A 54213-nucleotide genomic window follows, 5' to 3' on the forward strand; every position below is an offset into this window, starting at 1 on the left:
CAGGCCGTAGCCGACGACGGCGACGCCGATGGGTGCGTGTGAGGTCATGCCCCGATCAATAGCGGTCGGGGCGCGGGCCATCCAGCACATAGGGCACCACGCCACGCTCGTTCTCCGGCACGTGCAGGGTCCGGTCCAAGGGCGGGAAGGCGCGCTGGGTGCAGTCGGTGCGCTCGCAGATGCGGCAGCTGACGCCGATCCGGGCGGCGGGGCCGTTCAGGTCCAGACCGGCGGCATAGACCAAGGCGCCCGCATGCTCGACCTCGCAGCCCAGAGACAGGGCGTAGCGGCGGTCGTTGGCCAGAAAGGAGCCGCTGGGTTTGGACACGCTGCGGGCGATGGAGATGTAGCGCGATCCGTCGGGCATCTCGGCCAGCTGGACCCCGATCCGGTCGGGCGCCGCGAAGGCCTCGTGGACGTTCCACAGCGGGCAGGCGCCGCCGAAGCGGGCGAACTGGAAGCGGGTGGCGCTGTGCCGCTTGGTGATGTTGCCGGCCATGTCCACGCGGGCGAAATAGAAAGGCACGCCGCGCCAGCCAGGCCGTTGCAGGGTCGAGAGCCGGTGGCAGACCTGTTCGAAACTGACCTGGAAACGGGTGCGTAGCCGGTCGATGTCGTGCTTTTCCTCGCGCGCGGCCTCCAGGAAGGCGCGGTAGGGCAGGAGCAGGGCGCCGGCGGCGTAGTTGGCCAGACCGACGCGGGCCACGTCGCGTGCGGCGTCCGTGCGGAAGGCGGCCTGATCCAACTCGGCCTCGATCAAGTCGCGGAAGGACAGCAGGGCCAACTGGTGCGCCAGCTGGAACGACCGCGTCGCGCCGGGCTGCCAGGCGTCCAGCGTCAGGACGCGGCTGGCGGGGTCGTAGCGACGCAACGCGTCTTGGCCCGCGACGTAAGCGACCCGGACGCCGTGGGCCTGACTCAGCGCGGCCTCCAGCGCCCGCTCGATCTGGCCGTCCTGCACCAGCGTCGTCGCCAGCGCCTCGGCCGCCGTGTCCAGCGTGTCGATGTAGTTGTCGCGATAGTGGAAGAAGTCGCGCACCTCTTCGTAGGGCAGCAAGGCGACACTGGCGCCGTGTTCGTCCCGGCCCAGGGTGTCGTCCAGCGCCTTCACCCGTTCGTCCAGGCGGCGGAAGGTCTGGTGCAGGGCCAGGAATTGACGGGCCAGACGCGGGGTGTTGGCGACCGCCTGTTTCAGCTCGGCGGCCGTGGGCGGTTCGGCCTCACCCATCATTGGGCCCGCGATGTCGGTGGTCGCCTCGCGCAAATCGGCGATCAGGCGGGCGTCGCCCTCTAGGTCGAACAGACTGGCATCCACATGAAAGGCGCGGGTCAGGGCGATCAGGACGCGCGCGGTCGCCGGGCGCTGGTTGGTCTCGATCTGCGACAGATAGGACGGCGACAGGCCCAGACGTTCGGCGCAGGCCTCCAGCGTCCAGCCGCGCGCCTCGCGCAGCTTGCGCAGCTTGGCGCCCAGGAAAAGCTTCTCAGCCATTCGCAACTTTGCAGATCATATCGCCATCCTTTGCAAGCCCGCGCAGTTCCACACTTTTTGCAAAGTTGCGTTTGCCATTTTGCGATGAAGGCGCCACGCGTTCTTTGAACGAGAGGCGAAGATCCATCATGACTCAAGCCATCCTTGAAGAACTGGAGCGCCGTCGCGCCGCCGCCAAACTGGGCGGCGGGGAAAAGCGTATCGCCGCCCAGCACGCCAAGGGCAAGCTGACGGCGCGCGAACGCATCGACGTGCTGCTGGACGAGGGCTCCTTCGAGGAGACCGATATGTTCGTGGAGCACCGCAGCCACGACTTCGGCATGCAGGATCAGCGCATCCCCGGCGACGGGGTGGTGACGGGGCGGGGGACCATCGGCGGACGGCTGGTCTATGTCTTCTCCAAGGACTTCACCGTCTTCGGCGGCAGCCTGTCGGGGGCCCATGCGGCCAAGATCGTCAAGCTGCAGAAGATGGCCCTGACCACCGGGGCACCGATCATCGGTCTGTTCGACGCAGGCGGCGCGCGGATCCAGGAAGGCGTGGAAAGTCTGGCGGGTTACGCCGACATCTTCCTGCAGAACACGCTCGCCAGCGGCGTCATTCCCCAGATCAGCGTGATCATGGGGCCGTGCGCGGGCGGTGACGTCTATTCGCCCGCCATCACCGACTTCATCTTCATGGTGAAGGACACGAGCTACATGTACGTGACCGGACCCGACGTGGTGAAGACGGTCACCAATGAGGTGGTCAGCCACGAGGACCTGGGCGGCGCGCGGGTCCACGCCGGCAAGTCGGGCGTGGCGGACGGGGCGTTCGAGAACGATCTGGAGGCCCTGTCGGAGGTGCGTCGCCTGATCGGCTTCCTGCCGCTGTCGAACCGCGAAAAGCCGCCGGTGCGCGAGAGCTATGATGAGCCCGAGCGGGATGAGCCGAGCCTGGACACCCTGATCCCGGCCAATCCGAACCAGCCCTATGACATGAAGGAGCTGATCCTGAAGGTGGTCGACGAGGCCGACTTCTTCGAGATCGGGGCCGACTTCGCCAGGAACATCATCTGCGGCTTCGGCCGGCTGGACGGCCAGACGGTCGGGATCGTCGCCAACCAGCCCCAGGTGCTGGCGGGCGTGCTGGACATCGATTCAAGCCGCAAGGCCGCGCGGTTCGTGCGCTTCTGCGACGCCTTCGACATTCCTCTGGTGACGCTGGTGGACGTGCCGGGCTTCATGCCGGGGACCAAGCAGGAATACGGCGCCCTGATCAAACACGGGGCCAAGCTGCTGTTCGCCTATGCCGAGGCGACGGTGCCGAAACTGACCCTGATCACGCGCAAGGCCTATGGCGGCGCCTATGACGTGATGAGCTCCAAACACCTGCGCGGCGACGTCAACTACGCCTGGCCCACCGCCGAGATCGCGGTCATGGGCGCCAAGGGGGCGGTCGAGATCATCTTCCGCAAGGAGGCCGGCGATCCGGCGGCCTTGGCGGCGCGCGAGGCCGAGTACAAGGACCGGTTTGCTAACCCCTTCGTGGCGGCTGGCCTGGGCTATATCGACGACGTCATCATGCCGCACGGCACGCGGCGGCGGCTGGTGAAGGCGCTGCGGACGCTGAAGAATAAGGTCCAGGAGAACCCTTGGAAGAAGCACGATAATATTCCGCTGTAGGTGATGAAACACGTCCTCTTCATCTGCTCGCGCAATCGGTTGCGCAGCCCAACAGCTGAACAGGTGTTCGCCAACTGGCCTAAAATCGAAGTGGCTTCGGCGGGCTTGGCTCCGGATGCCGAAGAGTTGGTGACAGGGGAGATGGTCGAGGAGGCGGACATCATTTTTGTGATGGAGAAGCAGCACCGGGCGAAGCTGGCGCGGCGGTTCAAGCCGCAACTCCGCAAGGCCCGCGTCGTCTGCCTCGATATCCCGGATGATTACGCCTTCATGCAGCCCGAACTCGTGGCGCTGCTGAAGACGAAGGTTACGCCGTTCCTATGAGCGGATGTCATAATAGCGCCCGATCGGCGCGGCCGGGGCTTTCGGGCTCGGGCGAAGGTTGTAGGGACTGAGATGTTCAAGAAAATCCTCATCGCCAACCGGGGCGAGATCGCGGTTCGGATCATCAAGACCTGCCGCCGCATGGGCATCAAGACGGTGCAGGTCTATTCGGAGGCTGACGCCGGGTCGCTGGCGGTCGAGATGGCCGACGAGGCGGTGCTGATCGGGCCGGCGCCGGCGGCGCAGTCCTATCTGCTGGCGGACAAGATCGTCGAGGCGGTGCGCCAGACGGGGGCGCAGGCCGTGCATCCGGGCTTTGGCTTCCTGAGCGAGAACGCCGGCTTTGCGCGGCGGCTGAGGGACGAGGGGATCGCCTTCATCGGCCCGAACCCCGAGGCCATCGAGGCCATGGGCGACAAGATCAGTTCCAAGAAGCTGGCGGCCGAGGCGGGGGTCTCGACCGTGCCGGGGCATATGGGGCTGATCGAGACGCCGGACGAGGCGGTCAGGATCGCCAACGAGATTGGCTATCCGATCATGATCAAGGCCTCGGCCGGCGGCGGCGGCAAGGGCATCCGGGTGGCCCATTCGGACGCCGACATGGCCGAGGGGTTTGCGGCGGTGAAGGCCGAGGCGCTGAACGCCTTCGGCGACGACCGGGTCTTTTTGGAAAAGTTCATCGTCGATCCGCGTCACATCGAGATCCAGGTGCTGGGCGACAAGCACGGCCATGTCGTCCATCTGTTCGAGCGCGAATGTTCGATCCAGCGCCGCAACCAGAAGGTCATCGAGGAGGCGCCGTCGCCCCTGCTGGACGAGGCCACCCGCGCCGCCATGGGGGCGCAGGCCGTGGCCCTGGCCCAGGCGGTGAACTATGACTCGGCGGGTACGGTCGAGTTCGTCGCCGGTCAGGACAAGAGCTTCTACTTCCTAGAGATGAACACCCGGCTGCAGGTCGAGCATCCGGTGACGGAGTTGATCACGGGCGTCGATCTGGTCGAGCAGATGATCCGTTCGGCCTGGGGCGAGACGCTGGCCTTCGAACAGAAGGACCTGAAGATCGACGGTTGGGCTATTGAGAGCCGCATCTACGCCGAGGATCCGTATCGCGGCTTCCTGCCGTCCATCGGCCGGCTGGTTCGCTATGAGCAGCCGGAAGAAGGCGATCAGGGGGACTATACGGTCAGAAACGATTCCGGCGTCCGCGAGGGCGACGAGATCAGCATGTTCTACGATCCCATGATCGCCAAACTGTGCGCCTGGGGCGAGACGCGCGAGGCGGCGGTCGAGGGCATGGCCCGCGCGCTGGAGGACACCCACCTGTCGGGCCTGGGCCACAATGTGCCCTTCCTGGCGGCGGTGATGGATCAGGACCGGTTCAAGTCGGGCAATCTGTCGACCAGCTACATCAAGGACGAGTTCCCGGACGGCTTCCACGGCCTGAAGCCGACGCGGGACCAAGAGCGCATCCTGATCGCCTCGGCGCTGGCTATGCACGAGGTCATCGCCGAACAGGACGGCGACCCGTCGGACCGCACCGACTGGATCGTGATGATCGACAAGACGCCTCACGGCGTCGGCCTGTCCTATGACGAGGACGAGGAGATGATCCTGACCCTGACGGGCGGCGGCGACATCCGCCTGTCGGACATCGACTGGCGGCCGGGTCTGGCCCAGTTCAAGGCCGAGCTGGATGGCGAGCCCTTCACCGCCGAGGTCAAACGCGTCGCCGACGGCTTCGACATCCGTCACCGTGCGGCCAAGGCGCGGGTGCGGGTGCTGCGGCCCCACGTCGCCGAACTGTATGCGCGCCTGCCGGAAAAGGTCGCAGCGGACACCTCCAAGATGGTGCTGTCGCCCATGCCCGGTCTGGTGGTCTCGATCCCGGTGGTCGTGGGCCAGGAGGTCAAGACCGGCGAGACGGTGGCCATCATCGAGGCCATGAAGATGCAGAACATCCTCAAGGCCGAGCGCGACGGGGTGGTGAAGGCCGTCGGCGCCAAGGACGGCGATCCGGTGGCGGCGGATGACGTGCTGGTGGAGTTCGGGTGATGAAGAACCCCTCCGTCTCTACGCTTCGCTCCGAGGCCCCTCCCCATCGCATGGGGAGGAGACGACAGCATGTCTCCTCCCCGCTTGCGGGGAGGGGGACCGCGAAGCGGTGGAGGGGGTCTTCACGACGCGCGGATGGGGAGGCGGACGCATGACCTTCCCCACACCCACGCCCCTCGAATGGCGCGAGGCGGCCCAGAAGGCGCTGAAGGATCGGCCGATCGAGTCGCTGATGCATCTCGACGCCGATCAACTGGTGACGCGGCCGCTGTATGCGGGCGCGACGGGCGTGCAGCCGATCTTCGCTCCTCGCCCGTCCGACTCCGAAGGCCGGGCCTGGGATCTGCGGACGCTGGTGGAAGGCGACGATGCCGAAGCGGTCAACGCCGCTGTCCTGACCGATCTGGAGAACGGCGCGGCCTCGGTGGTGCTGAAGGGGCGGGTGCTGTCGGATTCCGCCCCGCTCAGCCGGGCGCTGGAAGGCGTGGCGCTGGAGCTGGCGCCGGTCGCGCTGGATGCAGGGATCGACGGGCCGGATGCGGCCAATGCGCTGGCGGTCGTCGCCAAGGGCTCGCCGCGCGCCCAACTGCGGTTTCATATGGACCCGGTCTCGGCCTTCGCCGAGGCAGGCGGCGCCCCGCGTTCGGTGGAAGAGCATTTGAGCCTGGCGGCCAATACGGCGGCGCGGCATGCGGGGGCCTATCCCGACGCGACCTTCTTCATGGCCAGCGGGCGCGTGGCGCACGAGGCGGGCGGTTCGGCGGCGCAGGAACTGGCCTTTGCGGCGTCCAGCGTTGTGGCCCATGCAAAGGCGGCGGTCGAGGCCGGGATGTCGGTCGAGGCGGCTTTGCGCGGCACCGTCGTCAGCTTGTCGGTCGATGCGGAATATTTCGACAGCCTGGCCAAGGTGCGGGCCATGCGGCTGATCTGGGCCAGCCTGACGAAGGCGTTCGACGTGGATGTCCCGGCGGTTATCGAAGCGCGCTCGTCACGGCGGATGCTGTCGGCGCGCGACCCCTGGCCCAATCTGCTGCGGCTGACGGCGGCGGGCTTCGCCGGTGCGGTCGGCGGGGCGGACGTTGTGGTGCTGGACGGCTTCACCCGCGCATCCGGGACGTCGGACGCCTTCGCCCGGCGTCAGGCGCGGAACACCCAGCTGGTGCTGATGGAAGAGGCCAATCTGGGTCGGGTCGACGATCCGGCCGCCGGCTCCTGGTATCTGGACGCCCGGACGCGGGACTTGGCCGAGGCCGGCTGGGCCGAGTTCCAGAGGATCGAGGCGGAGGGCGGTCTGGTCGAAGCGCTCAAGGGCTCGGTCATCCAGCCCCGTATCGCCCGCGGCCGCAAGGTCCGCGAGGCCGCGCTGACGAACGGCGCAGCGCAGATCATCGGCGTTACTAAATATGTCGATGCGGACGTGCGGCCGGCGCCGATCGAGGCGGGCGATGAGGCGGCCGTGGCGGTCGAACGGGTGTGCGAACCCCTGGCTCCGATCCGGTTCGCTGCGGCTTTCGAGGAGACGGCTCAATGAGTTTCCCCGACTTCAGCACGATCGCCCTGAACCTCGGTGCGACGGGGCAGGGGCCGACGCGCGATCCTTGGCTGACGCCCGAGGGGCTGACGGTCGAGACCGCATATGGTCCCGACAGCACGGACGCGCTGGATCACCCGCACGGCCTGCCGGGGTTCGCGCCGTTCGTGCGCGGGCCCTATCCGACCATGTATGCGGGCAATCCCTGGACGATCCGGCAATACGCCGGCTTCTCGACCGCCGAGGAGTCCAACGCCTTCTATCGCCGCAACCTGGCGGCCGGTCAGAAGGGGCTGAGCATCGCCTTCGACCTGGCGACGCACCGGGGCTATGACAGCGACCACCCGCGGGTGAAGGGCGACGTCGGCATGGCGGGCGTGGCCATCGACAGCATCTATGACATGCGCACCCTGTTCGACGGGATCCCGCTGGATCAGATGTCGGTGTCCATGACGATGAACGGGGCGGTGCTGCCGATCCTGGCGCTCTATGTCGTCGCGGCCGAGGAGCAGGGCGTGCCGCACGCCAAGCTGACCGGAACCATTCAGAACGACATTCTGAAGGAGTTCATGGTCCGCAACACCTACATCTATCCGCCCGAGCCCTCGATGCGGATCATCGCGGACATCTTCGCCTGGACGGCGCAGGAGACGCCGAAGTTCAACTCGATCTCGATCAGCGGCTACCACATGCAGGAGGCGGGAGCCTCGGCGGATATCGAGCTGGCCTATACACTGGCGGACGGGATCGAATATCTGCGGGCGGGCGTCGCGGCGGGCATGCCGATCGACCGGTTCGCGCCGCGCCTCAGCTTCTTCTGGGCTATCGGCATGAACTATTTTATGGAGGTGGCCAAGATGCGCGCCGGCCGCCTGCTGTGGGCCGAGGCGGTGCGCAAGGAAGGCGGGGTCGATCCCAAGTCGCTGTCCTTACGCGCCCACTGCCAGACATCGGGCTGGTCGCTGGCGGCGCAGGACGTGTTCAACAATGTGCCGCGCACCATGGTCGAGGCCATGGCGGCGGCGGGCGGCCAGACGCAGAGCCTGCACACCAACGCCTTGGACGAGGCCCTTGCGCTTCCAACCGATTTCTCGGCCCGGATCGCGCGCAACACCCAGATCCTGCTGCAGCAGGAGACGGGGCTGACGCGGGTCATCGACCCCTGGGGCGGCAGTTTCTATGTCGAACGGCTGACCCACGAACTGGCCGAACGGGCGCGCGCCCATATGGCCGAGGTCGAGGCCCTGGGCGGCATGGCCAAGGCGATCGAAGCCGGCATCCCCAAGCTGCGGATCGAAGAGTCCGCCGCCAAGACCCAGGCCCGGATCGACACTGGCCAGCAAACGGTGGTCGGGGTGAACAAATATCTGAACCCCGTCGTCGACGACATTCCGATGTTGAAGGTCGACAATGCGGCGGTGCTGGCCGCCCAGATCGACAAGCTGAAGCGCCTGCGCGCCGAGCGGGACCAGGCGGCGACCGATGCGGCGCTGAACGCCCTGACCGAGGGGGCGCGCGGGAACGCCAACCTGCTGGAACTGGCGGTTCAGGCCGCCCGCGCCAAGGCGACGGTAGGTGAAATCTCCGATGCGCTGGAAGCCGCCTTCGGCCGCCACGTGGCCACGGTCCAGACCGTGTCAGGCGTCTATGCCAAGGAGGCGGGGACCGACGCCCGCTTCGCCCGCGCCCGCGAGATGGTGGCGACCTTCGTCGAGAACGACGGCGGCCCGCCGCGCATTCTGATCGCCAAACTGGGACAGGACGGACACGACCGGGGTCAAAAGGTCGTCGCGACCGGATACGGCGATCTGGGCTTCGACGTCACGGCCGGCAGCCTGTTCCAGACGCCGTCCGAGGCTGCTCAGGAAGCGGTCGAGAAGGGCGTTCACGCGGTCGGCGCATCATCGCTGGCGGCCGGGCACCTGACGCTGGTGCCCGAGCTGAAGGCCGAGTTGGAGAAACTGGGCCGGCCCGACATCATGATCGTCGTCGGCGGGGTGATCCCGCCATCTGACGTCCAACCCCTGCTCAATATGGGCGCGGCCGCCGTCTATCCGCCCGGTTCGGCCATCGCCGATACGGCGGTCGACCTGATCGAGAAGCTGAACCAGCGTCTGGGTTACGCCCAGCCTGCCCCCGACAAGGACAAGTCATGATCGGCGCCCTGAACCACGTCGGCGTCGCCACGCCGTCCATCGCCGACTCGGTCAAACTGTATCGCGATATCCTCGGCGCGACGAAGATCGGCGAGCCGTTCGACCTGCCGGCGCAAGGCGTGAAGGTCTGTTTCGTGGATACGCCGACGGCTCAGATCGAGCTGATCGAACCCTATGGCGAGACCAGCCCCATCGTCGGCTTCCTGGCCAAGAATCCCAAGGGCGGCCAGCACCACGTCTGTTTCGAGGTGGCCGATATCTACGCCGCCGTCGCCGAGATGCGGGCCAAGGGCGTGACAATCCTGGGCACGGGCGAGCCGCGCATCGGGGCGCACGGGACGCCGGTCGTCTTCCTGCATCCGCGTGACATGGGCGGCGTGCTGATCGAGCTGATGGAGACGCCAAAAGCGGGGCATTAAGCGGAGCCTTTGGTCAGGTTGGGCCGTTGAAGGCGAAAACCAGAGGACATGACATGATGTCGCACCGCCTGACCGCATTCGTCGCCATCGCCGCCCTGACCGGCGCTGCAGCCTGCTCTCGCACCGACCCCGAACAGCCCACCGCGCCGGTCGAGCCAGCGGCTGTCCCTGCATCCGATGCGCCCTCGATCGGTTATGCCTGCGAAAGCGGCGCGACGCTTCAGGTCCAGTATGTCGACAGCGACAACGCCAAGCTGACCCATCAGAACCAGACCTATGCCTTGCGTTCGGTGCAGGCCGCCAGCGGCGCGCGCTATGTCGGCGGCGGGGTGGAATGGTGGACGGCGACGCGCGATGGCCAAGAGAGCGGCACGCTGAGCCGACTGGGGCCGGACGGCACGACCAGCGTCGCGGTTCTGGAGCGCTGCTCGCGACCGATCCCCGGCGTTGATGCGACGCCCGGACCGCTGCCGACGCCGGGTCAGACGCCGACTGAGGCGACCGGCGGGGTCTTGCCGGCTGCGCTGCCCTGCAAGGGGCCGCAACTGACGCTGGCGGCAGGCGACGGCGATGCGGGTGCGGGAAATCGGGTCAGCAACTTCAGTCTTCAGAATATCGGAACCCAGGCCTGCAGCCTGACCGGCTATCCGACAGTGACCTTGCAGGACGCGCGCGGACGCACCTTGTCGTCCATCCGCGCCGAACAGAGTCCCGGAAGCTATTTCCGCCAAGGCCAGGCCCCGACGCCGGTCCAACTGGCGCCCCGCGCCAAGGCCTATTTCGAAATGGCCTGGAGCGTCGTGCCCAATGAAGCCATGCAAAAGACGTGTCCCGACGCGGCCACGCTAAAGGTCACGGCACCCAGCGATACCGCCGCCGTCAGCCTGCCGTTCTCGTTCAGCCCCTGCGGCGGCCGCATCCGCGTCAGTCCGATCCGGGCCGAGGCCAACCCGGCGCCGGCGACCTGAGGCGGGTGGAAACCGATCGAAAATCGGCGTAGGTCGCGGCCCATGACCCAGAGCTTCTACGACCGCGTCGCCGGCGAACTGTCCGAGATCGACGCCCAGGGCCTGACCAAGCCCGAACGCATCATCGCCTCGCGCCAGGGGCCTGTGATCCAGGTCGCCGGCCGCGACGTGCTGAACTTCTGCGCCAACAACTATCTTGGCCTGGCCGGCGACGAGCGCGTGACCCAGGCCGGAATGGCGGCGCAAGCGAAGTGGGGCGCAGGCACCGCGTCCGTGCGTTTCATCTGCGGCACGCTGGAGATCCACAAGGAACTGGAAGCGGCCATCGCCGGCTATCTTGGTTTCGAGGACGCCATCCTGTTCGCCGCCGCGTTCGACGCCAACGGCGGTCTGTTCGAGCCGCTGCTGGGCGAAAACGACGCCATTGTCTCCGACAGTCTGAACCACGCCTCGATCATCGACGGGGTGCGGCTGTGCAAGGCCAAACGCTATCGCTTCGCCAACTCCGACATGGACGATTTGGAAAGCCGGCTGAAGGAGGCCCGCGCGGCGGGCGCGCGTGAGATCATCATCGCCACCGACGGCGCCTTCTCGATGGACGGCTATATCGCCAAGCTGGACGAGATCCGGGCGCTGGCCGACAAATATGACGCCCTGATCATGGTGGACGACTGCCACGCGACGGGCTTTTTGGGCCCGCAAGGCAAGGGCTCGTTCGCACATCACGGTGTCGAGGTGGATTTCGTCACCGGCACCTTCGGCAAAGCCCTGGGCGGCGCCATGGGCGGCTTCATCTGCGCCAAGAAGTCGGTGGTCGAACTGCTGAAACAGCGTGCGCGGCCCTATCTGTTCTCTAACGCCCTGGCGCCGGCTGTGTGCGGGTCCAGCCTGGAGGCGATCCGCATCGCACAAGGCGCCGAGGGCGATGCGTTGCGCACCCGCCTGTCGGCCAACGCTCATCGCTATCGCGGGGCCATGTCGGACGCGGGCTTCACCCTGCTGGACGGCGAACATCCGATCATCCCTGTCATGCTGAGCGACGCCAAACTGGCGCAAGATTTCGCGGCGCGGGCGTTGGAGCTGGGCGTCTATGTGATCGGGTTCTCGTTCCCCGTAGTGCCGCGCGGCCAGGCCCGCATCCGCACACAGATGTCGGCCGCCCATACCTTCGACCAGATCGACCGTACGGTCGAAGTGTTCACCCAGGCGGGCCGGGAGCTGGGCGTCATTTAGCCCCTTTCGCGCGCCATCGACGAAAGCCAAGCGGTGAGGAGGCGTGGGGCCTCGGCTGCGGGTTTCGGGATGAACCCGGAGCCGTGATTTTAGGGAGTTGAGACTATGACCGACACGATGAAGGCCCTGGCCAAGACCGCGCCCGGCGTCGGCCTGGAACTGATCGACGCGCCGATCCCCGAGGCGGGACCGGAAGACGTGCTGATCCGGGTGCATCGCACGGCCGTCTGCGGCACCGACATCCACATCTGGAACTGGGACGAGTGGTCCCAGAAGAACGTTCCGACCCCGATGATCACCGGCCACGAGTTCGCCGGGGAGATCGTCGCCATCGGCAAGGACGTGGATCGGCCGCTGAAGATCGGCCAGCGCGTCTCGGCCGAGGGCCACGTCATCGACCTGAACTCGGAAGCCGCCCGCGCCGGCCATTTCCACTTGGACCCCAAGACGCGCGGCATTGGCGTGAACCGTCAGGGCGCCTTCGCCGAGTTCGTGGTGGCCCCGGCCTTCAACGTCATCGAGCTGCCAGACGATGTGCCCTATGAGATCGGCTCGATCCTCGATCCGTTCGGCAATGCGGTTCACACGGCCCAGCAGTTCGACCTGCTGGGCGAGGATGTGCTGGTCACCGGCGCCGGCCCGATCGGTATGATGGCCGCCGCTGTTGCCCGCCACGCAGGCGCGCGCACCGTGGTCCTGACCGACATCAACGACTTCCGGCTGGAGCTGGCGCAGAAGGTGGCGCCGGGCGTTCGCACCGTGAATACGACCAAGGAAGACATCCACGATGTCATGAAGGAACTGGGCCTGAAGGTTGGCTTCGACGTGGCGCTGGAGATGTCGGGCTCGCCCATCGCCTTCAAACAGTGCGTCGACACCCTGATCATGGGCGGCGGCATGGCGCTGCTGGGCATTCCTGGCAAGCCGATGGAAACCGACTGGGGCGCGATCATTCTGAAGGCCCTGACCATCAAGGGCGTCTATGGCCGCGAGATGTTCACCACCTGGCGCAAGATGCTGGGCCTGCTGAAAGCCGGCCTGGACCTCAGCCCGCTGATCACGCACCGCCTGGGCTACGCCGACTACCGCGAAGGCTTCGAAGCCATGAAGTCGGGCCAATCGGGCAAGGTCGTGCTGGACTGGGACAAGGCGGCCTGAGAGACGAATGCTGCTGATCAGACAGCCAGCAGCTGTTTGATCAGCGCCTTTTCGAACCCCTTGGTCTCCGCGCCCGGCAAGGCGTTGCCGATTTCACCACTTTCGAACAGGGCGAAGACCTTGGGGTGGACATAAGAAGCGCGGCAGACGGTGGGGGTGTTGCCCAAGAGGCCGGCGACAGCCTTGACGCAGACGGTGATCTTTCGCTTGGCGTCGGTGGGCGAGGTCGGGGCCTCGGTGTCGCGCAGCGCCCGCGCCGCCGAGACGGTGCCGGCCCAGGTGCGGAAGTCCTTGGCCGAGAACTGCTCGCCCATCGCCTCTCGGATGTAGGCGTTCACGTCGTCGGAATCGACCGGGCACAGCGCGCCGTCGGCCGCGCGGTATTTGAAGAGTTGCTGGCCGGGCAGGCCTTCCAGCTGCCGCACGACCTTGGCTAGGCGCCGGTCTTTGACGCTGACACTGTGGTCTTTGCCGCTCTTGCCTCGAAACTCGAACGTCAGGGCCGCGCCGTCCACATCGATGTGGCGCTTGTGCAGGGTCGTCAGGCCGTAGCTGCGGTTCTGTTTGGCGTAGATTGAGTTGCCGACGCGGATCAGGGTGATCTCTAGCAGGCGCACGGCGGTGGCCAGCACCTTGTCGCGACAGACGCCGCGAAGGGCCAGGTCATGTTCGACCTTGTCGCGCAGTTTCGGCAGGTTGCGCGAGAAGGCGGGCAGCTTGTCGAACTTGTTCTCGGAGCGGGCCGTGCTCCAGTCGTTGTGATAGCGGTATTGTTTGCGGCCCTTCACGTCCCGACCGGTCGCCTGGATATGGCCGTTGGCCTTGGGACAGATCCAGACGTCGGTCCAGGCGGGCGGAATAGCCAGGGCGCGGATGCGGTCCAGGGTCTTGGCATCGGTGACGGTTTTGCCCTTGGCGTCGCGATACGACCAGCCCTTGCCGGCGCGGCGGCGGGTCAGGCCCGCAAACTCGTCGCTGCAATAGCTGAGGCCTTGGGGGACTTCGGCGGCGATGTCGAAGGCGTGCGATCCGTCGGCCATCAGCCGTTCGCCTTTTCGAGGCGGTCATGCAGCCGTTTGATCCAGCGCTCGGCCGGGTCGCCGCCCCACAGCAGCCAGGCGATATAGCCGGCCGAAGGATCGGTGCGGCTGGCCCAGCCCTTGCCGTCCTTGTCCACGGAGTGGCGGGCGAAGTAGCTGTAGATGTCCTTGATGTCCTTGTCCGAGACGGGCTTCTGATGCGCCAACTGATGGGCGCGGCGCACGCCGACCTCGGTGCCGCCCCGGTCGTGCTTGTCGCGCAGATCGAGACCGCGCTTGGCCTGGGTCGCGACGCCCTTAGGCGGCTTGCGTTGCGCGTCGGTGAGGGTCGTTTTGGCGGCCATCGCATCTTTCCGTACAAGGACTTGGGGCGAACGCTGTGTCTGGCGCGCGAGTTCCGCTTGACCGCGCGGGCCGGGCGCGGGACGAGGCGGCATGAACTATCGCCACAGCTTTCACGCCGGAAACTTCGCCGACCTGGTCAAGCACGCCCTGGTGCTGTGGCTGGTGAAGGCGCGGCAGGCGTCGGGGCCGCTGACGGTGTTCGACACCCATGCGGGGGCGGGGCTGTACGATCTGTCAGGCGACGGCGCGCGATCGAAGGAGGCCGAGGCCGGCGTGGCGCGGCTGATGTCCGCCGACGGGCGGACGCCGCTGATGGATGCGCTGGCGGCCGAGGTGGCGGCGCTGAATCCTGAGGGCGGGGCGCGGTTCTATCCGGGGTCGCCGTTGCTGATCGCGGACGCGCTGACGCCCGGCGGTCGCTACGTTGGGTTCGAGTTGAACCCGCCGGTTCGGGCCATGCTGGCCGAGGCGCTGACGGGGCGAGCGAACGCCGAGGCGCGCGAGGGCGACGGCTATGCGGCGGTGGCGGCGGAGGCGGCGACGGTGCGCGGGCCGCTGGTGCTGATCGACCCGCCGTTCGAAAAGCCCGACGATTATATCCGCTCGGCCGAGACCGCGATTTCGGTGGTGAGGCGCGATCCGACGGCGACGGTGGCCATTTGGACGCCGCTGAAGGATCTGGAGACCTTCGACGGCTTTATCCGGCGGCTGCAAGGCAAGGCGGGGCCGACCCTGGTCGCCGAGGCGCGGCTGAGGCCGCTGACCAATCCGATGAAGATGAACGGCTGCGCCATGGTGGTGGTCAATCCGCCGGCGGGCGCGGAAGCGGCTGCGAACGAGATCTGCGGCTGGGTCGCGGGGGCGCTTGGCGAAGCGGGCGGACGGGCCGAGGTCTGGACCTTCTGACCGCGGTCACTAGGTTGATCGCATGACGCGCATCGCCCTTCTGGAAACCGGACACCCGCCGGAGCATCTGAAGGACGATTTCGATGACTATCCGGCGCGGTTCCGGGCCCTGCTGGGCGAGGGCGTGCCGACGACGCGGTTCGACGTGCAGTCGGGGCAACTGCCGGGCGATCCCTCCGCGTTTCAGGGGGCCATCGTCACAGGGTCGGCGGCGGGGGTCTATGACGACCTGCCGTGGATCCCGCAGCTGATCGATTGGCTGAGGGCGGCGCGGGGGCGGACGCGGCTGGTCGGCATCTGTTTCGGGCATCAGGCGCTGGCCCATGCGTTCGGCGGCGTGGTGGAGAAGTCGCCCAAGGGCTGGGGCGTGGGGCTGCACCGCTATGACGTGCGCGAGGATGCGCCGTGGATGCATCCGCGGGCGCGAACGATCGCCATTCCCGTGTCGCACCAGGATCAGGTCGTCGCGGTTTCGGACGATGCGCGGGTGATCGCGTCCAGTGGCTTTACGCCCTACGCCGGTCTGGCCTGGGGCGACGATGCGATCTCGTTCCAGTGTCACCCGGAGTTTCAGCCGGACTATGCGGCGGCCCTGATCGAGGGACGGCGCGGGGCGCGCATCCCGCATGATCTCGCGGATCAGGCGATCGACAGTCTGAAGCGACCCAATGACCGGGCGGTGCTGACCGCTTGGATCCGCGCCTTCCTGCTGCTGACGCCGCCGCCGGTCGAGGATTACGGCAGCGGGATCTAGAGTCCCAGCAGCCGGATCAGCGCCAGCGCCAGCACGACCAAGGAGCCTAGCGACAGGATGACGGCGCCGACGACGCGGCCGCCGGCGCGGGCGACGGCGCGGATGTCGGTTTGCAGACCCAGGGCGGCCATGGCGACGACCGTCAGCAGACTGGAGGCAGCGGCCATGGGCGCCAGTGCGGCCTGCGGGATCAGGTCAAACGAACGCAGGCCGATCATCACCAGGAAGCCTATGATGAACCACGGGAGCAGGCGCGACAGACCGGGCCTTGCGGCGCCGGGCGCGCGGTCGCGGAAGATCAGCGACAGGGCGAGGATGACAGGGCCGAGCATCAGCACTCGCACCAACTTGACCACCGTGCCGGTTTGAGTGGCGACCGCGCCGAAGGGCGCGGCGGCGGCCAGAACCTGCGGCACCGCATAGACGGTCAGACCGGCCAGGGCGCCATATTGCAGGCCGTTCAGATGGATCAGGCCGCCCAGCAGGGGCAGGGCCAGGACCACGATCACGCCGAGCACGGCGGTGAAGGCGATGGAGGCGGCGACCTCTTTCCCGTCGGCGTCGATGACGGGGGCGACGGCGGCGATGGCGGAGTTGCCGCAGATGGCGTTGCCGCAGGCGACCAGCAGGGCCATGCGCGGGTTCAGGCCCAGGGCGCGACCGACGCCGAAACCGACGACGATGGCGAGCGCGACCAGGGCGAAGATGCCCAGGACGAAGCCGACGCCCAGCGACGACAGGGTGGCGGCGCTGACCGAGGCGCCGAGCAGAACCACCGCGACCTCCAGCAGGGTCTTGGCCGAGAAGTCGATCCCGACTTTGAACCGCGTATCGGGCGTCCAGGCGGTGCGGACGGCGGCGCCCAGCAGGATGGCCAGCACCAGCGGCTCCAGCCAGACATGGCCGATCACGTCGCGCTCGATGCTGGTCAGGCCGATGGCCGCCAGCGTGACCAGCAGGCACAGCAGGACGCCGGGCCGGATTTTGCGCGCGAACGCTGTCGTCGACGCCAGTGCGGGGGCGTGAAGCGGGGCGGGCAGGGCGGTGGACTTCATCGCCAAGCGTGATGCGCCTGCCCTCGACGGCGGTCCAACGGATAGTTATGGTCGTTTTGATCCGATCTGGAGATCAGTCGTGACCTTGGAACGCCTGCGCATCTTCGTCGCCGTCGCCGAGCGTGATCACGTGACGGCGGCGGCACGAGCGCTGAACCTGACGCAGTCGGCCGTGTCGAACGCCATCGCCGCTCTGGAGGCCGAGCATGACGTGCGGCTGTTCGATCGGGTCGGGCGTGGCGTGGTGCTGAACGAAACCGGCCGCGCCTTTCTGCCTGAAGCCAAGGCGGTGCTGGCGCGGGCGGCGGCGGCCGAGGCGGCGCTGGCGGACATGAGCGCCCTGCGGCGCGGGCGTCTGGCGGTGTTCGCCAGCCAGACCATCGCCAGCTACTGGCTGCCGCGCCGGCTGGTGGATTTCCATACGGCATATCCGGGCGTCGAACTGGCGGTCGAGATCGGCAATACGCGCGAGGCGGCGCAGGCGGTGCTGAGCGGCACCGCCGAGATCGGCCTGGTCGAGGGGGCTGTGGAAGAACCGGCCCTGTCGCAGGTTCAGGTGGGGTCGGATCGGCTGGCCGTGCTGGTGACGCCGGACCATCCGTGGGCGACGCGACGTCGGCTGGAGGCTAAGGATCTGGCGGGCCAGCCATGGGTGTTGCGCGAAGTCGGATCGGGCACGCGATCGACGCTGGAGGCGGCGGTGCGGGACATGGGGGTCGATCCCGCGACCCTGTCGGTGTCGATGACCCTGCCGTCGAACGAAGCCGTGCTGGCGGCGGCCGAGGTGGGGGCGGGGGCCACGGCCCTGTCGGAAAGCGTGGCCTATGCGTCGGTGGCCGCAGGGCGGCTGGTGACGGCGCCCTTCACCCTGCCCGAGCGACCGTTTCGCCTGTTACGACACCGCGAACGGTATCGCAGTCGGGCCGGTGACGTGTTTGTCGAGGCGATGGGCTAGGGCCACTTCACCACCGGCGGCATGGACGACAGGATCGAATCGACGTTCCCGCCCGTCTTCAGCCCGAACATGGTGCCGCGGTCGTAGAGCAGGTTGAACTCGACGTAGCGGCCCCGGCGGATCAGCTGTTCCTCACGTTCCTCGGCCGTCCAGGGCTCGGCCATGCGGCCGGCGACGATGCGGGGATAGACGTCCAGGAAGGCCAGGCCGATGTCGCGGGTGAAGGCGAAGTCGCGGTCATAGTCGCCGCTGTCGTGATGGTCATAGAAGACCCCGCCTGTGCCGCGCGGCTCCTTGCGGTGGGGCAGATAGAAATACTCGTCGCACCAGGCCTTGTATTTGGCGTGCCAGGTCGGGTCGTGGGCGTCGCAGGCGGCCTGCATGGCCGCGTGGAAGGCGACGGTGTCGGGGTGATCCTGACAACGATCCGCCATCAGCACGGGCGTCAGGTCGCCGCCGCCGCCGAACCAGCTCTTGGTCGTGGCGATGAAGCGCGTGTTCATATGAACGGCTGGAATGCGCGGGCTGACGGGGTGGCAGATCAGGCTGATCCCCGTCGCGAAGAAGCGCGGATCGACGTCGGCGCCGGGCACGTTCTTGGCGTAGTCGGGGGGAAAGGCGCCATGCACCGTCGAGACGTGGACGCCGACCTTTTCGAACAGGCGGCCGTGCATCATGCCCATGACGCCGCCGCCGCCCTCGGGCCGTTCCCATGCGGTGCGGACGAAGCGACCGGGCTCGCCGGGGAACAGGTCGGCGGGGGCGGCATCCTCCAGCGCCTCGAAGGCGGCATGGATGCGGTCGCGCAGATGTTCGAACCAGGCGCGGGTCTCGACCTTCTTCAGGTCGAGCGGATCGGAGAAGACGGCGTCGCTCATGGCGCGCTTGAACCACGTCGCGGCGGCGGCGTCATCCGGACAGGTTGTCATAAGCAGAATCGCGGGCGCTAATGGCTGTCTGCCGTTTTCAGGAAGCCCATTCATGATCCGCCGTCTCGTCTCCGTCGCCGTCGTATCGCTCGCGCTGGGAGGGGTGGCCCACGCTCAGGACGCCGATGAGGCGCGTGTGATGGAGATTCTGAAGACCACGCCGCTGATCGACGGGCACAACGACCTGCCGTGGGCGCTGCGACAGCAATATGGAAACGACGTTTACGCCGTTGATCTGACGAGGAATCTGGCGGCATCGACCAAACTGCATACTGACATCGCGCGCCTGCGGGCCGGGGGCGTCGGAGGGCAGTTCTGGTCCGTCTATGTGCCCGCCAGCCTGACGCCGCTGGAGGCGGTCGAGGAAACCTTTGAGCAGATCGACACGGCCAAGCGCATCATCGCCGCCCATCCCGACACCTTCGGCCTGGCGACCACGGCGGACGAGGTGGATGCGGTGTTCAAGTCGGGCCGGATCGCCAGCCTGATCGGGATGGAGGGCGGCTATTCGATCGACGATTCCCTGGCCCTGCTGCGCGAGTTCTACCGGGCCGGCGCACGCTACATGACCCTGACCCACTCCAAGACCACGACCTGGGCCGACAGCGCGACGGACGCGCCGAAGTGGGGCGGGCTCAGCCCGTTCGGCGAGGCGGTGGTCAAGGAGATGAACCGGCTGGGCATGATGGTCGACCTCAGCCACGTCTCCGAGGAGACGATGCTGGACGCCATGCGCGTGTCCGATGCGCCGGTGATCTTCTCCCATTCGTCGGCGCGGGCGGTCACGGATCATCCGCGCAACGTGCCGGATCGGGTGCTGCGGATGATGCCGCAGGACGGCGGCATCGTAATGATCAACCTGGCCCCCGGCTTCGTGTCCGAGGCGGTGCGGGCCTGGAACGGGGCCAAGGCGGGCGAGGAGGCGCGGCTGAAGACCCTGAACCCCGGCGATCCCGGCGCGGTGGAGGCCGGGCTGACCGCCTGGACCGCCGCCAATCCGACGCCCCAAGCGACGCTGGCCGACGTGGTGGCGCATATTCAGCACGTGCGCGAAGTGGCGGGCATCGACCATGTCGGCCTGGGCGCCGACTTCGACGGCATCGGCAGCCTGCCGGAAGGCATGGGCGGGGTGGACGCCTATCCACGTATCCTGGCGGCCCTGATGGCGGCGGGCTGGACCGAGGCCGCCATCCGCAAGATCGCCGGCGAGAACCTGCTGCGGGTCATGCGGTCGGTCGAGGCCGTCGCGGCGTCAAAGGCCGGCGAGCGGCCGTCGATGGCGCGGCAGGAGCCCGCTTCGGCTCAGAACTGACCGACGGCGCCCGTCTGGCGCAGGCTTTCCCAAAGGGCGATTCCGGCTGTGACCGACAGGTTCAGCGAGCGGGCGTCGGGTCGCAGCGGCACGACGACACGCGCGTCGGCGGCGGCGTGGACGTAGTCGGGGGCGCCGGCGCTTTCCTTGCCGAACAGCAGAGTGTCGTCAGGCTGGAAGATGAAATCGGGCAGGGGCGTCGCGCCCTTGGTCGTAAGCAGCACCAGCCGCCCGGCCGGACGATCCGCCTGGAAGGCCTCCCAATCGGCGTGGCGGGTCATGTGGGACAGTGGGCCGTAGTCGAGGGCCGCGCGCTTCATGGCGCGGTCGTCGAAACGGAAGCCCGTCGGCTCGATCACATGCAAATCGACGCCGAAACAGGCCGACAATCGGATGCAGGCTCCGACGTTCTGAGGAATGTCCGGTTGAAAAAGGGCGAGACGCATTCTAAGGCCTGACATACGCGCGGCGAGGGGGTTTGTCGCGGTCTGTTTGCGAGCGTTTCGCAAGAAACGTCAGCAGCTTGCGTCCAACGCGGCGCAAGTCACGGGCCGTCGGGGATTCCCGGCGTCTTTTGTTGGTTCGTGCCGTGGCTGGGGACGCCCTTGGGGGTCTTCTGCGGCGTTCGAGAGGTGGAAACGTGGCCGAATCGGTCGTGCATACGGAAGACGGTCACAGCCCTGAGGGCGGTGATCCCAATCGTCGGGACTTTATCTACATCGCGGCGGGCGCCGCAGCGGTCGGCGCGGGCGCCATGATCGCCTGGCCGCTGATCAACCAGATGAATCCGGCGGCCGATACGCTGGCGCTGGCGTCGATCGAGTTCGACCTGACCAAGGTTCAGGAAGGTCAGCAGGTCGTCATCAAATGGCAGGGCAAGCCGGTGTTCGTGCGTTACCGCACCCCGGCCGAGCTGCAGAAGGTCATCGCGGACGATCACGCCCCGGACCTGAAACAGCCCCAGACCGACGCCGAGCGCACCAAGCCTGGTCACGAGAAATATTTGGTCGTCATCGGTTCGTGCACGCACCTGGGTTGCGTGCCGACCTTCGGCGCGGGCGATTACGGCGGCTGGTTCTGCCCCTGCCACGGCTCGCACTACGACGCCTCCGGCCGCATTCGTAAGGGGCCGGCGCCCCTGAACCTGGTGGTGCCGGAATACGATTATCTGTCCGACACCCGCGTCAAGATCGGCTGAGGACCAAGGGGGAATCATGAGCGATCACGAGAGCACCTACGTCCCGAAGACGGGCGTCGAGAAGTGGCTGGACACCCGGCTGCCGATCATCCGTTTCGGCGCGGATTACATGTCCCTGCCGACGCCGCGGAACCTGAACTACTGGTGGACCTTCGGCGGGATCCTGGCCCTGTGCCTGATGACGCAGATCGTCACCGGCATCGTCCTGGCCATGCACTATACGCCGAACGTCGACCTGGCCTTCGCCTCGGTCGAGCGCATCATGCGCGACGTCAACGGCGGCTGGCTGATCCGTTATGTCCACGCCAACGGCGCGTCGATGTTCTTCATCGCCGTCTATCTGCACATGCTGCGCGGCCTCTACTACGGCTCGTACAAGGCGCCGCGCGAGATGATCTGGATCATCGGCTGCGTGATCTTCTTCCTGATGATCGCCACCGCCTTCCTGGGCTACGTCCTGCCTTGGGGCCAGATGTCGTTCTGGGGCGCGGAAGTCATCACCAACCTGATCGGCGCCATCCCGGTGCTGGGCGAGCCGATCCTGATCTGGCTGCGCGGCGGCCCGGCGATCGACAATGCGACGCTGAACCGCTTCTTCTCGCTGCACTATCTGCTGCCCTTCGCCATCCTGGGCTGCGTCGTGCTGCACCTCTGGGCGCTGCACTCGGCCGGTCAGAACAACCCGGTCGGCATCCTGATCCCGAAGGATCGGGAGAAGAAGGACACGCTGCCCTTCCACCCGTATTTCACGGTCAAGGACGGCTTTGCGATAATCCTGTTCCTGATCCTGTTCGCCATCTTCGTCTTCTATCAGCCGAACGCTCTGGGCCACGCCGACAACTACATTCCGGCCAACCCGCTGCAGACGCCGGCGCACATTGTGCCCGAGTGGTACATGCTGCCCTTCTACGCGATCCTGCGCGCCATCCCGGACAAGTTCGGCGGCGTGGTGGCGATGTTCAGCGCCATCGGCGTGCTGTTCGTCCTGCCCTGGCTGGATACGTCCAAGGTGCGCTCGATGCGCTATCGCCCGACGATGCGGACCTTCTTCATCATCTTCCTGGTGGTGGGCGTGGGCCTGGGCTGGTGCGGTGGTCAGCTGCCTGACGCGCCGGTGATAGGGTCGTTCAAGACCTTCACCCTGATCGACGGCGACCTGAACTCCTACCTGTGGCTGACGCGGGTCTTCACCCTCTACTACTTCGTATTCTTCCTGATCATCATGCCGTTGGTCGGGTTGAAGGAGCAGCCGCTGCCGATCCCGGCGACGATCTCCGAGCCGGTCCTGACCGGCGCCGGCGCCCTCGAGCACAAGGTCTGAAAATCATGACGATTGGAATGAAGACCGTGTCGTTCAAGACGATCATCGCCTCGGCCGCCATCGCGCTGGGTCTGTTGAGCGCAGCCGCTCCCGCCATGGCGTCGGGCGCCGCCGCCCATCCGCGTTCGGGCGGGTTCAGCTTCGAGGGGCCGTTCGGCACCTATGACCAGGGCCAGCTGCAACGCGGCTACAAGGTCTATCACGAGGTCTGCGCCGCCTGTCACAGCATGAACCTGATGCACTATCGGAACTTGGGCGACCGTCATGGGCCGTTCTGGAATCCGAAGTATCCGAACCCGAACGACAACCCCGTCGTGAAGGCTCTGGCCAAGGAAAACCAGGTCGGCGACATCGACAGCGAGACCGGCGAGGCGATCCAGCGTGACGCCACGCCCGCCGACAAGTTCCGCGCCCCCTATCCCAACGCCACGGCGGCGGCGGCGGGCAATGGCGGCGCCGCGCCGCCCGACCTTTCGGTCATGGCCAAGGCCCGTCACGACGGCGCGAACTACATCTATTCGCTGCTGTCGGGCTACAAGGCCGCGCCGGCCGGCCTGCAGATCCGCGAGGGTCAGCACTACAACCCCTATATGGCCGGCGACCTGACGCCGTTCTGGACGGGCGACCACAAGGACGTTCCGCCCGGCGGCTTCATCGCCATGCCGCCGCCGCTTCAGAACGGTCAGGTGACCTATGACGACGGCTCGCCGCAGACGGTCGATCAATACGCCAAGGACGTCGCGGCCTTCATCGCCTGGACGTCCGAGCCGAAGATGGTCGAGCGCAAGCAGGCCGGTCTGGGCGTGATGATCTATCTGCTGCTGTTCGCCGGCATCACCTATGTCGCCTACCGCCGCATCTGGAAGGGCGTCGCCCACTAAGGGCTACGCTGCGGGATCGAACTCGTAAGCCCGCCAAGGTTCGCCTTGGCGGGCTTTTTCGTTTGCGACGAAAGGTCCGGGACGCAGCATCGACAGGGAGAAGTTCGCCCCCTAGGGTCGCGTATCGTTTCCGGCTGTGGGGCCTTCAGTTCATGCGTCTTGTCTCTTCTTTCGCCGCCGTTCTGTTGGCGAGCGCCGCCTTGTCCGCCTGCGCCACGGCGTCCAATCCTGCTGCGGTTCACACCGTCCCGACTTTCGATGCGGCGCGGATCTCGCAGGACATCAAGACGCTGTCGGACGACAGCTTCGAGGGCAGGGGCATCGCCATACCGGCCGAGGAAAAGGTCATCCGGTATCTGAGCGAAGGCTACGCCGCCGCTGGGTTCGAGCCGGGTGGGCCGAACGGCCAGTGGACGCAGGACGTGATCCTGAACCGCTTTACCCAGTCCAATGTGCGGGCCTCGCTGAAGCTGGGCGACTGGACCCTGCCGATGATGCAAGGCCGCGAGGTCGCCATCTCGACCCGTCGCCCGGCCGAACACGTCAGCCTGAAGGACGCCCCGCTGGTCTTCGTCGGCTATGGCATCAATGCGCCCGAGCGGCAGTGGAACGACTTCAAGGGCCAGGACCTGCGAGGCAAGATCCTGGTGGTGCTGGTCAATGACGCCGACTTCGAGGAGCCGGCGCTGAACACCTTCGGCGGTAAGGCCATGACCTATTACGGCCGCTGGACCTACAAATACGAAGAAGCGGCCAAACAGGGCGCGGCGGGCGTGCTGATCGTGCACGAGACGGCGCCGGCGTCTTACGGCTGGCAGACGGTCGCCAACTCCTGGGGCGTGTCGCAGTTCGACATCCTGCGCCAAAATGCGGCGGCGGAGCGCGTGCCGATGGAGGGCTGGATCCAGCGTGACGTGGCGGTCGACCTGTTCCGTCGCGCGGGTCTGGATTTCGACGCGCTGAAGGTCCAGGCGCGCAGCCGTGACTTCCAGCCGGTCGCCTTGCCCGGCGCATCCTTCTCGACCGAGTTCGACGTGGCCACCAATCAGGTCACCAGCCACAACGTCATCGCCCGCCTGCCGGGCGCGACTCATCCGGACGAGACGATCCTCTATACCGCCCACTGGGATCACATCGGCATGGGCGAGCCGGATGCGACCGGCGACCGCATCTTCAACGGGGCGGTGGACAATGCCTCGGGCACGGCGGGGCTGCTGGAACTGGCGCGCATGTTCGGTCGCGCGCCGCGCACCGAGCGCTCGATCGTGATGATCAGCTTCACCGGCGAGGAAAGCGGCCTGCTGGGCTCGGAATACTATGCGGTGAACCCGGTCTATCCGCTGGCCAAGACGGTGGGCGGGTTCAACATGGACTCCATGAACGTCTATGGCCGCGTCACGGGGCTGGGCGTCACCGGATATGGCCAGTCGGACTTCGACGAGCGTCTGGCGGCGGCGGCCCAGCCGCAAGGGCGAGCACTGGTCCCGGACTACGAGAATGCGGCCGGCACCTATTACCGTTCGGACCACTTCCCGCTGGCCAAGCGCGGCGTGCCGATGGCCTATGCCGGCAGCCGGGGCGAATTCCGCGACGAGCCGATCGCCGCGCGCGAGGCGGCGCGGTCGGAATACGGCGCCAAACGCTATCACCAGGCGGCGGACGAATGGTCGCCCGACTGGGACTACAGCGGCATGATCGAGGACCTGACCGTCTTCTACGATGTCGGTCGCGCCCTGGCGAACGGTCGCGACTGGCCGCAGTGGAAGTCGGGCTCAGAGTTCGCGCCGGTGCGCGCCACGACCGCGTCCGAACGCCGCTAGTCTTTTTACAAATCGAGATGGGGCGGAGAGGGATCTCCGCCCCTTTGCCATTCCGCCTGTCGAGTCAGTTCAATGATCCATCGCCGTTCACCCCTCATCGCCCTCGCGGCGCTTGCACTCGCCGCCTGCGCGACGACGCCGGTCGCATCTCCGGCGCCGAAGCTGGACGCTTTCGCCGTGGCCTCGGCCGCGACGCCTCAGTTCAGCGCCCAGCGCCTGTCGGACCACATCAAATATCTGGCGTCGGACGAGTTGGAGGGGCGGTTTCCCGGCCTGATCGGCGAACGGCTGACCCTGGCCTATCTGCAGGCGCAGTATGAGGCGATGGGGCTGGAGCCGGGCGGGCGCGACGGATTGTGGCTGCAGCCCGTCGATCTGGTGCGGTTCACGCCGGAGCGGGCGCCGACGGCGTCCTGGACCGGGGCGGACGGCGTGTCGCATCCGCTGGTTTCCGGGACGGACATCACCCTGCGGGCCGGGTCGGCGGAACCTGTCGTGACGGCCGAGGCGCCACTGGTTTTCGCCGGTTACGGCATTTCGGGGCCGACATGGGAAGACTATGGCAATGCGGACCTGACCGGCAAGGTCGTGGTCATTCTGCGCGGCCAGCCGACGGTGATGGGCGAGGATCCCAACTTCTACGGCTCGACCACGCACAAGACCCAGGAGGCGCTGAAGCGCGGAGCCGTGGGCGTCATCACGCTTCAGGACCAGGACAACCGCTGGCGTCGCGCCGTGGGCGGGGCGACGCGGCCGCAGATGACGGTCAAGGGCGCGCAGGACCCGCGTTTTAGCGGATCCATCAACATGGCCACGGCGACGGCGATCGGCGGCGCGCCCCTGGAAGCCGCCGTCGAGCGGGCGAAGACGACCGCCTTGGGGGGCGTTCTGGATCTGGGCGCACGGCTCAGCGTTGATATCGTCGAGACCACCGAGGTCATCCACTCCAACAACCTGCTGGCCAAGATCCCCGGCACCGAGCGGCCTGACGAATACGTCTTCTATTCCGCCCACTGGGATCACGTCGGCAAGGCCCGGACGCCCAATGCCGAGGGCGACGACATCTTCAACGGCGCCTGGGACAATGCATCGGGGACGGCCGGTCTGATCGAGATGGCGCGGGCGTTCAAGGCTGGACCGGCGCCGAAGCGCACCGTGGTCTTCCTGCACGTCACGGCCGAGGAGCAGGGGCTGCTGGGGTCGGAGGCCTATGCCGCCGATCCGGTCTATCCGCTGGCCAAGACGGCGGCGGACATCAACATCGACATGCTGCCCTTCACGCCAGCGACGCGCGACGTGGCGGTGTTCGGCGTCGGCAAGTCAGAGCTGGAGGACATCCTGGGCCGGTTTGCGGCCGTGCAGGGGCGGGTGGTGACGGGCGACGGCTATCCGGAGGAAGGCTTCTACTATCGCTCCGACCACTTCAACTTCGCGGCCGGCGGGGTGCCGGCCCTGATGCCGTGGACGGGCCGCGATTTCGTCGAGGGCGGGATCGAGGCGGGCAAGCTCTATTACGAGGGCGCGATGGCCAAATATTATCACAAGCTGACCGATGAATGGCGGGCCGACTACGACTTCACGGCCGCCTTGCAGAACCTGGACCTGCTGTATCGGCTGGGGCTGACGGTGGCCGACAGCGAGAGCTGGCCTGCGTGGAAGCCGACGGCCGAGTTCAACGCCATCCGCGACCGCACGGCCGATCAGAGGCGCTAGGCCTCAGGCCGCGCCGAACGGATAGGGGCTGACGGACTTGGACCAGTCATCGACCGCCAGCGGGCGGTCGATGGGGGCGGCGGCGCGTTCGGCGCAGGGGTGACGGTGACACAGGCGGCAGGCCGGGCCGATGGGCGTGACCTCGGGGTTCTGCAGGTCGATGCCGTGGGCGTAGGCCAAGCGATGCGCGTGACGCAGTTCGCAACCCAGGCCGACGGCGAGGTCGTGGCGCTCATCATAACCGTCGTGGCCTTGCCGCTCGACCGTGCGGGCGAAGGTGAACCAGCGGGCGCCGTCTGGAGTCTCGATGATCTGGGTGACGATGCGGCCCGGCGTGCGGAAGGCCGAATGCAGCCGCCAGCGCGGGCAGGCGCCGCCGAAACGCGAGAAGGGAAAGGCGCCCGCCGCATAGCGTTTGGAGATGTTGCCCGCCTGATCGACCCGCATCAGGAAGAAGGGCACGCCGCGCGCGGTGGGGCGTGACAGGGTGGTCAGGCGGTGCGCGGCCTGTTCGTAGCTGACGCCGAACCGGGCCTGGAGCCGAGCCAGATCATAGCGCGTTTCTTCCGCCGCCCGTTGGAAGGGGGCGTAGGGCATAAGGGTCGCGGCGGCGAGGGTGTTGGTCAGGGCGACCTTCAGCAGCGATCGAGTGGGCGCGTCCGGGGCGTTCGCGGCCTCTGCCAGCGCGTTGAGCGCCGGTCCTTGCTCGGCCAGGGCCAGTTGATAGGCGATGGCGAAGGCGCGTGAGGACGGCCCCAGGGTTTCCGACAGCAACAGCCGGCGGCGGTGCAGGTCGTAGCGGCGGGTCCATTCCACCATGACCTCGGCCGGCAGGGTGCGGACGCCCAGATCGTGCAGGGCCGCCAGCCGATGACGGGCGGCGGGTTCGAAGCCGTCGGCGTGGGCGGGCACCTCGGCGGACAGGGCATCGGACAGGGCCTCGCCCATCTGGTCCAGTTCGGGAAAATGGTTGCCGCGCGACTGGATGTATTCGCGCACCCATTCGGCCGGGCTGGTCTCGATCGGGCTTTCGCCCGTCTCGGCGGCGGCGCGGGCACGCGTGCGGCCGTCGTCGAAGGCCTGATAGAGGCGCAGCAGGGCGTCGGCCACACCGGGCGCCTCTTCCAACAGCTGCACCAGTTCATGCCGGGGGGCGGACAAACCCTTAAACAGCGGGTCGGTCAGGATCTCCGTGAGACGCGCCTCATCCGCCGCGCCACCCTGATTCAGGGCGCGCAGATCGACGTCATAGGTGTCCGCCAGTCGCAGCAGCAGCTGAGCTGAAACCGGACGCTGGTTGCGTTCTATGTGATTGAGATAGCTTGGAGAAACGTCCAGGTCGGCAGCCATGGCGGTCTGGGTCAGCCCCAGATCGCGCCGCAGCCGCTTGAGCCGGGCGCCCAGAAACAGCTTGCGGTCAGCGGCGGTGTTCATCACCGCACGATGTCACAACGTGACCGAATAGGCAACGTCATAGTATGACAAGATGACTTCGTTGATGGGGTTCGGTCTGTATCAGTTTTGACCGGTGCGTGTTCTTGTCTCCGAGACGGCGGCTGCGGCCGCGCCCTTCAGAGACCGAGTTTGACCATGACCACCTTCGCCGATCTGGTGCCTTCGCCCGCCGGCCGTTTCGACGGCATCGAGCGTCCCTACACCCCAGAAGACGTCCTGCGCCTGCGCGGCTCGGTGCCGATCACCCATACGCTGGCCGAGCGAGGCGCCAACCGCCTGTGGCAATTGCTGCACGACGAGCCCTTTATCAATGCGCTGGGCGCCGTCACCGGAAACCAGGCCATGCAGATGGTCCGCGCGGGCCTGAAGGCCATCTATCTGTCAGGCTGGCAGGTCGCGGCGGACGCAAATACGGCCGGCGCCATGTACCCCGATCAGTCGCTGTACCCGGCCAACGCCGCGCCGGAACTGTGCCGCCGCATCAACCGCACCCTGCAACGCGCCGATCAGATCGAGCATGCCGAGGGCGGCGCCAAGCGTGACTGGTTCGTTCCCATCGTCGCCGACGCGGAAGCCGGTTTCGGCGGGCCGCTGAACAGCTTCGAGATCATGAAGGCCTTCATCGAGGCGGGCGCGGCCGGCGTTCACTTCGAGGACCAGCTGGCCTCGGAAAAGAAGTGCGGCCACCTGGGCGGCAAGGTTCTGATCCCGACCCAGGCGCATGAGCGCAATCTGGTCGCCGCGCGTCTGGCCGCCGACGTCATGGGCACGCCGACCATCACGGTCGCGCGCACGGACGCCGAAAGCGCGCAACTGATCACCTCGGACATCGACGAGCGGGACCAGCCCTTTATCGATCGCGACAACCGCACGCCTGAAGGCTTCTTCCGCCTGAAGGAGGGCACGGGTCTGGATCACTGCATCGCGCGCGGCCTGTCCTACGCCAATATCGCCGACCTGCTGTGGTGGGAGACATCGCATCCGGATCTAGACGACGCCAAGAAGTTCGCGGAAGCCGTGCAGAAGAAGCATCCGGGCAAGCTGATGGCCTACAACTGCTCGCCGTCCTTCAACTGGAAGGCCAAGCTCGACGACGCCACCATCGCCAAGTTCCAGCGCGAGCTGGGCGCCATGGGCTACAAGTTCCAGTTCGTGACCCTGGCCGGTTTCCACAGCCTGAACAACTCGATGTTCGAGCTGGCGGACGGTTATCGCGATCGCGGCATGGCGGCCTATTCCGAGCTGCAACAGCGCGAGTTCGCCAACGAGGCCATCGGCTACACCGCCACGCGTCACCAGCGCGAAGTCGGCACCGGCTATTTCGACCAGGTCGCTACGGTCATCTCCAACGGCACGTCCTCGACGACGGCGCTGAAGGACTCGACCGAGACCGCCCAGTTCACCCACGCGGCTTAACCCGGAAAGGAACCCGCAAATGGAACCGCTGACCCGAACCGAAGCCATCATCGACTTCTGCCTGGCGCCCCTGGCGCTCGACTTCGGCACGGAGGCCGAACGTGAGGTGCGTCGTCGTCTGACTCACGTGCTGAGGACCTATCAATCCAAGACCGCGACGCCCGTCGCCGTGGACTTCTCGTCCATGCCGTCACAAGTCATCAACGAAGCGGCGCACGGTTACGAATAGGCCGATGGCCCAAGAAAAAGGCCCGCTCCGATCGCTCGGAGCGGGCCTTGCTCTGTTCGAAGTGTCGCTTAGCGCGTCGTCGGGCCGGTGTTCAGCGATTGGGTGGTCGCAACCGCCGGGGTCGGAACAGGCGTCGCTTGCGGGACGGTGACCGAGATGGGCGTGCGCGCTGGCGCGGCGCCGGTTTCCTGAGGATCGCCGACGACGATGGTGGTGATCTGCGTCGCCTCGGTGGTGCAGGTCGCCAGGTCGCGGGTGATGTGACGGCCCAGGCAGAAGATGTCCTCGTAGCTGGGGCGCGAGGCGGCCAGGCACTGGAACAGCATCAGCTTGGACATATCCATGCAGAACTCGCTGTTCGGCTCGTGCGTCAGGGCCTCGGTATTGACCCGGGCCTCGTCGCCGCCGGCGCCGAGCGCGCCCAGAGCCGCGATGGCCAGAGAGCGGACGACGGCGGGGGTGTAGGGCGGGCCCTTGCGCGAAGGCTCCAGTCCCAGACCCGTGCCGCTGTTGGCGGCGGCGAACAGGCGGCTCGATTCCTCTGGCGACGGCAGCATCTTCACGGCCGACAGGGTCTTTGCGCTTTCCAGCCGCACTTCGCGGTTCGGAATCGGCGTGATGGCCCAGCGGCGGCGGGGATCGCTGCGGCCCTGGATGGTGTACGCGTCCTGCTCGATCGCCTCGGCGATGGCGCGCATGGCGATGGCGTCCTTGCCGACGGTCGCCGAGATCAGGCCGGCGGCCGCATCGGCGCCGGGCAGGGTGGCGGCGTAGGCCGGATCGGCGACGATCTGGGCGACCATGCGCTGACGCTGCGCCGGATCGATCGCATACTGCTGCACGCCGGCGACGAACTCGGGCGACTGCAGGGCGATGATGGCGCCGTAAGCGATCAGGCCGCGCGACAGCTGGTCGGCGTCATAGGCCGACCCCTTGCGCAGGGCGGCCTGAATCGATTCCGCATCGGGGAAGCCGCCCGGCTGGATCGTCTGGGCTTCACGCAGGAAGGCGACGTAGATCGCGGCGGCGTCCGCCACGCCCTGATTCAGGGACACGGGGGGCGGCTTGCGGGCGGCCAGTTCGGCCGCCAGACGCTGGGCTTCCAGCTCGGCCTTTGAGGGTCCGCTCTCGCAACTGGCGAGCAGGACAGCGGCGGCGAGGGCGGCGGCCGACAGACCGCGGCTCAGTAGGGCCGTTTTCATGGAGACTTCCTCAGGCGAATACGCGCGCAAAAAGCGCCAATACTGTTGGCGCTTATAAGGCGGGCCTTATGGTTAGCCGAAGGTTAATCGAACAGTTTCGATACCGATTCTTCGTTCGCGATCCGTCGGATAGCCTCTCCGACCAGCGGAGCCACGGAAACGGCTCGGATTTTCGGGCAGTTCAAAACTTCGTGGGGTTGCTCGATGGAGTTGGTGATCACCAGCTCCTTCAGCGGACCGTCGGTAATGCGCTGGACGGCGGGGCCGGACAGGACGCCGTGGCTGATGTAGGCCGAAACCTCGGTCGCACCTTGGTCGATCAGGGCCTTGGCGGCGTTGACCAAGGTGCCGCCCGAATCGACGATGTCGTCGAACAGGATGCAGCGGCGGCCCTGCACGTCGCCGATGATGTTCATGACCTCGCTCTCGCCCGCCTTGGGCCGGCGCTTGTCGACGATGGCGAGATCGGCGTCCAGGCGGCTGGCCAGCGAACGCGCGCGCACCACGCCGCCGACGTCGGGCGAGACGATCATCAGGTCGTCGCCGCGGGCGTAGTTTTCCTTGATGTCCTGCGCCAACACGGGGGTCGCGACCAGATTGTCGGTCGGAATGTCGAAGAACCCCTGGATCTGACCGGCGTGCAGATCCATCGTCAGGACGCGGTCGGCGCCGGCGCGGGTAATCAGATTGGCGACCAGCTTGGCCGAAATCGGCGTGCGGCCGCCGGTCTTACGATCCTGACGCGCATAGCCGAAATAGGGGATGACGGCCGTGATCCGCTTCGCCGATGCCCGCACCAGAGCGTCGGTTATGATCAGCAGCTCCATCAGGTTGTCGTTGGCCGGATAGGAGGTCGACTGCAGGATGAAGACGTCCTCGCCGCGGACGTTTTCCTCGATGATGGCGAAGACCTCGTTGTCGGCGAACCGCTTGACCTGGGCCTTGGTCAGGGGCGCATCCAGGTGGTCGGCGATCGCCTGGGACAGTGCGCGGTTGGAGTTGCCTGAGAGCAGCTTCATCGGCCGGTCATCCTTTCGCCGTCATCCGCCCCCCATGAACGGCGGTCGGTTGGCGCGCTCTTTACCAGTGGAGCCGGGCAGGGCAAGTCGTATGCTGAGTTTTCCTCGGCATGGCGCGGCTCGGTTGCGGGTGCTAGAGGTCGCCGCGTTGGTTTCCGGGGAACGGCTTCAGGGCCGTCCTTCACACGTCATGGGGTCGTCCTTGTCCGCTTCTAAGTTCCGTTCCGGCATGGTGCTGATGGCCGCGGCGCTCGCCGCAGTGACGATTTCAGGCTGCGCGGGCAAGAACCGCCCCAAGCTGGCCTATGAGGAACGTCCGGTCGAGGCGCTCTACAACACCGGCTATGATCGGCTGCAGCAGCGCCGCTGGTCCGACGCCGTGGACTATTTCCAGGAAGTCGAACGCCAGCATCCGTATTCGGACTGGGCGCGTCGTTCGATCTTGATGCAGATCTACGCCTACTATCAGAACAACGCTTACGCTGACGCCATCGCGGCGGCCGACCGGTTCATCCAACTGTTCCCCGGCAATCCGTCGGCGTCCTACGCCTTCTACATGAAGGCGGTCTGCAATTTCGAGCAGATCACCGACGTGGGGCGCGATCAGGGTTACGCCACCGCCGCCCTGGCCGGTCTGAAGGATGTCTCGCGCCGCTATCCGGGCACGCCCTATGCCTCGGACGCCGCCGTCAAGATCGACATGGTCAACGACCAGCTGGCCGGCAAGGAAATGAACATCGGCCGTTACTATCAGCGCGCCAACCAGCCGCTGGCGGCCCTGAACCGCTACAAGGCCGTGATCGCCAACCCGGACTTCCAGCGGACCTCGCATACGCCCGAAGCCCTGTATCGCTTGGTCGAGGTCAACCTTCAGCTGGGTCTGAAGGAAGAGGCGACGCGCAACGGCGCAGTGCTGAGCTACAACTATCCGGGCAGCCCCTGGTACGCCGAAGCCTATGCGCTGCTGACCGAAAATGGTCAGACGCCGGACAAGGCGCCCGAGGGCAAGCGCGAAAGCTGGCTGCAGCGGATCATTCCGGGCTGATCACGCGACGGCTTGTGCAATCCGGCGGGGATCGGGATTCTGTCGGTCATGATTCGTTCCGCCGGCGCCTGACGCGATGCTGACCGCCCTTTCCATTCGTGACGTCGTCCTGGTGGACGTGCTCGATCTCGAGGTCGAGAATGGCCTGACCGTGCTGACCGGCGAAACCGGAGCCGGCAAGTCGATCATTCTGGACGCGCTCGGCCTGGCGCTCGGCGGGCGCGGCGATGCAGGCCTGGTGCGCAATGGCGCCAAACAGGCCGTGGCCACCGCCGTGTTTTCGGCTCCCGACGATCCCGATCTGCTGGCCCTGATCGCCGACAAGGGGTTCGACGTGCAGCCGGGGGAAGATTTGATCCTGCGACGGGTGCTGGGCGCCGACGGTCGCAGTCGGGCCTATGTGAATGATCAGCCGGCCGGTGTGACGGCTGTGCGCGAAATCGGCGCGGCCCTGGTCGAGGTGCACGGACAACATGAGACGGTGGGACTGCTGGATTGGCGCACCCACCGCGCGTCGCTGGACGCCTACGGCGGGCTGCAGCCTCAGTTGTCGGCGGTCGCCTCGGCCTCCGCCAAGCTCAAGGCCGCCGAGGCGAAATTGGCCGAGCTGAAGGCGCAGGCGGCGGACGCCGATGCGCGGCGCGAAGAGATCAGCCTGAACCTCTCCGAACTGGATGCGCTGGATCCTCGCGCCGACGAAGAGACGGAACTGGCAGGCGAACGCGCCCTGCTGGGCGCCGCCGAAAAGGCCATCGCCGATCTGGGCGACGCGCGCACTCAGCTTGGCGGCGACAAGCTGAGCCAGAAGCTGGGCGCGGCGTTGAGGGCCGTCGAACATGCGCGCCAGAGGGCAGGGCAAGCGGGCGCCGAGGGCGATCATCCGGTCATCGTCAAACTGTCGGCCGCCGTGGAAGCGATCGACCGCACCATGGTCGAGGCGGCGGAAGCCCTCGCCGCCGTGGACGCCGCCGCCGACGCCTTCGACTATGAGCCCGGCCGTCTGGACAAGGCCGAGGAGCGTCTGTTCGCCTTGCGCGCCGCCGCCCGCAAGCTGCACACCACTGTCGATGCCCTGCCGACCCTGCGCATTCGCCTGCGCGAGCAGCTTCGGCTGATCGAGGATGGCGAGGAGGCGCTTACCAACGCCGGGCGCGAGGCGGCCGAGGCGGCGGAAGCCTATGATCTGGCGGCCACCTTCCTGACTTCGGCGCGGGAAGCCGCCGCCGAGCGGCTGACCGCCGCCGTCATGGGCGAGTTGGGCCCGCTGAAGCTGGAGCGCGCGCGGTTCCGAGTCGCGCTGGAGCCGATCGAGGGCCGACGCGGGCCGGACGGCGTCGAGACGGTGCGCTTCCAGATCGCCACCAACGCCGGAACCGACTTCGGCCCGCTGGACGCCATCGCCTCGGGCGGCGAACTGGCGCGTTTCGCCCTGGCGATGAAGGCCGCCCTAGCAAGCCGTGAGGACATGCGTCAGCCCGTGATGATCTTCGACGAAGTCGATCAAGGCGTCGGCGGCGCGGTGGCCGAAGCCGTCGGTTCACGCCTGAAACGCCTGTCGAACGGCGCCCAGGTCCTGGTCGTGACCCACAGTCCGCAAGTCGCCGCGCGCGGCCATGCCCACTGGAAGGTGATGAAGGCCGACCGCGACGGCCTGACCACCACCACCGTCGTCGCCCTGGATGACCAGCGCCGTCAGGAGGAAATCGCCCGAATGCTGTCCGGCGCCGAGATCACCGACGAAGCACGCGCAGCGGCGCGGGCCTTGATCGGCTGACTGAACTTTTTAGACGCCCAGGATCCAGCCTTCTTCCTGTTCGACCTGGGCGATCAGCTCGGGCGGGGCGTCCTTGGGCGGGGCGAACGCCTTGGCGAGGTCGCCGGCCTCGTCCATCTGAGCGAGCGCTTCAGCCGTGGAGCGGACCCGGGCCTGATCCTTAAACTCACCGGGTTGAAGCTTGGTCTCGTGCATCGACGGCCAGACCTCGACAACCAGGGCCGACAAGGGTTCCACGTCATCAGGCGTCAGCGCGCGCCAGCCGGTGCCGAAGGGCCAGACGGCGCCTGACGGGCCGAGGCTTTCCAGCAGCCGACGCACAGCGGGGATGCCGACCAGGGTCTGGCCGCCGACTGCGCCCGCGCCGTGCATCTGCCACACGCTCTTAGGCTGAAGCCGGCCCTTGCGGGCTGCGTTTTCTGTGGCGCGGAACTCGGGGATGTCGGCGCCGGAGCCTGCCGGGGGCTTGGTCGTGGTCAACCAGCGCTGGGCCTGTTTGGCCGGCGCGCCCCACAGAGGCCAGGCCTCGTCGGTCATCAGCCGGTTCATCTTGGCCGCAACCTGATAGCGGTTGTTGGTGTTGTCGGCCTTATCCACGACGTTCGAGGCGATGAATTTCCACATGGCTTGCCACGGGGTTCCGTCCAACTTCAGCCGCGCGGCTGTGCCGACGGGATAACCGAAGTTGAAGTCCAGCCCGACCAACACCCGGTCGCCGCGCTTTCTGTGGTCCGCCAGGATCGAGGCCAGCAGGGCTTCGCCTTCGGCACGGGTCGCGACATTGTGCGTCTCGGTATAAAGGCGGAAACGCACGTCGCGCTTGGCCACGCCGATCCACAGCGAGGTGTCGCCGAGCTTCTTGGTTTCGGCGGCTGTCCAGTCGGCGACGATATAGGCGTCGAAAAGGCGGGCCAAGGCGGCCTCCCTGATAAAGGCGTGTCGGATAGGAGTGAGCCGGGCTTCTAACGCCGCATCGCGGCGACTGAAAGGCCCATGCGGCGTCTCAGCCCTTCAGCAGGGCTTCCAGATGCGACAACCAGCGGCGGCCGAGACGAAGCGCCTCGCCGGGCGACCCCGTCTGAACGGGCAGGGCGGCGTCCCACAGGGCCAGCTCGAACTCCGGGTGGCGGGCGTCGGCGAACATCAGGCGCAGCACGACCTGTTCGGCGTCGGGGGCCAGCACGTCCAGCGACTTGCGCGCCTCGCCCCGGCGGATGCGGGCGACGACGTGGCCGTCCACGATGATCTCTCCCCCCTCGACCTCATCGAAGGCGTAGACCAAGCCATGGGCGCCGTTGGCCCAAAGCACGACGACCTGTTCGACGTCGAAGTTCAGGGCGCAGGCGCGACCTTCGCCCGGCGACAAGGCCTCGACCTCTGGCGCGGCGCCCAGGGTCTTGAGCATGGCGCGGTGCAGGCGGCGCGGCGGCTCCATCCACCACGACAGCGCCAGGGCCAGGGTCGTCAGCAGGGCCGCCGCGAGGGCGATCAGCAGCACCACCCGCAAGACGTCGGCCATGGTCGTCAGGCCTCTAGATCAATGTCGATCACCACGGGAACGTGGTCGCTGGGTTTTTCCATGTCGCGGGCGTCGCGGTGGGTCTCAATCCCCCGAAACCGGTCGGCGGCCTGGGGCGACAGCAGGGCGAAGTCGATTCGGATGCCATGGTCACGCTGCCAGGCGCCGGCCTGATAGTCCCAGAAGGTGTAGGCGCCAGCGGGTTCGCCGGCGATCTCATGCGCGTCGGCCAGGCCCAGATTCTTCAGAGCGCGGAAAGCCTGACGGCTCTGAGGCTGGAACAGGGCGTCGTCGGTCCAGGCGGCCGGGTTCTTGGCGTCCTCGGCCTCGGGGATGACGTTGTAGTCGCCGCACAGGGCCAGCGGCTCCTCGAACGCCAGCAGATCCTGGGCATGGCGGTTTAACCGATCGAACCAGGCCAGCTTGTAATCGAACTTCTCGGTCCCGATCGGGTTGCCGTTCGGCAGATAGAGGGCGCCGACACGAATGGGCCTGGGCGCCTCGACCAGGGCCTCGATGTAGCGCGCCTGTTCGTCGGTCTCGTCGCCGGGCAGGCCGCGCCGGATGTCGGATAGCGGATACTTCGACAACAGGGCGACGCCGTTGTAGCTCTTCTGCCCGTGGGTCTCGACATTGTAGCCCAGGCTCTCGAAAGCCTCGCGCGGGAACTTCTCGTCCACGCATTTGATCTCCTGGAAACAGGCGACGTCGGGGGCGGCCTGCTCCAGCCACGCCAGCACGGTGGGCAGGCGGGCGTTGACGGAGTTCACGTTCCAGGTGGCGATGCGCATGACGGCGACGCTAGGCTGCGTCTCGGTTTTGGAAAAGAGGGCGCAAAAGAAAAGGGCCGCCGGATCGCTCCGACGGCCCTGCGATCAGTCTTTTGACTGGCTTAGAGGCGGCCGCCGGCGGGCGCCGCAGCAGCGGCCGGAGCCGTCGTCAACTTGCAGCCGCCGCCGATCTGCTGGGCGGTGGCGCAAGGATAGATCTGCTGAACGACATTTTCCGCGTTCAAGCGAGCAATGACGCCATCAGCGCCGTTGCATTTGGCTTCATAGAAGACGCCATTGGCGTTACGGCCCATCAGTCGGGCTTCCGTCACGTCGCAGGATGCAGCTTCCGAGCCGGCCAGCAGAGTCTTCACGTAGCCGGCGTTCTCGGCTGGAGTGGTGAAAGTGCAGGTTCCATTTTCGGCCAGAACTTGAATGCAGGGGGTTTTAGTCCAAGCGTTGTTCAGTTGCTTGAACCAGAAACCTGCTGCATCCGAGCAGCCCGCTTCATACAGAATGCCACCGTCGTTCGACTGTCCCAAAACTTTTACTTGATCGACGGTGCAGGCGACGCCAGCTTGAACAGCGTATTGTCGCAAAAATTTCTGAGTGTCTGTGTTTGCGGCAATGGTGCACTGCGGACCAGGATCGGCGGCCGGATCACGCGCGCGCAATGTCTCGGCAGTGTGGGCCAGCAACACGCAGTTGATTGCTGAAGGCGGTGTCTTCGATTCGATGATGAAGCCTGGACCAACGGCGCACGCCACTTCATAAACAGAGGTCTTGGCTTCGGTCTGCCCCAGCAACTTGGCTTCACTAACTTGGCAATTGGTATTGGCGAGGGTGGCTTGTTGCTGGGCAGCAGCTTGAACTTGTTCAGCGCTCGGCGCTGCTGGCGTGCGTTCGCGGCGCTGGCGGCCAGCGGCGGCTCTCGATGTGCCCTGTGTTACGGCGGGCTCGATGTCGTTATTGCGAGGTTGCTGGCGCTCTTGGGCCATGGCTGGGGCGACGGCGAAGGCGCTGAACACAAGCGCCGCAAAGGCGGCGGCGAGGTGGGACTTCATGGAAACACCTTGGGTTTCTGAATGCATGGCTGCTTCGTGGCGGTGTATTTGGGCGGGGTCAAGGCGGGTGTGGACGGCGGCGAGGGACACGGGCTAAGTATCTGCGCGTTTCGATTGGAGACTGACTTGGCTGATGGAACGGCGCCGACGACTGCCGCGAAGGATGGGCGGGGGCTGACCTATCCGTTCGACGCCGTGCCCCGCGCGGGCGAGGCGATCGAGGTCGCGCGCGGCGTGCTGTGGCTGCGGTTCGCCCTGCCGTTCCAGTTGGATCATGTGAATGTTTATGCGATCCGGGACGGCGACGGCGACGGCGACGGGTGGGTCGTCGTCGATACGGGTTTGAAGACATCGGCGACCGTCGCGGCGTGGGAGGCGGCGCTGGATGGCGCGTTGGGCGGCGATCCGGTGACGCGGCTGATCTGCACCCATATGCATCCCGATCACATCGGACTGGCGGGCTGGCTTTGCGAGCGGTCGGGCGCGCCGCTGCTGATGTCGCGACTGGAGTATGTGACCGCGCGGATGCTGATGGCCGAGGCGGCGGGCGATGCGCCGGCGGACGGCGAACGCTACTATCGTGCGGCAGGTTGGAACGATGAGCAGATCGCGCGCTGGCGGGCCGACTACGGCGGTTTTGGCAAGGGCGTGGCGACGATGCCGCGCAGCTATCTCCGACTGTCCGACGGCGATGTCGTTCAGATCGACGGCGACGACTGGAGCGTGGTGGTCGGGTCGGGCCATAGTCCCGAGCACGTTTGCCTGTGGCGGAGGTCGGACGACGTCTTCATCGCCGGGGATCAGATCCTGCCGCGCATTTCCTCCAATGTTTCGGTCTGGCCGACGGAGCCTGAAGCCGATCCGCTGGGCGACTGGATGGACTCGCTGGACAGACTGAGGGCGCTGTTGCCGGAGGGCGCATTCGTCCTGCCGGCCCATGGCGAGCCTTTCTACGGCGTTCATGCGCGGCTCGATGCCCTGAAGCGAGGGCATGAGGTCGCGCTGAAACGGCTTGAGCGGACGTTGCGTCAACCGTCTAGGGTGATCGACGGCTTCCCCGCCGTCTTCGGTCGGGCGGTCGGGGACGGGGTGCTGGGCATGGCCACGGGCGAGGCCCAGGCGCACCTGAACTATCTGGAACGACGCGGCCGCGCCCAGCGGACGCGCGACGATAGCGGCGTCGACTGGTGGAGCGCCGTCGCACAGGACGAGGAAACGACGTGAGCGAACACATCCGCAGCGAACTGGCCGACGGCGTTCTGACCGTCACTCTGGACCGCGCCGACAAGAAGAACGCCATCACCCAGGCCATGTATTCGGCCTTGGCCGAGGCGACGGAGCGGGCGCGGACCGACGATGCGGTGCGGGTGCTGCTGCTGCGCGCGGAGGGCGACAGCTTCTCGGCCGGCAATGACATTCAGGATTTCATCGCCCTGGGCTCGCAGGGGGCGGGGCCGGGCGAAATGCCTGTGTTTCGTTTCATGAAGGCGCTGGCGGACCTGGACAAGCCGGCGGTGGCCGCCGTGAAGGGGCGGGCGGTCGGGATCGGCCTGACGATGCTGTTGCACTGCGATCTGGTGGTGGTCGCCGAGGATGCGCTGCTGTCCGTGCCCTTCGTCAATCTGGCGTTGGCGCCCGAGGCGGCGTCCAGCCTGTTGTTGCCGGCCGTGATCGGTCATCAGCGGGCCTTCGAACTGTTTGCGCTGGGCGAGCCGCTGGATGGCCGGACGGCCCTGGCCTGGGGCATCGCCAATCGCGCGGTCCCGGCCGATCAGGTCGAGGCGACGGCGGCGGAACTGGCGGCCAAGGTGGCGGCCCGCGCGCCTAACTCGATCCGCAAGACCAAGCGGCTGATGCGTGACGCAGAAGGTCTGTGGGGACTGATGCAGCGCGAGGGCGAAGCCTTCGGCTCGCAGATGCGCAGTCCCGAGGCGATGGAGGCCTTCATGGCCTTTACGCAGAAGCGGGCGCCAGACTTTTCGAAGGCGGGTTAAGCGGACGTCATAAGGCCTTGCCTTGATTTGGCGCAGCTTTGCTTCTAGGTGCGCGCGCCGATGTCGCACGCCCTTGCCATACCTCCGGCCGTAAGCCGTATTGAAGCCGAGACCCCGGCCGACGCCGAAGGCGTGGATGCGCTTGTCATGGCCGCTTTCGGGCCGGGTCGGTTCGCCAAGACGGCCGAGCGTCTGCGCGAAGGCTCGCAGCCAAGCGCGGGTTTTGTCGTGAAGCGCGATGGGGACGTGGTGGGCTCGGTGCGACTGTGGCCGGTCGTGGTTGGAGACACCTCGGCCCTGTTTTTGGGGCCGATCGCCGTGGACGCCGGCCGCCGGAGCGACGGACTGGGCGCCGAACTGGTTCAGGCGTGCGTGGATCACGCACGGACGCTGGACGTCGGCGGCGTGCTGCTGGTTGGAGATGCGGCCTATTTCGAGCGGTTCGGTTTCGCCCCTGCGCCCGCGGCGACGCTGCCTGGACCTGTGGATCGCCGCCGCGTCCAGTGGCTGGCGACCGGGGTGGATCAGGTTTCGGGTTCGGTCGCATCGGCTGACCCTTTCCCGCACGGTTCGCGGGGCCTAAGTCAGGGGGATGGATAATCCCAGGTCAGGACTGAACGCTGTCGCCGAGGCGGCCAAACAGGCGCCCGGCAAGGGGTTGCCGCCGGTCCACCTGTGGCATCCCGAGCATTGCGGCGACATCGACATCGTCATCCGGGCGGACGGCGTCTGGATGCATGAAGGCTCGCCCATTGGCCGCAAGGAGTTGGTGCGGCTGTTCTCGACGGTGCTAAGGAAAGACCCGGACGGCTATCACCTGGTCACGCCGGTCGAAAAGCTGAAGTTCACCGTCGAGGATCTTCCATTCCGGGCTGTCGCGATGCGGCGGGAAGGCGACGTCCTGATTTTCACCACCGATGTCGGTGACGAGGTTACGGCAAGCGAAGCCGATCCCATCGTCGTCGAAACCGATCCCACGACAGGTGAGCCGGCGCCGCGCATCCATGTACGCCGCGATCTGTGGGCGCGCATCGCGCGGTCGGTCTTCTATGAAATGGTCGAGATGGCCCAAGAGGTCGATGGACGACTGGTCGTTCGGTCGGGCGGCCAGATTTTCTCCTTGGGCGCAGTGACGTGAGCCTGGAGACCTTGAAGGCCCGGCTGGTCGATCGGCTGGCGCCGGTCGAGACGTGGCGGCCTGAACTGGTCGCGGCGCGCTCCGACTTCGACCTGAACCCGCAAGCGAAACGGACGGCCAAGGAGCTTCGGCCGGCGGCGGTGCTGATCCCCATCGTGGCGCGGCCCGAGGGGGCGACCGTGCTGCTGACGCGGCGCGCGGACACCCTGGCGCGGCACACGGGACAGATCGCCTTTCCGGGCGGACGTCTGGATCCGGGTGAGACCGCAGTTCAGGCGGCGCTGCGTGAAGCGGACGAGGAGGTGGCGCTGGACCCGTCGGCGGTCGAGGTGCTGGGCCTTTCGGACGCCTATGAGACGGGGACCGGATTTCTGGTCACGCCGGTGATCGGCTGGCTACGCGAGGCGCCGCTCACGACGCCGTCGCCGGACGAGGTCGCCGAGGTGTTCGAGACGCCGTGGGACTTTCTGATGGACGCCGCCAACCATCGGCGCGACTTCTACGACATGGACGAGGGGCTGCGGCGCTGGTTCTGGGCCATGCCCTGGGGCGAGCGCTACATCTGGGGCGTGACGGCGGGGATTTTAAAGGCGTTGCACGTGCGGCTGTACGGGGACGAGGCTGCGCCAGAGTCGGCGGCCGACGAGGACGCGGCATGACCGCCTCCGTGGCAGGACAGCCCTGGCTGGAAAGCCAGGCGACGCGGGCGGTGATGCGGGCGCTGGAAGCGGCGGGCGGTGCGGGCTGCGCGCGGTTCGTGGGCGGCTGCGTGAGGAACAGTCTGTTGGGCCAGCCCGTCGACGACATCGACATCGCCACGCGCTTGCGGCCCGAACAGACCATCGAAGCGCTGAAGGCGGCGGGGTTGAAAGCCGTGCCGACGGGCGTCGAGCACGGCACGGTGACGGGCGTGTCGGAGCGGCGTCCCTATGAGATCACGACCCTGCGTCGCGATGTGGAGACGGACGGACGCCGCGCAGTGGTCGCCTTCACCGAGGACTGGGCAGAGGATGCGGCGCGGCGGGATTTTCGTCTGAACGCCCTTTACGCCGATGCGGCCGGGACGGTGTTCGACCCGACCGGCGGCGGGTTAGAAGATGCAGCGGCAGGACGCATCGTTCTCGTCGGCGTGGCGGAGACGCGCATCCGCGAGGACTATTTACGCATTTTGCGCTTCTTCCGCTTCTACGCCTGGTACGGGCGGGGAGAGCCGGACGCGGTCGGGCTGGCGGCGTGCGCGGCGCTGAAGGGCGGCATGGCGCAGCTGTCGGCCGAGCGGGTGTCCAAGGAGGTGTTGAAACTGCTGGCGGCGCCTGACCCGCGTGCGGCGGTGCGGGCGATGGCCGAGACCGGCGTGCTGGCCCAGGTGCTGTCGCAAGTGCAGCCGTTGCCGTTGTTCGAGGCGATGTGTGATCTGACCGACGATCCGGTGATGCGGCTGTCGGCCTTGCTGCCAGCAAATGCGGCGGTTGTGACGGAGATCGCGGGTAGTCTGAGATTGTCGAACGCGGTCCGAGATCGGCTAGCGGCGGCGGTCGCGGATGGGCCTGCCGTTTCGCCGACGATGAGTGACGCCGAGGCGCGGGCGGCGATCTATCGTTTGGGACGAAGGGCGTTCGAGGATCGGCTGATGCGCGCCGAGGCGGCTGGCGGGGGCGATGGCACGCGGCTGCGGGCGCTGGCCGCCGACTGGACGCCGGCCAAGATGCCGATCGGGGGGCGCGATCTCGCGCGTCTGGGCTTGAAGCCGGGGCCGGAGACTGGGCGGGTGTTGAAGGCGTTCGAGGACGGTTGGGTCGCTGACGATTTCCCTGCCGAGGGGCATGAGGCGCGGCTGAAGACCCTTATCGCGGCGGCTGAGCGCGGGTGAACTCGGTGACGACGGGGCGGTGGTCGGATCCTGTTGGCTCGCCCAGGCGGCGCGTGATCAAGGCTAGGTCTGGCGAGCGATAGACCTGGTCGATAGTGATGCCAGCGAAGGCGGGAATCTGGCTGGGCCAGGTGCTGGGCCAGCCGGGCGCGGGGACCAGGCCCAGGTCGGACTGGATTTGTTTGCCGATACGAGCGCTGGAGACGCTGTTGAAATCTCCGGCGGCGATAGTGGCATGCTCTGGCGCGGCCTTCATCCGCTCGGCCAGGGCCATGACCTGGCTGATCTGACTCCACTGATATTGATAGGGCCAAGGCCGCGTCAGGTGGACGCCGAAGACATTGATCGGGCCGATGGGCGTCTGAACCGTCGCGCCCACGGCGCTGAGGCCGTCGGGACGTTCGGGCAGGCGTTGCAGGATCGGATAGCGCGAGGCGATGATCGAGCGCGCGTGGTCGCCGGCGCGCGCCTGGCCGATCAGGACGCGGTGGGGATAGTCCGGCAGCAACTGGTCCAGCCGCGACGCCGGGGCCTGCCCCAACTCAACCAGCACCAGGATGTCGGCGTCGGCGGCCGCGATGGAGCGGCGCATCGCCGCGACATCGGTGTTGAACACATACAGATTGGCCGAATAGACCCGGACGATCGGCTGGTCAGGCACGGGCACGCCCTTCGTCGGCGTCCATTGCGGCCAGACCGACAGGGCCAGCACCACGCACGTCAGCCCACCGACGATCGAGGCCGGCCATAGGCGAAAGAGCAGACACGCCACGGTCACGCCGACGGCCGCCAGCAACACCGGCGATGTGAACTGCGCCAGGATATCCACCCAGCGATGGCCGATGCCGCTGAGTGCCGCCGCGCCGAAAGCCGCCAAGCCCAGCAGCAGGGCGCTGGCCGTCACATTCGCCGCCAGCTTGATCAGGGTCATCGAAGACGTATCTCTCGGATTGAACAGGAAGCCTCGCCCAGCGTTAAGGCGACGCTTTGGAGGGCGACATGGCCAGACGGTCGATCCGGGATATCGAAAACATCTGGTCCAATGTCGAGGGCGTCAAGAAACTGTCGGACCGGGTCATCGGCGTCGGCCCGTTCGGTATGGGGCTGGACGCCATGCTGACCTGGGTGCCGGTCGTCGGCACGGCATACACGGTCGGGACGGGCGGCTGGCTGATGCTTCAGGCCGTGCGGGCCAAGGCGACGCCGGCGACGCTGGCGCGCATGGGGGCCTATATGGCCATCGACACCGCCACTGGGACGGTGCCGATCGCAGGCGACATCGTCGATACCTTCTTTCCCGGACAGCTGATGGCGGCGCGGGCGCTGCAAAAACATATCGAAAGCACCCACTGGGTCGAGGACACCGAGGCCAATGCGCGCGCCACCGGCGACCACGAGATGCACGAGGCCCGCGTGCAGAACGACAAGACGCTGAAGCGGATCATCTATCTGCACGATTGAGGTGCGCTGGCTGAGGCGGCCTAGCCATCGTGTTCTCCGCAACGAATCTGCCTGAAATCAAGGACCTGAGCCAAATGACCGCCCGTCTTCCGGCCTGAGGAAGGGCTGCGCCCAGACTGATCTCCACGACAACGGAGAGAAGAATGAGCGACGATTTCAGCGCGCGTCTTAACCTGCCCTATCTGGCGGCGGGGCAGATGCAGAAGCATGTGACCCTTAATACGGCCCTGACCCGGCTGGACGCCCTGTTGCAGACGGCGGTGGTCAGTCGCACGACGGTCATCCAGCCGGCCGATGCGTCGGATGGCGATCTTTATATTCTCCCCGAAGAGGCCGAAGGCGCAGCCTGGGCCGGGCGGGCGGCCGGCGCCCTGATGCGGTTCGAGCGCGGCGGCTGGACCGTCGTGACGACGCCGCACGGCATGATCGCCGGCGTCCTGGATGAAGGCGTCGTGGTGGTGCGGGCCGATGAGGGCTGGATCACGCTGGGGCAGCGACTGGGCGAGGTGCAGGGCCTAACGCGGCTGGGTCTCGGGACGACCGCCGACGAAGCCAATCCCCTGGCGGCCAAGATCAACGCCGCCCTGTTCACGGCGCGCGGTGAGGCGGAAGGCGGCGACGGCGACCTGCGCCTGACGCTGAACAAGACGACGGCGGGCGATGTCCTGTCGCTGCTGTTCCAGAGCGGCTACGCCGCCCGCGCAGAGCTGGGCCTGATCGGCGACGACGATCTGGGCCTCAAGGCCTGCGATGACGCTGGGACATGGCGGTCGGTGTGGCGCGTGGATCGCGCGACGGGGCGTATCGCCTTTGACCAGGGGGCGGTCCGGCGTGAGACGACGCTGTTCACCAGCGATGACGACTATGCCCTGCCGGCCTGGGCGTGCTGGGTCGAGGCGACCTGCGTGGGCGGTGGCGGCGGCGGGGGCGAAGGGCTGACGGGTCCGTCTGGTGCCCCACGCCTCGGCGGTGGCGGAGGCGGCGCCGGCGGGCTGAGCCTCGCGCGATGGTCGGCGGACGATCTGGAGGGCGTCCTGTCGGTCAAGGTCGGCGCCGGCGGGATCAGTGGCGTTTCGGGCGGCGATAGCGAGGTCGCGACGGGTGACACGGTCCTGTTGCGCGCGACGGGCGGGACCGCAGGCGGCCCTGGCGTCGGTGGAGTAGGCGGTATCGGCCAACGGCTCGCCAATCCCGGCGGGAGCTCTTCGACAACCGCGACGGCGGCGACGGGCGCAGAAACCCTCTGCGCGGACGGGCCGGGCGGAGGCGGGGCAGGCGGCGGTCTGAGCGCGGCCGGTGTCGCCTATGCCGGAGGCGTGGGCGGCGTGGGCGGCTGGTCGGGCCTTTGCGCGGCCGGCGGCTTCGCGGGCGCTGCAGGGCAGGCTTCGCCCAAGCCGCTGTTGTCGATCGTCGGCGGCGGCGGCGGGGGCGGCGACGCATCAGCGAGCGCAGCGGGCGGCCCCGGCGGCTCAGGCGCGCTGTTCGGGGCCGGGGGCGGGGGAGGCGGCGCGGGTCTGACCTTCGGCGGCCAAGGCGGTTCGGGCGCTTTGGGCGCGGTTCTGATCACGGTCGTCGGATGAGCCGGCGTGGACATCCGGCTGAGCCGGTCGAGGTGCTGGAGGCCGAGGCGTGGGAAGCGCCCGACAGCCTCAGCGACGGGGAATGGCGCGCCCAGTCCGGCTGGGACGGCCGCTGCGCCATCGAAACCTATGACGAGGAGGACGAACGATGACCCGACACAGACATGGGGCGATTCCCTTGGCGGAGGGGCGGTGGCTGTTCCGTCGGCTCTATGTCTTCGCCGTCAGTGCGGGACTGTGGGTGCTGTTGATGCGCACGGTCGGGCGGACGCCGGCTGAGATGCTGCCCAGGATCACGGACGGGCTGATGGGCCTGCTGGCCCTGATCCTGGTGCTCTATCTGGTGGCGCCGACCGCTCAGCAGTTGATCACCCTGATCGCCACCGCAAGGCTGCGGATCAGCGGAGGTCGACCATGAGCTTTCGTCTGTCTAGCCGGTCGCGGGCACGGCTCGTCGGCGTGCATCCGGCCCTGAGTGCGGTGGTCGAGGCGGCGATCGCGCGCACGCCGGTGGATTTCATAATCACCGAGGGACTGCGCTCGGCCGAACGTCAGGCCGCCCTGGTCAAGGCGGGCGCCAGCCGCACGACGCGCTCGCGCCATCTGACGGGCCATGCCGTCGATGTCGCCGCCCTGGTCGAAGGGCAGGTGCGATGGGACTGGCCGCTGTATGGCCGGATCGCCGAGGCGTTCAAGGCGGCGGCGCTCGACCTGAAGACGCCTCTGATCTGGGGCGGCGACTGGAAGACGCTGCGGGACGGTCCGCATTTCGAGCTGGATCGAAAGGCTTTTCCATGAGCGCCGGATCGATACTGCGGGCGGTGACGCCGCTCGGCTGGCTGGTGGTGGGTGCGACAGCGTTGGCGCTGGGGGTCGTCCTGCTGGGCGGGCTTGGCTTCCGCTGGGACCCGCTGAACCTGCAGCACAAGCGTCTGGAGGCCGCGCGCACTCAGGCGCGGGATGCGACGGCCGTGGCGGCGGCGCAGGCTGACGCCCGACGCATCGAAATCGAAGGCGCTGCGGCTCAGGCCCAGCGCGTCGATCACTATCACCACATGACGGGGGCGGCGGAGCGGGCGACCACGGCCGCCGTCGCCCAGAGCAGGAGCGCCGACGATGCCGATCAACCCTTGGAGAACCGCCGCGCTGATCGCCTGCGCGACCATGACGGCGAACTGTGCCGCGTCGCCCCCGATCTCGACGGTTGCGCCGGCGCGACTGGTCTTGCCGGAGGCGGCGACACGGCCGTGCGCGCTGGCGACCCTGCCGGCTGAACCGACGGCCGGCGATCTGGACGCAGCCTATCTGCTGCGTGGCGCCCAGATCGTGGCTTGCGACGGGGCGCGGCGGCTGGCGGTCGAGACCCTGTTGGCCGAACGCGCGATGCACGACGCGCAGGTGCCACGCCGCGACTGACGCCCTGCAAAAACGACTCGGCAACTTCTGCCGCCTGGTGTGCAAGCTTGCCGGGTCGTTTCGCAAAACGTCGAGATAAGTTCAATGAAATCAGCGTCGGCGTCTGGCTGGCGGCATATTTTGGACTGGCCCCGCCCTTGCTCTCCTGAAGACCGAGCAAAACGCTCCTGACGCTAAAATGGCGTCGGACATCACACGAAGTGAACAGGAAAGCCAAAATGGCTACGAGCATCAATACGAACTACGGCGCCGCTGTCGCGCTGCAAAACCTCAATGCGACCAACGCTATGTTGGAGCGCACGCAAAACCGTGTCTCGACGGGCCTGAAGGTGGGCTCGGCCAAGGACAACGGCGCGATCTACGCCATCGCGACGACCCAGCGCGCCAACATGGGCGCCATGGATGCGGTTCGGAATTCACTCCAGCGCGGACAGTCGATCGTCGATGTGGCTCTGGCCGCCGGCGACACCATCACCGCCGCACTGGAAGAGATGAAGTCGCTGGCCGTCAGCATTCAGTCCTCGGTCGCCGGCTCGGCCGCCGAAACGTCTTATCTGGCCGATTTCAACGCCTTGGGTAAGGAAATCGACGCGGCGCTGAAGGGCGCGACCTTCGATGGCGTCAACCTGTGGAACACCACCACCGCCACCAACATCACCACCAACGTCAGCGGCGGAACCTATCAGATCGGTTTCGGAACGACCGACAAGGCGGCCGCCGCCCCGATCACGGCCGTCTCCGCCGGCACCGCCGCCCGCGCCGGTGCCACGACCGCCATCGTCGATGCGGCAATCACCGAGATCACTGCTGACTTGGCCACGATCGGCACCCAGTCCAAGTCGGTCGGGCGTCAACTGACCTTCGTCAACAAGCTGCAGGACTCGACCGAGGCCGGCATCGGCAACCTGGTGGACGCAGACCTGGCCAAGGAAAGCGCCAAGCTGACCGCTCTGCAGACCAAGCAACAGCTGGGCGTGCAGGCGCTGTCGATCGCCAACCAGGGCAGCTCGATCCTGTTGAGCCTCTTCCGCAACTAAGCCCGCCATTGGGCTGAAGGCTTCGCCTTTCGCCGTGTGGTGACCCCACGCAGGCGCAGACCAACTCGACGTGCGCCCGGCAAATCTTGCCTGGTGCGCGGACCAGCCCGGCAAGAGCTGCCGGGTCGGAAGGAGGGTAAATCAAAGGTAAACCAGTAAAATCAGTTAGTTGTAGGCTTTTGTGCGGATCAAAAATGGCCCGGCAATTGCTTCTTACTCACCGAGCAAAAAGCTCCCGGCGGCAAAACGACGCCGGAAATCACTGAAGTGAACAAGGAGGGCCAGAAATGCCCAGCATCAATACGAACTACGGCGCCGCAGTCGCCCTGCAGAGCCTGAACAAGACCAACGCCCAGCTGGAAACCACCCAAAACCGGATCAGCACCGGCATGAAGGTGTCTTCGGCCAAGGACAATGGCGCGATCTTCGCCATCGCCACCCAGCAGCGCGCCAACGCCGCTTCGCAAGACGCGACGCGTAACTCGCTGCAACGCAGCCAATCGATCACCGACGTGGCCCTGGCCGCCGGCGACACGATCACCTCCGCCCTGGAAGAGATGAAGTCGCTCGCTGTCAGCATCCAGTCTTCGGTTGCCGGTTCGGATGCTGAGACGGCCTATCTGAAAGACTTCAACGCCTTGGGCGCGGAAATCGCCACCGCGATCTCTGGCGCTTCGTTCGATGGCGCCAACAGCCTGACGACGCCTCTGGGCGTCGCCTCGGTGACCGGCCTGACGGGCGGCTCCGTCGCTCGTGCGGGCGCCACGACGGCTGCGGTGGACGCCGGCATCGCGACGGTCACATCGTCGCTGGCGACGCTGGGCACCCAGTCCAAGTCGCTGGGTCGCCAGATCACCTTCGTCAACAAGCTGCAAGACGCGATGGAAGCCGGTGTCGGCAACCTGGTCGATGCAGACCTGGCCAAGGAAAGCGCCAAGCTGACCGCCCTGCAAACCAAGCAGCAGCTGGGCGTGCAGGCGCTGTCGATCGCCAACCAGGGCAGCTCGATCCTGCTGAGCCTGTTCCGCTAAGGCCCACGGCCCGATCGCTGAGGCGGTCGGGCCAAGGCCGCATCTGATCGGTCGTCGGTTCCCGGCGCCCGGACCTGAGCAAAATGCTCACCCCGGCAAAACGCCAGGGGATCTCACGAAGTGAACAAGGAGGGCCAGAAATGCCCAGCATCAATACGAACTACGGCGCCGCAGTCGCCCTGCAGAGCCTGAACAAGACCAGCGCCCAGTTGGAGACGACCCAGAACCGGATCAGCACCGGCCTGAAAGTCTCCTCGGCCAAGGACAATGGCGCGATCTTCGCCATCGCCACGCAACAGCGCGCCAACGCCGCCTCGCAAGACGCGGTTCGCAACTCGCTGCAACGTGGTCAGTCCATCGTCGATGTGGCCCTGGCGGCCGGCGACACCATCACCTCCGCCCTGGAAGAGATGAAGTCGCTCGCGGTCAACATCGCCTCGTCCACGGGTTCGGCGAAGACGGCCTACGAGGCCGACTTCACTGCCTTGGGCAAGGAAATAAACGACGCGATCGCCGGCGCCAGCTTCGACGGGGTCAACCTGTTGAACACGGCCGCAGGCACGACCACCGACGTTCAGACGGGTTCAGGCACCTATCGCCTGGGCACCGCTACGGCGGTCAGCGCGAACACCCAGCTGGCGATGTTCACGGCGGCGACGCCGACCGTCGCCAACTACACCACCGCGAACGTCGATCTGGCGATCGCGGGCGTGACCAGCACCCTGGCCACCCTGGGCACCCAGTCCAAGTCGGTCGGGCGTCAGATCACCTTCGTCAACAAGCTCCAGGACGCAATGGAAGCTGGCGTGGGCAATCTGGTGGACGCCGATCTGGCCAAGGAAAGCGCACGACTGACCGCCCTGCAAACCAAGCAACAGCTGGGCGTGCAGGCGCTGTCGATCGCCAACCAGGGCAGCTCGATCCTGCTGAGCCTCTTCCGCTAAGGCCCGGAGACCTCGCCGTCTCGGCGGCGAGGTCGTGGCCTTGAACCCCGAGCAAAACGCTCACCCCGGCAAAACGCCGGGGCTCTCACGAAGTGAAAAGGAGGGCTAGAAATGCCCAGCATCAATACGAACTACGGCGCCGCAGTCGCTCTGCAGAGCCTGAACAAGACCAGCCAACAGCTGGACACGACCCAAAACCGGATCAGCACCGGGATGAAGGTGTCGTCGGCGAAGGACAACGGTGCGATCTTCGCGATCGCCACGTCGCAACGCGCCAACGCCGCTTCGCAGGACGCCGTTCGCGCCGGCCTGCAACGCACCCAGTCGATCACCGACGTGGCTCTGGCCGCCGGCGATTCCGTCACTTCCGCTCTGGAAGAGATGAAGTCGCTCGCCGTCAACATCGCCTCGTCGACCGGTTCGGCGCAGACGGCCTACCTGGCCGACTACAACGCCCTGGGTCTGGAAGTCGCCTCGGCCATCTCCGGCGCGACCTTCGACGGCGTGAACAGCCTGACGGCTCTGGGTTCGAACGCGGCGATCACCGCCGTGAACACCGGCAGCATCACGGCCGCCAACGCCACCGCTGCGAACGTCGACGCCGCCATCGCGGCCACGACGAGCGCTCTGGCGACCCTAGGCACCCAGTCCAAGTCGCTGGGCCGTCAGATCACCTTCGTCAACAAGCTTCAGGACGCTCTTGAAGCCGGCGTGGGCAACCTGGTCGATGCAGATCTGGCCAAGGAAAGCGCCAAGCTGACCGCCCTGCAAACCAAGCAACAGCTGGGCGTGCAGGCGCTGTCGATCGCCAACCAGGGCAGCTCGATCCTGCTGGGCCTGTTCCGCTAAGACGCGGCCGGAGCGGTTTCGCGACCGCTCCGGCTGATCGTTTGTTTCTCTAGAGGGCGTGGGACGACCTGCGCGTGGAGCCATGACAGACAATGTCGCGAGATCAGTAAGCGTACCTCAGATCCCTCCCGTCAGTCCGGTCGCCATCCAGCCTGCGACGCCGGCCCCGGCAGCCAGGAACGACAACCACGACGCCAGCCGCTTTCGCCTCACCATCGAGGCCGTGGGCGACAACCGCTTCGTCTACAAGGTCCTGGACCGGGTGACGGGCGAGGTGATCCGCCAGCTGCCGCGCGAGGATGTCGAAAAGCTGAACAGCGACCCGACCTATCGCGGCGGTCGTCTGGTCGATACCGCCGTCTGACGACAGGCGAGGTCTCAAACTTTTTAACGCCGCCGGCTTGCCGGGCGGCGCAATCATGGTTTCCGGCGCGTTAACCATGTGATTACGACTTATGGTTAATCCTGTAGCCCACAGAACGTCCGGGGGCTTGAAGCCATGACCACCAGCATCCACACCAACACCTCGGCGATGATCGCCCTGCAGAATCTGAACCGCACCAACGACCAGTTGGCGGCGACGCAGAGCCGGGTGAACACGGGGCTGAAGGTTCAGGGCGCGCGCGACAACGCTGCGGTCTGGGCGGTGGCTCAGGGGCAGCGCGCAGACCGGGGGTCGCTTGAAGCCGTCACCACCAGCCTGAACCGCGCGACATCCATCGCCGACGTGTCGCTGGCGGCCGGCGAGCAGATCTCGGACATCCTGCTCGAGTTGAAGCAGAAGGCGACCGCAGCGGCGGACCCGAGCGCCAGCACCGCCACACGCACGTCCTACAATGATGAGTTCCAGGCGCTGCTGAGCTCGATCGACTCGTTCGCCAACAACGCCATCTTCGACGGCGCCAACATTCTGGACGGTTCGGCGACGACGACACTCAATTTCCTGGCCAGCGCCGACGGCGCCGAAACCATCGCGCTGGATCGGCAGAACCTGACCGTCGCCGGCCTGTCGCTGACCGGCTCGACCCTGACCAGCCAGGCCAACGCCACGACGGCTCTGGCCGCCGTCAACGCCGCCATCACCACCAGCAGCGCGCGTCTGGCCGAACTGGGCGCCCAGTCCAAGCAGATCGAGCGCCACACCACCTATGTCGGCAAGCTGTCGGACGCGCTGGAAGCCGGCATCGGCAATCTGGTCGACGCGGACCTGGCCAAGGAAAGCGCCCGCCTTCAGGCCCTGCAGGTCCAGCAGCAACTCGGCGTTCAGGCCCTGTCGATCGCCAACCAGGCGCCGCAGGTCATCCTGTCGCTGTTCAAGGGCTGATCCGACAGCTTAACGGTTCCTTATCGACGCCCGCCGCATGATAGGGTCGGAGCCGTCTGAATGATCAACAACAGCTATCTGCTGGGTCTTTTCGGAACGACGACGGGGACGTCGTCGTCAGGCGCCGCCACGACCGCCAGCGCGGCTGTTAAGACCAAGAAGACCCAGCCGACGGCCCCCTGGTCGTCCACGGCGATACCGGCGAAGGCCAGCGACCTGGTCCGCGCGGCTCTGGGCGGCCGCCGCCTGATCGACGAGAGCAATGTCAGCCTTGATCTGGCCGGCGCCTCCACCGACTACCGCAAGATGTTCGCCCTGTATCAGGGCCTGAACACGCTGGGCGCCCTGGCCGACCGTGCTGGCGTCAAGGGGCTGAGCGCGTCGGAAGCCGCCCTGGTGTCCAAGCGGTTCAGCGAAGGCCTGGCCGAAGTGTCGACCTATTTGAGCACCGCCAGTTTTGAAGACATGCGGCTGGTGCAGGGCGTGGCCCAGACCTCGGTCAAGAGCACCTATGCGCTGGAACGGGCGCCGACCAGTTTCGTCACCGCCCCCATTCACGACGGCGACCCCACCGCCTCGGTCAAGGCGTTCGAAGGCGACGTGAAGTTCTCCGTGACCGTCAAGACGGCGGCCGGGGAGCAGGCGATCGCCATGGACCTGTCCGAAATGGGCGCAACCGATCGGTCGTTGGCCAATGTCACCGCCTATATGAACGGCAAGCTGGAGGACGCGGGCGTCGCGACGCGCATCAGCGCTCAGTTGATCCAGGCCGAGCCGAAGACGGTCAAGAGCGGAACCAAGACCATCACTCTGCCCGCCGGACCGGATCAGTGGGCGTTGAAGGTCAATG

General features: G+C 66.9%; 58 protein-coding genes (2 of these 58 cut by a window edge). 42 read left to right on the forward strand and 16 right to left on the reverse strand.

Translation table 11 applies throughout. The features are described from left to right. The 3 genes in view from ABIC32_RS14280 to ABIC32_RS14290 are tightly spaced (at most 7 nt apart) and all read right to left on the reverse strand, a layout consistent with a single transcriptional unit that may run on beyond the window. Positions 1-48: the 5' portion of an oxidoreductase gene (locus ABIC32_RS14280; RefSeq protein WP_354074626.1), read on the reverse strand. It extends 990 nt beyond the left edge of the window; only the first 48 of its 1038 coding nucleotides appear in the window; the start codon lies at positions 46-48; the stop codon falls past the left edge of the window. Between the two features lie 7 nt (positions 49-55). Beyond that, the gene (locus tag ABIC32_RS14285) at positions 56-1492 is read right to left on the reverse strand and encodes a helix-turn-helix domain-containing protein (protein WP_354074627.1); all 1437 of its coding nucleotides are present in this window, start codon (positions 1490-1492) and stop codon (positions 56-58) included. Beyond that, the gene (locus tag ABIC32_RS14290; RefSeq protein WP_153923009.1) at positions 1485-1622 is read right to left on the reverse strand and encodes a hypothetical protein; all 138 of its coding nucleotides are present in this window, start codon (positions 1620-1622) and stop codon (positions 1485-1487) included. The genes ABIC32_RS14285 and ABIC32_RS14290 overlap by 8 nt, the downstream gene beginning before the upstream one ends. Here ABIC32_RS14290 and ABIC32_RS14295 point away from each other — a divergent pair. From ABIC32_RS14295 to tdh, 9 genes are all read left to right on the forward strand, one after another. Then, positions 1621-3156 (forward strand): acyl-CoA carboxylase subunit beta, encoded by a 1536-nt coding sequence (locus ABIC32_RS14295; protein ID WP_354074628.1) that lies wholly within the window; start codon positions 1621-1623, stop codon positions 3154-3156. The genes ABIC32_RS14290 and ABIC32_RS14295 overlap by 2 nt on opposite strands. A 3-nt stretch (positions 3157-3159) precedes the next feature. Beyond that, a complete protein-coding gene (locus tag ABIC32_RS14300; protein ID WP_295186826.1) occupies positions 3160-3480 on the forward strand; it encodes a low molecular weight protein tyrosine phosphatase family protein in 321 nt (106 codons plus the stop codon). Positions 3481-3552: 72 nt separating this feature from the next. Next, positions 3553-5532 carry an acetyl-CoA carboxylase biotin carboxylase subunit gene (locus tag ABIC32_RS14305; RefSeq protein ID WP_354074629.1) on the forward strand — a complete coding sequence of 660 codons (1980 nt, stop codon included), beginning with the start codon at positions 3553-3555 and terminating at the stop codon, positions 5530-5532. Between the two features lie 151 nt (positions 5533-5683). Then, positions 5684-7063, forward strand: a complete 1380-nt coding sequence (locus ABIC32_RS14310) for a methylmalonyl-CoA mutase family protein (protein ID WP_354074630.1) — start codon at positions 5684-5686, stop codon at positions 7061-7063. Continuing rightward, entirely contained in the window at positions 7060-9219 is a 2160-nt protein-coding gene (gene scpA / locus ABIC32_RS14315; RefSeq protein ID WP_354074631.1) for a methylmalonyl-CoA mutase, read from the forward strand. Before ABIC32_RS14310 ends, scpA begins: the two co-directional genes overlap by 4 nt. Further along, positions 9216-9638, forward strand: coding sequence for a methylmalonyl-CoA epimerase (gene mce / locus ABIC32_RS14320; protein WP_354074632.1), 423 nt, complete (start codon positions 9216-9218; stop codon positions 9636-9638). Before scpA ends, mce begins: the two co-directional genes overlap by 4 nt. A 53-nt stretch (positions 9639-9691) precedes the next feature. Further along, entirely contained in the window at positions 9692-10606 is a 915-nt protein-coding gene (locus ABIC32_RS14325) for a DUF4232 domain-containing protein (RefSeq protein ID WP_354074633.1), read from the forward strand. Between the two features lie 42 nt (positions 10607-10648). Beyond that, positions 10649-11839 carry a glycine C-acetyltransferase gene (locus ABIC32_RS14330; protein WP_354074634.1) on the forward strand — a complete coding sequence of 397 codons (1191 nt, stop codon included), beginning with the start codon at positions 10649-10651 and terminating at the stop codon, positions 11837-11839. A gap of 105 nt (positions 11840-11944) precedes the next feature. Further along, the gene (gene tdh / locus ABIC32_RS14335) at positions 11945-12997 is read left to right on the forward strand and encodes an L-threonine 3-dehydrogenase (protein WP_055807997.1); all 1053 of its coding nucleotides are present in this window, start codon (positions 11945-11947) and stop codon (positions 12995-12997) included. 17 nt (positions 12998-13014) lie between these two features. Here the strand turns inward: tdh and ABIC32_RS14340 are convergent, their stop codons facing one another. Further along, a complete protein-coding gene (locus ABIC32_RS14340) occupies positions 13015-14037 on the reverse strand; it encodes a DNA topoisomerase IB (RefSeq protein ID WP_354074635.1) in 1023 nt (340 codons plus the stop codon). After that, complete coding sequence (locus ABIC32_RS14345; RefSeq protein WP_354074636.1) at positions 14037-14381, reverse strand: hypothetical protein; 345 nt, start codon at positions 14379-14381, stop codon at positions 14037-14039. Before ABIC32_RS14345 ends, ABIC32_RS14340 begins: the two co-directional genes overlap by 1 nt. A gap of 91 nt (positions 14382-14472) precedes the next feature. On the opposite strand from ABIC32_RS14345, the gene rlmJ reads away from it, so the two are divergent. Continuing rightward, entirely contained in the window at positions 14473-15288 is an 816-nt protein-coding gene (gene rlmJ, locus ABIC32_RS14350) for a 23S rRNA (adenine(2030)-N(6))-methyltransferase RlmJ (RefSeq protein ID WP_354074637.1), read from the forward strand. A gap of 22 nt (positions 15289-15310) precedes the next feature. After that, positions 15311-16042 (forward strand): glutamine amidotransferase-related protein, encoded by a 732-nt coding sequence (locus ABIC32_RS14355; protein WP_354074638.1) that lies wholly within the window; start codon positions 15311-15313, stop codon positions 16040-16042. Here the strand turns inward: ABIC32_RS14355 and ABIC32_RS14360 are convergent. Beyond that, on the reverse strand, positions 16039-17097 hold the full coding sequence (locus ABIC32_RS14360; protein ID WP_354074749.1) for a YeiH family protein: 1059 nt from the start codon (positions 17095-17097) through the stop codon (positions 16039-16041). The two genes, ABIC32_RS14355 and ABIC32_RS14360, sit on opposite strands and share 4 nt — an antisense overlap. A 79-nt stretch (positions 17098-17176) precedes the next feature. Here ABIC32_RS14360 and ABIC32_RS14365 point away from each other — a divergent pair, with 79 nt between their 5' ends. After that, the gene (locus ABIC32_RS14365; RefSeq protein ID WP_354074639.1) at positions 17177-18052 is read left to right on the forward strand and encodes a LysR family transcriptional regulator; all 876 of its coding nucleotides are present in this window, start codon (positions 17177-17179) and stop codon (positions 18050-18052) included. Here the strand turns inward: ABIC32_RS14365 and hemF are convergent. Further along, positions 18049-18930 carry an oxygen-dependent coproporphyrinogen oxidase gene (gene hemF / locus ABIC32_RS14370; protein ID WP_354074750.1) on the reverse strand — a complete coding sequence of 294 codons (882 nt, stop codon included), beginning with the start codon at positions 18928-18930 and terminating at the stop codon, positions 18049-18051. The genes ABIC32_RS14365 and hemF overlap by 4 nt on opposite strands. Positions 18931-19033: 103 nt before the next feature. On the opposite strand from hemF, the gene ABIC32_RS14375 reads away from it, so the two are divergent. Continuing rightward, complete coding sequence (locus ABIC32_RS14375; protein ID WP_354074640.1) at positions 19034-20293, forward strand: dipeptidase; 1260 nt, start codon at positions 19034-19036, stop codon at positions 20291-20293. On the opposite strand, the gene ABIC32_RS14380 is transcribed toward ABIC32_RS14375, so the two are convergent. Beyond that, positions 20284-20739: a tRNA (cytidine(34)-2'-O)-methyltransferase gene (locus tag ABIC32_RS14380; protein ID WP_354074641.1), complete on the reverse strand. Its 456-nt coding sequence runs from the start codon at positions 20737-20739 to the stop codon at positions 20284-20286. The genes ABIC32_RS14375 and ABIC32_RS14380 overlap by 10 nt on opposite strands. Before the next feature lie 194 nt (positions 20740-20933). Here ABIC32_RS14380 and petA point away from each other — a divergent pair, with 194 nt between their 5' ends. The 5 genes from petA (at position 20934) to ABIC32_RS14405 (ending at position 27226) form a co-directional block, all read left to right on the forward strand. Then, positions 20934-21491: a ubiquinol-cytochrome c reductase iron-sulfur subunit gene (gene petA, locus ABIC32_RS14385; protein WP_045810115.1), complete on the forward strand. Its 558-nt coding sequence runs from the start codon at positions 20934-20936 to the stop codon at positions 21489-21491. Between the two features lie 16 nt (positions 21492-21507). After that, a complete protein-coding gene (locus ABIC32_RS14390; protein ID WP_354074642.1) occupies positions 21508-22812 on the forward strand; it encodes a cytochrome b in 1305 nt (434 codons plus the stop codon). Between the two features lie 5 nt (positions 22813-22817). Then, a complete protein-coding gene (locus ABIC32_RS14395) occupies positions 22818-23693 on the forward strand; it encodes a cytochrome c1 (RefSeq protein ID WP_200932931.1) in 876 nt (291 codons plus the stop codon). 152 nt (positions 23694-23845) lie between these two features. Continuing rightward, complete coding sequence (locus ABIC32_RS14400; protein ID WP_354074643.1) at positions 23846-25513, forward strand: M28 family metallopeptidase; 1668 nt, start codon at positions 23846-23848, stop codon at positions 25511-25513. 72 nt (positions 25514-25585) lie between these two features. Then, the gene (locus ABIC32_RS14405; RefSeq protein WP_354074644.1) at positions 25586-27226 is read left to right on the forward strand and encodes a M28 family peptidase; all 1641 of its coding nucleotides are present in this window, start codon (positions 25586-25588) and stop codon (positions 27224-27226) included. Between the two features lie 3 nt (positions 27227-27229). On the opposite strand, the gene ABIC32_RS14410 is transcribed toward ABIC32_RS14405, so the two are convergent. After that, positions 27230-28660 carry a helix-turn-helix domain-containing protein gene (locus ABIC32_RS14410; RefSeq protein ID WP_354074645.1) on the reverse strand — a complete coding sequence of 477 codons (1431 nt, stop codon included), beginning with the start codon at positions 28658-28660 and terminating at the stop codon, positions 27230-27232. Positions 28661-28816: 156 nt separating this feature from the next. Here ABIC32_RS14410 and aceA point away from each other — a divergent pair, with 156 nt between their 5' ends. Both aceA and ABIC32_RS14420 read left to right on the forward strand, forming a co-directional pair. Next, positions 28817-30097, forward strand: coding sequence for an isocitrate lyase (aceA, locus tag ABIC32_RS14415; RefSeq protein ID WP_055753170.1), 1281 nt, complete (start codon positions 28817-28819; stop codon positions 30095-30097). A 19-nt stretch (positions 30098-30116) separates the two neighbouring features. After that, on the forward strand, positions 30117-30326 hold the full coding sequence (locus ABIC32_RS14420; RefSeq protein WP_354074646.1) for a hypothetical protein: 210 nt from the start codon (positions 30117-30119) through the stop codon (positions 30324-30326). A 68-nt stretch (positions 30327-30394) separates the two neighbouring features. Here ABIC32_RS14420 and ABIC32_RS14425 read toward each other — a convergent pair whose 3' ends face one another. Then, positions 30395-31528 carry a hypothetical protein gene (locus ABIC32_RS14425; RefSeq protein WP_055753172.1) on the reverse strand — a complete coding sequence of 378 codons (1134 nt, stop codon included), beginning with the start codon at positions 31526-31528 and terminating at the stop codon, positions 30395-30397. 83 nt (positions 31529-31611) lie between these two features. Further along, positions 31612-32547, reverse strand: a complete 936-nt coding sequence (locus tag ABIC32_RS14430) for a ribose-phosphate pyrophosphokinase (protein WP_039245590.1) — start codon at positions 32545-32547, stop codon at positions 31612-31614. A gap of 190 nt (positions 32548-32737) precedes the next feature. Between ABIC32_RS14430 and ABIC32_RS14435 the strand changes: the two genes are divergently transcribed. Together ABIC32_RS14435 and recN are read left to right on the forward strand one after the other, a co-directional pair. Continuing rightward, positions 32738-33592 carry an outer membrane protein assembly factor BamD gene (locus ABIC32_RS14435; RefSeq protein WP_354074647.1) on the forward strand — a complete coding sequence of 285 codons (855 nt, stop codon included), beginning with the start codon at positions 32738-32740 and terminating at the stop codon, positions 33590-33592. Between the two features lie 76 nt (positions 33593-33668). Beyond that, positions 33669-35366, forward strand: a complete 1698-nt coding sequence (recN, locus tag ABIC32_RS14440) for a DNA repair protein RecN (protein WP_313007757.1) — start codon at positions 33669-33671, stop codon at positions 35364-35366. A 9-nt stretch (positions 35367-35375) separates the two neighbouring features. Here recN and ABIC32_RS14445 read toward each other — a convergent pair whose 3' ends face one another. The 4 genes from ABIC32_RS14445 to ABIC32_RS14460 form a co-directional block, all read right to left on the reverse strand. Then, positions 35376-36281 (reverse strand): cobalamin biosynthesis protein CbiG, encoded by a 906-nt coding sequence (locus tag ABIC32_RS14445; RefSeq protein ID WP_354074648.1) that lies wholly within the window; start codon positions 36279-36281, stop codon positions 35376-35378. Positions 36282-36369: 88 nt separating this feature from the next. Beyond that, a complete protein-coding gene (locus ABIC32_RS14450; protein ID WP_055753176.1) occupies positions 36370-36885 on the reverse strand; it encodes a hypothetical protein in 516 nt (171 codons plus the stop codon). A gap of 5 nt (positions 36886-36890) precedes the next feature. Continuing rightward, entirely contained in the window at positions 36891-37676 is a 786-nt protein-coding gene (gene xth, locus ABIC32_RS14455) for an exodeoxyribonuclease III (protein WP_354074649.1), read from the reverse strand. Between the two features lie 101 nt (positions 37677-37777). After that, positions 37778-38719, reverse strand: coding sequence for a hypothetical protein (locus ABIC32_RS14460; protein ID WP_354074650.1), 942 nt, complete (start codon positions 38717-38719; stop codon positions 37778-37780). Positions 38720-38845: 126 nt separating this feature from the next. On the opposite strand from ABIC32_RS14460, the gene ABIC32_RS14465 reads away from it, so the two are divergent. From ABIC32_RS14465 to ABIC32_RS14490, 6 genes are read left to right on the forward strand one after another with little or no spacing between them, the layout of a single operon-like run. Further along, positions 38846-39943, forward strand: coding sequence for an MBL fold metallo-hydrolase (locus tag ABIC32_RS14465; protein ID WP_354074651.1), 1098 nt, complete (start codon positions 38846-38848; stop codon positions 39941-39943). After that, positions 39940-40713: an enoyl-CoA hydratase gene (locus ABIC32_RS14470; protein ID WP_354074652.1), complete on the forward strand. Its 774-nt coding sequence runs from the start codon at positions 39940-39942 to the stop codon at positions 40711-40713. The genes ABIC32_RS14465 and ABIC32_RS14470 overlap by 4 nt, the downstream gene beginning before the upstream one ends. Before the next feature lie 60 nt (positions 40714-40773). After that, positions 40774-41313, forward strand: coding sequence for a GNAT family N-acetyltransferase (locus ABIC32_RS14475; protein ID WP_354074653.1), 540 nt, complete (start codon positions 40774-40776; stop codon positions 41311-41313). Beyond that, positions 41306-41851: a DUF1285 domain-containing protein gene (locus tag ABIC32_RS14480; RefSeq protein ID WP_354074654.1), complete on the forward strand. Its 546-nt coding sequence runs from the start codon at positions 41306-41308 to the stop codon at positions 41849-41851. The genes ABIC32_RS14475 and ABIC32_RS14480 overlap by 8 nt, the downstream gene beginning before the upstream one ends. Beyond that, positions 41848-42510, forward strand: a complete 663-nt coding sequence (locus tag ABIC32_RS14485; protein ID WP_354074655.1) for a CoA pyrophosphatase — start codon at positions 41848-41850, stop codon at positions 42508-42510. Before ABIC32_RS14480 ends, ABIC32_RS14485 begins: the two co-directional genes overlap by 4 nt. Further along, the gene (locus ABIC32_RS14490; RefSeq protein ID WP_354074656.1) at positions 42507-43721 is read left to right on the forward strand and encodes a CCA tRNA nucleotidyltransferase; all 1215 of its coding nucleotides are present in this window, start codon (positions 42507-42509) and stop codon (positions 43719-43721) included. The genes ABIC32_RS14485 and ABIC32_RS14490 overlap by 4 nt, the downstream gene beginning before the upstream one ends. Here ABIC32_RS14490 and ABIC32_RS14495 read toward each other — a convergent pair. Beyond that, the gene (locus ABIC32_RS14495; RefSeq protein ID WP_354074657.1) at positions 43696-44652 is read right to left on the reverse strand and encodes an endonuclease/exonuclease/phosphatase family protein; all 957 of its coding nucleotides are present in this window, start codon (positions 44650-44652) and stop codon (positions 43696-43698) included. The genes ABIC32_RS14490 and ABIC32_RS14495 overlap by 26 nt on opposite strands. A 68-nt stretch (positions 44653-44720) precedes the next feature. On the opposite strand from ABIC32_RS14495, the gene ABIC32_RS14500 reads away from it, so the two are divergent. From ABIC32_RS14500 to ABIC32_RS14565, 14 genes are all read left to right on the forward strand, one after another. Then, entirely contained in the window at positions 44721-45182 is a 462-nt protein-coding gene (locus ABIC32_RS14500; RefSeq protein ID WP_354074658.1) for a DUF4112 domain-containing protein, read from the forward strand. Between the two features lie 143 nt (positions 45183-45325). Further along, entirely contained in the window at positions 45326-46762 is a 1437-nt protein-coding gene (locus tag ABIC32_RS14505; protein ID WP_354074659.1) for a DUF2793 domain-containing protein, read from the forward strand. Continuing rightward, positions 46759-46914 (forward strand): hypothetical protein, encoded by a 156-nt coding sequence (locus tag ABIC32_RS14510; RefSeq protein WP_176758241.1) that lies wholly within the window; start codon positions 46759-46761, stop codon positions 46912-46914. The genes ABIC32_RS14505 and ABIC32_RS14510 overlap by 4 nt, the downstream gene beginning before the upstream one ends. Beyond that, the gene (locus ABIC32_RS14515) at positions 46911-47180 is read left to right on the forward strand and encodes a hypothetical protein (RefSeq protein ID WP_255366342.1); all 270 of its coding nucleotides are present in this window, start codon (positions 46911-46913) and stop codon (positions 47178-47180) included. The genes ABIC32_RS14510 and ABIC32_RS14515 overlap by 4 nt, the downstream gene beginning before the upstream one ends. After that, positions 47177-47560 carry a M15 family metallopeptidase gene (locus tag ABIC32_RS14520; RefSeq protein WP_354074660.1) on the forward strand — a complete coding sequence of 128 codons (384 nt, stop codon included), beginning with the start codon at positions 47177-47179 and terminating at the stop codon, positions 47558-47560. The genes ABIC32_RS14515 and ABIC32_RS14520 overlap by 4 nt, the downstream gene beginning before the upstream one ends. After that, positions 47557-48036, forward strand: a complete 480-nt coding sequence (locus ABIC32_RS14525) for a hypothetical protein (RefSeq protein WP_354074661.1) — start codon at positions 47557-47559, stop codon at positions 48034-48036. Before ABIC32_RS14520 ends, ABIC32_RS14525 begins: the two co-directional genes overlap by 4 nt. Continuing rightward, positions 47987-48178, forward strand: a complete 192-nt coding sequence (locus tag ABIC32_RS14530) for a hypothetical protein (protein ID WP_284878309.1) — start codon at positions 47987-47989, stop codon at positions 48176-48178. Before ABIC32_RS14525 ends, ABIC32_RS14530 begins: the two co-directional genes overlap by 50 nt. Positions 48179-48396: 218 nt before the next feature. Then, positions 48397-49215 (forward strand): flagellin, encoded by an 819-nt coding sequence (locus ABIC32_RS14535; protein WP_055808061.1) that lies wholly within the window; start codon positions 48397-48399, stop codon positions 49213-49215. A 287-nt stretch (positions 49216-49502) separates the two neighbouring features. Then, positions 49503-50246 carry a flagellin gene (locus tag ABIC32_RS14540; protein ID WP_055753191.1) on the forward strand — a complete coding sequence of 248 codons (744 nt, stop codon included), beginning with the start codon at positions 49503-49505 and terminating at the stop codon, positions 50244-50246. Between the two features lie 140 nt (positions 50247-50386). After that, on the forward strand, positions 50387-51190 hold the full coding sequence (locus ABIC32_RS14545; RefSeq protein ID WP_055753192.1) for a flagellin: 804 nt from the start codon (positions 50387-50389) through the stop codon (positions 51188-51190). A 111-nt stretch (positions 51191-51301) separates the two neighbouring features. Then, positions 51302-52039, forward strand: a complete 738-nt coding sequence (locus ABIC32_RS14550) for a flagellin (RefSeq protein WP_199060336.1) — start codon at positions 51302-51304, stop codon at positions 52037-52039. An 82-nt stretch (positions 52040-52121) separates the two neighbouring features. Continuing rightward, a complete protein-coding gene (locus ABIC32_RS14555; protein WP_153923249.1) occupies positions 52122-52403 on the forward strand; it encodes a FlaG family protein in 282 nt (93 codons plus the stop codon). 135 nt (positions 52404-52538) lie between these two features. Continuing rightward, on the forward strand, positions 52539-53363 hold the full coding sequence (locus ABIC32_RS14560) for a flagellin (protein WP_039245552.1): 825 nt from the start codon (positions 52539-52541) through the stop codon (positions 53361-53363). Between the two features lie 60 nt (positions 53364-53423). Beyond that, positions 53424-54213: the 5' end (the start) of a glycoside hydrolase family protein gene (locus ABIC32_RS14565; protein WP_354074662.1), read on the forward strand. The gene runs 1919 nt beyond the window's last position; only the first 790 of its 2709 coding nucleotides appear in the window; it begins with the start codon at positions 53424-53426; its stop codon lies off the right edge, out of view.

The organism is Brevundimonas sp. 1080, from assembly GCF_040545985.1.
GTDB lineage: Bacteria > Pseudomonadota > Alphaproteobacteria > Caulobacterales > Caulobacteraceae > Brevundimonas.

What these genes read in the sequence shown, in the direction of transcription:
- ABIC32_RS14285 (WP_354074627.1), bottom strand. Translation starts at nt 1,492, where the DNA reads ATGGCTGAGAAGCTTTTCCTGGGCGCCAAGCTGCGCAAGCTGCGCGAG.
- ABIC32_RS14295 (WP_354074628.1), top strand. Translation starts at nt 1,621, where the DNA reads ATGACTCAAGCCATCCTTGAAGAACTGGAGCGCCGTCGCGCCGCCGCC.
- ABIC32_RS14290 (WP_153923009.1), bottom strand. Translation starts at nt 1,622, where the DNA reads ATGATGGATCTTCGCCTCTCGTTCAAAGAACGCGTGGCGCCTTCATCG.
- ABIC32_RS14300 (WP_295186826.1), top strand. Translation starts at nt 3,160, where the DNA reads ATGAAACACGTCCTCTTCATCTGCTCGCGCAATCGGTTGCGCAGCCCA.
- ABIC32_RS14305 (WP_354074629.1), top strand. Translation starts at nt 3,553, where the DNA reads ATGTTCAAGAAAATCCTCATCGCCAACCGGGGCGAGATCGCGGTTCGG.
- ABIC32_RS14310 (WP_354074630.1), top strand. Translation starts at nt 5,684, where the DNA reads ATGACCTTCCCCACACCCACGCCCCTCGAATGGCGCGAGGCGGCCCAG.
- scpA (WP_354074631.1), top strand. Translation starts at nt 7,060, where the DNA reads ATGAGTTTCCCCGACTTCAGCACGATCGCCCTGAACCTCGGTGCGACG.
- mce (WP_354074632.1), top strand. Translation starts at nt 9,216, where the DNA reads ATGATCGGCGCCCTGAACCACGTCGGCGTCGCCACGCCGTCCATCGCC.
- ABIC32_RS14325 (WP_354074633.1), top strand. Translation starts at nt 9,692, where the DNA reads ATGATGTCGCACCGCCTGACCGCATTCGTCGCCATCGCCGCCCTGACC.
- ABIC32_RS14330 (WP_354074634.1), top strand. Translation starts at nt 10,649, where the DNA reads ATGACCCAGAGCTTCTACGACCGCGTCGCCGGCGAACTGTCCGAGATC.
- tdh (WP_055807997.1), top strand. Translation starts at nt 11,945, where the DNA reads ATGACCGACACGATGAAGGCCCTGGCCAAGACCGCGCCCGGCGTCGGC.
- ABIC32_RS14340 (WP_354074635.1), bottom strand. Translation starts at nt 14,037, where the DNA reads ATGGCCGACGGATCGCACGCCTTCGACATCGCCGCCGAAGTCCCCCAA.
- ABIC32_RS14345 (WP_354074636.1), bottom strand. Translation starts at nt 14,381, where the DNA reads ATGGCCGCCAAAACGACCCTCACCGACGCGCAACGCAAGCCGCCTAAG.
- rlmJ (WP_354074637.1), top strand. Translation starts at nt 14,473, where the DNA reads ATGAACTATCGCCACAGCTTTCACGCCGGAAACTTCGCCGACCTGGTC.
- ABIC32_RS14355 (WP_354074638.1), top strand. Translation starts at nt 15,311, where the DNA reads ATGACGCGCATCGCCCTTCTGGAAACCGGACACCCGCCGGAGCATCTG.
- ABIC32_RS14360 (WP_354074749.1), bottom strand. Translation starts at nt 17,097, where the DNA reads ATGAAGTCCACCGCCCTGCCCGCCCCGCTTCACGCCCCCGCACTGGCG.
- hemF (WP_354074750.1), bottom strand. Translation starts at nt 18,930, where the DNA reads ATGAGCGACGCCGTCTTCTCCGATCCGCTCGACCTGAAGAAGGTCGAG.
- ABIC32_RS14375 (WP_354074640.1), top strand. Translation starts at nt 19,034, where the DNA reads ATGATCCGCCGTCTCGTCTCCGTCGCCGTCGTATCGCTCGCGCTGGGA.
- ABIC32_RS14380 (WP_354074641.1), bottom strand. Translation starts at nt 20,739, where the DNA reads ATGCGTCTCGCCCTTTTTCAACCGGACATTCCTCAGAACGTCGGAGCC.
- ABIC32_RS14390 (WP_354074642.1), top strand. Translation starts at nt 21,508, where the DNA reads ATGAGCGATCACGAGAGCACCTACGTCCCGAAGACGGGCGTCGAGAAG.
- ABIC32_RS14395 (WP_200932931.1), top strand. Translation starts at nt 22,818, where the DNA reads ATGACGATTGGAATGAAGACCGTGTCGTTCAAGACGATCATCGCCTCG.
- ABIC32_RS14400 (WP_354074643.1), top strand. Translation starts at nt 23,846, where the DNA reads ATGCGTCTTGTCTCTTCTTTCGCCGCCGTTCTGTTGGCGAGCGCCGCC.
- ABIC32_RS14405 (WP_354074644.1), top strand. Translation starts at nt 25,586, where the DNA reads ATGATCCATCGCCGTTCACCCCTCATCGCCCTCGCGGCGCTTGCACTC.
- ABIC32_RS14410 (WP_354074645.1), bottom strand. Translation starts at nt 28,660, where the DNA reads ATGAACACCGCCGCTGACCGCAAGCTGTTTCTGGGCGCCCGGCTCAAG.
- aceA (WP_055753170.1), top strand. Translation starts at nt 28,817, where the DNA reads ATGACCACCTTCGCCGATCTGGTGCCTTCGCCCGCCGGCCGTTTCGAC.
- ABIC32_RS14420 (WP_354074646.1), top strand. Translation starts at nt 30,117, where the DNA reads ATGGAACCGCTGACCCGAACCGAAGCCATCATCGACTTCTGCCTGGCG.
- ABIC32_RS14425 (WP_055753172.1), bottom strand. Translation starts at nt 31,528, where the DNA reads ATGAAAACGGCCCTACTGAGCCGCGGTCTGTCGGCCGCCGCCCTCGCC.
- ABIC32_RS14430 (WP_039245590.1), bottom strand. Translation starts at nt 32,547, where the DNA reads ATGAAGCTGCTCTCAGGCAACTCCAACCGCGCACTGTCCCAGGCGATC.
- ABIC32_RS14435 (WP_354074647.1), top strand. Translation starts at nt 32,738, where the DNA reads ATGGGGTCGTCCTTGTCCGCTTCTAAGTTCCGTTCCGGCATGGTGCTG.
- recN (WP_313007757.1), top strand. Translation starts at nt 33,669, where the DNA reads ATGCTGACCGCCCTTTCCATTCGTGACGTCGTCCTGGTGGACGTGCTC.
- ABIC32_RS14450 (WP_055753176.1), bottom strand. Translation starts at nt 36,885, where the DNA reads ATGGCCGACGTCTTGCGGGTGGTGCTGCTGATCGCCCTCGCGGCGGCC.
- xth (WP_354074649.1), bottom strand. Translation starts at nt 37,676, where the DNA reads ATGCGCATCGCCACCTGGAACGTGAACTCCGTCAACGCCCGCCTGCCC.
- ABIC32_RS14460 (WP_354074650.1), bottom strand. Translation starts at nt 38,719, where the DNA reads ATGAAGTCCCACCTCGCCGCCGCCTTTGCGGCGCTTGTGTTCAGCGCC.
- ABIC32_RS14475 (WP_354074653.1), top strand. Translation starts at nt 40,774, where the DNA reads ATGTCGCACGCCCTTGCCATACCTCCGGCCGTAAGCCGTATTGAAGCC.
- ABIC32_RS14480 (WP_354074654.1), top strand. Translation starts at nt 41,306, where the DNA reads ATGGATAATCCCAGGTCAGGACTGAACGCTGTCGCCGAGGCGGCCAAA.
- ABIC32_RS14490 (WP_354074656.1), top strand. Translation starts at nt 42,507, where the DNA reads ATGACCGCCTCCGTGGCAGGACAGCCCTGGCTGGAAAGCCAGGCGACG.
- ABIC32_RS14495 (WP_354074657.1), bottom strand. Translation starts at nt 44,652, where the DNA reads ATGACCCTGATCAAGCTGGCGGCGAATGTGACGGCCAGCGCCCTGCTG.
- ABIC32_RS14500 (WP_354074658.1), top strand. Translation starts at nt 44,721, where the DNA reads ATGGCCAGACGGTCGATCCGGGATATCGAAAACATCTGGTCCAATGTC.
- ABIC32_RS14505 (WP_354074659.1), top strand. Translation starts at nt 45,326, where the DNA reads ATGAGCGACGATTTCAGCGCGCGTCTTAACCTGCCCTATCTGGCGGCG.
- ABIC32_RS14510 (WP_176758241.1), top strand. Translation starts at nt 46,759, where the DNA reads ATGAGCCGGCGTGGACATCCGGCTGAGCCGGTCGAGGTGCTGGAGGCC.
- ABIC32_RS14515 (WP_255366342.1), top strand. Translation starts at nt 46,911, where the DNA reads ATGACCCGACACAGACATGGGGCGATTCCCTTGGCGGAGGGGCGGTGG.
- ABIC32_RS14520 (WP_354074660.1), top strand. Translation starts at nt 47,177, where the DNA reads ATGAGCTTTCGTCTGTCTAGCCGGTCGCGGGCACGGCTCGTCGGCGTG.
- ABIC32_RS14525 (WP_354074661.1), top strand. Translation starts at nt 47,557, where the DNA reads ATGAGCGCCGGATCGATACTGCGGGCGGTGACGCCGCTCGGCTGGCTG.
- ABIC32_RS14535 (WP_055808061.1), top strand. Translation starts at nt 48,397, where the DNA reads ATGGCTACGAGCATCAATACGAACTACGGCGCCGCTGTCGCGCTGCAA.
- ABIC32_RS14540 (WP_055753191.1), top strand. Translation starts at nt 49,503, where the DNA reads ATGCCCAGCATCAATACGAACTACGGCGCCGCAGTCGCCCTGCAGAGC.
- ABIC32_RS14545 (WP_055753192.1), top strand. Translation starts at nt 50,387, where the DNA reads ATGCCCAGCATCAATACGAACTACGGCGCCGCAGTCGCCCTGCAGAGC.
- ABIC32_RS14550 (WP_199060336.1), top strand. Translation starts at nt 51,302, where the DNA reads ATGCCCAGCATCAATACGAACTACGGCGCCGCAGTCGCTCTGCAGAGC.
- ABIC32_RS14555 (WP_153923249.1), top strand. Translation starts at nt 52,122, where the DNA reads ATGACAGACAATGTCGCGAGATCAGTAAGCGTACCTCAGATCCCTCCC.
- ABIC32_RS14560 (WP_039245552.1), top strand. Translation starts at nt 52,539, where the DNA reads ATGACCACCAGCATCCACACCAACACCTCGGCGATGATCGCCCTGCAG.